Here is a 57,671-nt window from a genome sequence, read left to right on the forward strand (position 1 = left end):
TGTTGCCGGTGAAGTTGTAGTTCAGCAGCCCGGCGTTAATCCCGTGGTCCCAGAGCTCAGGCGGAATATAGCCGCGGGCGCGGTTGCCCATAAACGCCTGGGGTACGGTCAGGTACAGCCGCTGCTGCCCGGCATCAAAGCGGGTGGTGGCGTCTTTGATCATTTCGGTTAACGGTACGCAGGCATCTGCCGCCATCACATCGATACCGGCAATGGCGGACGTGTTGACGCCCATGCTGGCCAACTGTCCGCGCGTCAGGCAGGGTGCCAGTCCGTGGCCTTTTTCATCAACATTAAAGGTAATATCGCGGGTGGCCATATACCCGTCATTGAGGTAGATATCCGCGCGGTAGGTACCCGGCGGCAGCTCCTGGCCTTTTTCAAAACCGGACAGATCCGCCACGGCAGCGGGATCGTCCGCTAAAAAACGTGGGTTGAAATAGAGTTCTGCCTGCGCGTAAAAAGCCGGTGAGGCCAGCAAAAGGGCAAGGGGGATCTGCGCAAATGCGCGAGCAGCTCCTGGAGTAACACGCCGGGAGCCCAGGTGGTCGAGTCCATATTTCAGATGTGACATAGTCCCTCCGGTCCAAAGTCGCCCGGCTGTCAGTTCTTATTTTTATTTCCGGGAGAATGGGTCTCCCGTCAGTTATTGGGTAGCGCCCTTCATCCGCGGAGTCAGCGCGCCGTAGTCGTTAATCGTCCGGTATGTAATCTCGCGACCCGCATCGGCGGGTAATTTAACGCTGGCTTCACCCATCGGCGGAACCAGCGCATTTTTCAGCACCCGGGTACCGGCGTTGAGTTCGGTGACCGTCAGGTAGTAGGGAGTGGGGTTGATCAGCGTAAGCGTGCCTGCGCCGCGGCGGAACTTCAGCTTTTCCGCAGCCTGATCCGGCGGCAGCGCCAGCTTTGCCGGACGGTAATAGAGCTTGATGCGGCTGATGATCGCCAGCTGGAGAGTGTTGTCGCTGAGCTTTGATTTATCCATCGACGGGATCGCTTTGACGTTCATCCAGAACAGCGTTTCCCGATCCTGCGGCAGCTGGTTGCTGGTGGCATCAATGATGCGCAGGGTATTCTCTTTTTTTCCCTGCATGGCGAACAGCGGCGGGGTGATGACAAAGCGACCGTCCTTCGCGCCATCGGCATTCTCCACCCATGACTGAATCAAATAAGTGCTCTTTTCGTCGTTGTTGGTGACCGCCAGCTGAACCTGCTTTTGCCCGGCAGGATAGATGACGCGGGTCGCTCCCAGCGCCACGCCGGCCTGGGCCTGAGCGCTAAAACCGCTGGTGGCGAGCAGTAATAGAGCCGCCAGTAAACCGCGCATCCCGCGCCGGGTAGCCAGTGTGTTTTTCATGCTTATCTCTTTCTTTTTCAAAATTATTTCCTGTTACCGGCGCTGATTACTGGTAGGTCAGGGAGAACCATGCCTGAGCGTTGGCCGCTCCCCCGGTCACCTGATTCCCGGTGGCTCGATATTTAGCGACAAAATGCAGGGTGGTCGGGCCGGTGTGCAGCGGCGACCAGCTTCCTGGCGGCGCATTGAGCGGGATCTGGCTGCCGGTTTTATCAAACAGAGCAACGCCCACGCCGGTCGCTATCCCCGGTCCTTCGCCCACCGATAGCACGTCCGGGTTTTTACCATCGGCAACGCCGTAAAACGCCACGCCAACGCGCTGGCTGACGGCGGTGCTGCACTCCTGCAGGTGGATATCGAAGGGGACGGGGTTAGTGTCTTCCCCGGCCGAATGAAACCGATTGCTGCTGATTTGTCCCATATTGACCGTCATCTGGCGGTCGCCCGCTTCAACGCGGCACGACTCGGCAATAACTATCCCCTGAAAGCGCATGTTTCCGCCGGGCAGCATAACGTTCCACTGGTTACCGGCCAGCGCCAGCGGCGGGAGCAGGAATATCAACAGACCTGACTTCATCCTTTGCATCGTTATTACCCTCAGTCTTTTTCGGATAACGGGCCTTCCTGGCCCGACGTGCCTCCCTGCCTGATGAAGAAATTACTCGTACTGCACTTTAAAGGTGGCGTCCGCGTTAGCGGTACCGGCAGTCGCGACGCCTGTTGCAAAGTAGCGTGCCTGGAATGGGATGACGTTGGTACCATTGCTAAGCGTGGTTTGTGCGCCGAAAGACGCGCCATCCAGCGCCAGCGGGGTGCCGGTACGGTCAAGGATCTGTACGCCGACGTTAGTCGCGCCGCCTGCGGCAGAACCCTGCAGGGCCAGTACCGTTGGGTTTGTACTGTTAATCGCCGTGCCAGCAAAAGCGATCGCGGCCTTCTCGGAAACGGTGATATCGCAATCATTCAGTTGGATGTTGAAGCCAACAGGAGAGCTGGTGCTACCCGCGGTGGCAAGTTTCGCTGAGCGCACCTGGCCTAACTGCACGGTTTGATCGAGAGAACCGGCATCAACTGCGCAGGCCGCATTAACCACTTCCCCTTTAAAATGCACCGTACCGCCGTTCACCGTAACGGTATCGGCCAGAGCCGCAGCAGAACTCAGGGACAATGCTGAAATAACGATAAGTGCTAATTTGTTCATGGTAAAACTCCTGTTTATGAATAATCCTGAAGCTATGCTTCACTTGAAAAGACATTTATTGTTGAAAAATAATTTTTGAAACGTAATCCTATTTTTACAGCCTAATTTATTCATCAGGTTGCGGCGATGCGTATAAATAGTCTTAAGTTTCACGCCAAACTCTTCTGCGATCTCCTGGTTGCTTTCCCCTCTGCTTAACATGCTTAACATCTGCTTTTCACGCAGACTTAGCCGGAATTTAGTATGGTAATTTCCTGAGGTCTCTTTCTTTAAAAAGAAATTCAGGATACTTCGGGTATTACTTTTCTTATCAAGTACGGTTATTTTTTCAAATAGTTCGGACTTATAAAAAGCCAGGTCGCTGGATGCAAAGGCGACAATGTTCTTATTCGAGAAGTAAATCCACTCCGAACCCGTAAGATCGTTGGAGTCGAGATCTATAATCAAAAAGAAATTGTCAATAAATTCTTCTCCAAGCAGTTCAATCAGGCCCAGAGTAAAATATTTATCCTTAGATAAAATATTAGTTGATAGAGTCATATCTGAACGCGATCTCATCCTTGGGTTGACCTTTAACTCAACGTTAATAAAACCATTCAGCGAATTAAGAGTAATCTAACATTGCCCACCTCAATGAGGCATGTGGTCGATGCTCTAAAAGAGATAAAGGCTGTAGATATAGGTTTGTTGTGTTTTATTATTCGAGTTTTTGCTGTTTGTTTGGTGTTTAATTTTATGTGTTGCATACAAAATAGATTTTTATAAATTAAAAATGATAGGGTGTGCTTATCGTTAAACCCTGAACAATAGTCACACTCTTTGTATTGGAATTTTCTTAGGGAATATTCCTTGAGTAAACGCGATGATTTTTATCTTTAGCGTATCCGGTTTTTTTTAATTACTGAAAATATCCCGACAAGAGACTCGGGAAGTGACCACTCCCACTAAATCCAGAACTTTAATCATGAGGGTGATAATATCATCGTAGATAATTTCATACGTCATGAAATTAATTACGCGAAGTTATCATTCCATTAGCCTTTAAATTTCTCTTTTCTACACCTCCGGAGCATTTTCAGCTCAGATTTCACGAAACCCCACTCACTCGATACGGTTATTTCTGCGTTCAGTTAATACTGATAAGCCAGGCGCACCGCTGGTTTCGATGAGAGCTATAGTACCATTGTGATTTATTTTAGTTATATGTATTCTGTTTTATCGATTTTTAGGAGCTATAATTTAATTTACAAGTAAAATACCGTTATATACAGCATAAAATGCTATGTGTGCAGATGTTTTGCGGACGGTGTGCGGCTGAGGATAATTTGTAAGGCTAGTTTATGATGTACAAAATTCAAGGGACGATCTATTTCAGAAGTGATGACGGCCTGATGTGGCTTGATGAGGATGCATCCGTCACGCTAACAGCAACCACCAGTCGCCTGCTTAAGTTCCTTTTAGACCACAGAGAGCATGTGATTTACAGGAATGAGATACTTGAAAAAGTGTGGGACGCACATGGGCTGCGGACGTCCAGTCATAGCCTCAATAAGTATATTTCAGATCTGAGAGCCGTTTTCAGAAACCTGGGCTGCACCGAGGAGATTATCGTTACCGTTCCGCGGGTGGGTTTTATGATATCTGCAGCCATTGTTATTGAAAGAATGGATTATCCTGCTCTCGCGGTAAATGACGAAAGCGAAGGAGAAGGGGCGGTTGTCGGTCGGGGCATCGGTTCAAATGAGGAGAGCGAGACATATTCTGCGGGGAGGGTTAAAAAGGCCCGCTATGCACTACTTGCGCTGTGCGCGTTAGTCATGCTTTTTCTGAGCATTCAAGGCGAACTGTATCGCCCACTCTTTGCCGCAGACGAGGATGAAATCTATTCTCTGGGGAGCGTCGATTCATGCCCGGTCAGAACTTTTAACGTAATACCTCAAGAGCAGAAGCCAAAGATGATGGCCCTGGCTCAGAAGCTTATTAAGAAACAAGGAATGCTGTGCTCAGGCAATAGCGTTTTTTACTTTAATGTATCAGAATCTGTATTAAAAGCCTCTGAAGCAAGAGTATTTTTAGCCCACTGCATTAACTCAAAAGTTAAGAAAGATGATTGGTATTCATGTGAAAATTATTACAGGCCAGATTATGAAATACCAGGATAAAATCAGGACCAAAAGCATTTACATACTCTTTCTGGTGTTGGTGATAGGGTTGATTTTTCTCTGGCTGGTAGGGCATCTTTATCGCAAAGACGACTTTGATTGCTCAGCCAACCTGAGAATTGAATCAACTTCATTTGCCTTTGATGCAAAATTTAAAACCTTCTTGCTTATGCGGGAAAATAATACCGGCTATTTTGATGTATCCGGGAAGGTGCTAGTCGATGACGTGAAGTACAACGTCGAAAGGGCGTACCATTTCAACTATGAAAAGAAAGCGAATAATATTTATCACCTAACCAATACCACAGTCTCTAAGAGAAAGGCCGACACCATGATCGAGGGTATGATGCAAAAAGTCTTTTTTAGTCCCGATCCGGATTCAGGACGCTATATCAAGATACAAAGAATGAAAAACGCCTGGATCGTTCAAAGTCTGTATTCCCCTTCGTTTATCTGTGTAACCAATTGAAGATAAAGGTTTTTAGATCATGGTGTTGTTGCCAGGGGAGTGACGCTCTCCTCGTATGCGATCCGCGCTAAGGCGCTTTTATATTAAAGAAGGCCGTTTCTCTGTCAGATATCTCAGAAAGCAAAAAGCCTGCTTCAAAAGCAGGCTTCTTAAATCTGGCTCCTCTGACTGGACTCGAACCAGTGACATACGGATTAACAGTCCGCCGTTCTACCGACTGAACTACAGAGGAATCGTGTGAACGGGGCGCATATTAACGATGCCCTTCCGCCTTGTCAAAGGGTGAATCGGCTAAGGTCGTTTGTTTGCTGACAATTTCAACAGAGTGCCCGTTTTTTCTGCATCATGCCGCGTCGTGCACCGTTGCAGTGCATTTATACCCCTAATGGGGCATACCGCAATCCGCTGACCGGGCAAAAAAATCGCGCTTTGCTATCACTATCCCTTATTACGCGGCTTACAGCGGCGTTTAGCTCTCCGGCCAAAAGCTGGCAAGCAAATTGCAAAACCTTCTGCATCTAAACGGCCAGTGTTGGTACTGGTGTTCCTTACAGGAGGCAAAATGAACTTAAGACGACTGAAGTATTTCGTAAAAATCGTCGATATCGGCAGTCTGACCCAGGCCGCTGAAGTCTTGCACATCGCACAACCGGCGCTGAGCCAGCAGGTTGCGACCCTGGAAGGCGAGCTGGACCAGCAGTTGTTGATTCGCACCAAACGCGGCGTCACGCCGACCGAAGCGGGCAAGATCTTGTATACCCACGCCCGTACTATTCTGCGCCAGTGCGAGCAGGCGCAGCTGGCGGTAAATAATGTCGGTCAAACGCTAAGCGGCCAGGTATCGATTGGCCTGGCCCCGGGCACGGCGGCTTCGGCCATCACTATGCCGCTGCTGCAAACGGTGCGTAACGAGCTGCCGGAAGTGATGGTCTATCTCCAGGAAAGTAGCGGAACCCTCCTCAACGATAAGCTTATCGACGGTCAGCTGGATATGGCCGTACTTTATGAACGTTCCCCGGTTGCCGGGATCATCAGCCAGCCGTTGCTAAAAGAAGATCTCTACCTGGTCGGTACCCGGGATTGTCCGGGGCAGAGCGTGGATCTGACGGCGGTCGCGGAGATGAATCTGTTCTTGCCGCGCGATTACAGCGCCGTTCGCGCAAGGGTGACCGAAGCCTTCACCCTGCGTCGCTTATCGGCCAAAATTATCGGTGAAATTGAATCCATTACCACCCTGACGGCAGCCATTGCCAGCGGCATGGGCGTCACCGTTCTGCCGGAGTCCGCCGCCCGTTCGTTGTGCAGCGCGGCCAACGGCTGGATGGCGCGCATCAGCACGCCGTCAATGAGCCTGTCGCTGTCGCTCAATATGTCGGCTCGCGGCAGTCTGTCGCCGCAGGCGCAGGCGGTGAAGGAGATCCTGATGTCGCTGGTGAGTCGCCCGTCGCTGGAAAATCGTGAATTACAGTTAGTCAGTTGAGCTATATTCCTGAATGGAATAAGTTGCTGGTTTTTATTATTTGTTAGCAAGGACAACAGACTTTAACAATAGAGCATATGTTATGTCTGATAGCCCGGAGGAAAGGGTGAACTTCCAGCAGCTCAAAATTATTCGTGAAGCGGCCCGTCAGGATTACAACCTGACGGAAGTCGCCAATATGCTCTATACATCGCAGTCGGGCGTTAGCCGCCATATTCGTGAACTGGAAGAAGAGCTGGGGATCGAGATTTTTATCCGCCGCGGCAAACGTCTGCTGGGGATGACCGAGCCGGGCAAAGCGTTGCTGTCGATTGCCGAGCGTATCCTCAATGAAGCCAGCAACGTTCGTCGCCTGGCGGACCTGTTTACCAACGATGCCTCCGGCGTCTTAACCATCGCCACTACGCATACCCAGGCGCGCTATAGTCTGCCGCCGGTGATTAAAGCCTTCCGTGAACTCTTTTCTGATGTCCGTCTTGAACTGGTGCAGGGAACGCCGCAGGAAATTGAAACGCTGCTGCATAACGGCGGCGCGGATATTGGTATCGCCAGCGAGCGTCTGAGCAACGATCCGACGCTGGTGGCTTTTCCCTGGTTCCGCTGGCACCACAGTCTGCTGGTTCCCAAAGATCATCCTCTGACCCAGGTGACGCCGTTGACCCTCGAGGCGATTGCCCGTTGGCCGCTCATCACCTATCGCCAGGGCATAACCGGCCGTTCACGCATCGATGAAGCCTTTAACCGTAAAGGGTTGATGCCGGATATCGTATTGAGCGCACAGGACTCAGACGTCATCAAAACCTACGTTGAGCTGGGGCTGGGCGTGGGGCTGGTGGCGGAACAGTCGGGAGATGAGCGGGAGTCTGATACCTTTACGCGTCTTGATACCCGCCATCTGTTCGATGCCAATACCGTCTGGCTGGGCCTGAAGCGCGGACAGCTGCAGCGAAATTACGTCTGGCGTTTTATTGAACTCTGTAATGCAGGCCTGTCGCTGGAGGAGATTAAACGCCAGGCGATGGAGCCGGAAGAGGCGGCGATCGATTATCAAATTTAGCAGGATGATAAATCAGATATGACATAGCAAACGAAGCTATAATTCATTCACGATAATCGCCACAGAGGAAGGGAAATTGTGCGGCGCGTGAAACTGCTTTGTTCTTTTATTATGCTTCTCACCAGCCAGAGCGCTCTGGCGGTGAGCTACCCGCTGCCGCCGGAAGGAAGCCGTTTGGTAGGCAGCCCGTTGACCATCACGATTCCGCAGAACAATACCCAGCCGCTTGAGGCCTTTGCCGCTCAGTACGGCCAGGGCCTGAGCAATATGCTGGAGGCCAACCCGGGCGTCGATGTGTTCCTGCCGAAATCGGGCACCACGCTGGTGGTGCCGCAGCAGCTTATCCTGCCCGCCACGGTTCGCAACGGCATTGTGATCAACGTTGCTGAAATGCGCCTTTACTACTATCCGCCTGAAGGCACAACGGTCGAGGTTCTGCCGATTGGTATTGGCCAGGCAGGGCGCGAAACCCCGCGTAACTGGGTGACCGCCGTTGAGCGTAAGCAGGAGGCGCCAACCTGGACGCCAACCGCCAATACTCGCCGGGAATATGCCAGCCGGGGCGAAAGTCTGCCGGCATTTGTGCCGGCCGGGCCGGATAACCCGATGGGACTGTACGCCATTTATATCGGCAGGCTGTACGCCATTCATGGCACCAACGCCAATTTCGGCATTGGCCTGCGGGTGAGCCAGGGCTGCATTCGCTTGCGCAATGACGACATCAAGTACCTGTTTGATACCGTTCCGGTAGGCACGCGGGTGCAGATTATCGATCAGCCGGTGAAATATACCGCCGAGCCGGACGGTAGCCGCTGGGTTGAAGTTCATGAGCCGCTGTCGCGAAACCGCGCGGAGTATGAATCGGACCGCAAGGTACCGCTTCCCGTCACGCCGGCGATGCAGGCTTTTGTGAAGGGCGAGGGCGTTGATGTGAATCGCGCCGGGCAAGCGCTTGAACGCCGCTCCGGTATGCCGGTGGAGATTGGCCGTTCAGCGTTGTAAGCCGGCAGCGGCTGGTCGCCTTTTCCTGCAAACTCGCAGCAACAGAACGCGCCCGTGGTTTTCGGGCGCCATCGGTTGTCGTGAATAGCGCTCTTTATTATTCCGCTTTAACTCATCTCAGCGATAGGGATGTTTTTTAAACGCAGCATGATTTTCAAATAATTCGGCAAGCGACTGAATGTGACGAAACTCTTGCGCATCAACAATATCGGGGATCCTGGCCTGAATAAAGGTCCAGATAACCGTACTTGTCACGGCAACCTGATCGGGGTCCGTAGCAATCGGACGATCTTCCAGTAGCGTATTCCATTCCCTGCAGGCCGCTAGCAGTTGACGGGTAATGCGCTCTATCCACGGATGATGCTGTTTTTCCGTCGGGCGAAGATGATGTTCATACACATTTTGCACCGCCTTCTCACCCGCGGCGAGCATAAAGCCCAGTACCTGCAGGTCTCTTGCCAGCGCATCCGCAGCGATCGGCAGGAGTTTTCGCTCCCTGGCAGCCTGTGCTTCGAAATAGTCCAGTATCAGCGATGAATCCATCAGACGTATTCCGTTATCCAGCACCAACGTCGGCGCTTTGACCGCAGGGTTGATCTGCGAAAACGCGTCAAAGCTGCTGAATACCGACAGCGGATGGCTTTCAAACTCGACGCCGTAAAGTTCAAGAGAAATCGCCACGCGCCTTACATAAGGCGAGTCCATCATGCCAATAAGCTTATTCATGATTCCTGTTTTCCTGTGCTGGTGAAATATGCTGGGGTTAACGCTTCGTTACTGACGATGAAAAGACAGTACAGTAAATTCATTCAGGCGAATATCTTCAGTATCTTACGGGTTAGGTTAGTATTACTGACAGGTTATGGGCCACCTTTTAAGCGTCACGGTGAGGGAGTAGTAACATGGCGGATTTTCCCCCGATTGCGAGTTTACGTAGTTTTGAAGCCGTGGCTCGTCTTGGCAGCGTTACGCTGGCGGCGAAAGAACTACACGTTACGCACTCAGCTATCAGTCAGCAGATTAAAGTGCTGGAGGAGAGGGTCGGCTTAAAGCTGTTTATTCGTCACGGTCGCGGCCTGCAGATTAATGAAGAGGGACGACTCTACGCCTTGCAGGTACGCGAGGCCCTTAACCATATCGCTGACGCCACCCGACTGGTGCAGGTAAAGCCCCGCAGACAGGAGCTGACGATAGCGGTGGTACCCTCTTTTGGAGGCCACTGGCTTTTGCCTCGTCTTGAGCGGTTTCGGGCGAAATACCCTCAAATCACGCTGCGAATACAGGCAAACCTGGCGGTCACTCATCTCCAGCAGGAAGGGGCAGATTTGGCCATCCGCATGGGAAAAGGGGACTGGGAAGGCACGGAGAGTCATTATCTTTTCTCCGATGAGCTTATCGTTGTGGCTGCTCCATCTTATAACGGCGGTGAGCTACCCCGTACGCCGTCAGAGATAGCGCAGAGCAAGATTATCTTTTCCATGGAATCGTGGAAAACCTGGTGTATCAAGGCTGGGCTTGAAAGAGAGATTGTGCCCGGTGGGCTATGCATAAACGACTCAAATCTGGTGCTGGAGGCCGTCCGGCTCGGTAAAGGTGTTGCGCTGGAACGCCGCTCTTTAGTCCAGGATGCTATTGCCCGGGGAGAGCTGGAACAGCTTACCCCTTTCACCGCGCCTTATCCGTGGCCTTACTGGCTGGTCTCATCGCAAGTTGCAGAAAAGAAAAACGAAGCTGTGCTTTTTAAGGACTGGCTTAGTGAGGAGGTTGTTGCCTGGCGTCAGCAAACGGCAACGGTAGAAGAGAGATAAGAGACGTTTTTTGGTAAACAGTGAAGGTGAGTGTTTTTCTGACGGCTCCCGCAACATTATTCCGCGTAAGTGAGCTTTCACCTTCAGCTGCGCACAGCGCTACCCTTCCGGATGTATGACACTCCAGGACCTCGATCATTATGAACTATGTCGTGGTTATCTGTTCCTTGCTCAAAAGCGCTCCTGATAACGAAAAAAGTTATTGATATCGCGACTTTCAATAATTTACATCTGAATGAGTGTAATATGCATTATATGTCTTTTTGGTAATTAAATTTGAAAACAGACAATGATTATTTGTTTATCTTATTGTTTTTTATAGATTTAAATTTATAAGTCATAAGTTTTGATTTCTTTTTTGCAATTACTTTTGCTGGTGGTATAGTTATTACAGACCACAGATGGTAAAAGGATTACGCTCATCATGCGACCGAAAGAAGTTCAGGCATCGGCAGTCAGTACGATGTTCAGAGATGAAAGTAGAGGTTTGCTTTCCAGTAAAGTCGTTATTGTTCTGGGTTTACTTAGCGCCGTTGCTGCATTATCCACTGATATGTACTTGCCTTTATTTCCAGCTATCGCCAGCGATCTGCATACGACGCCTGACAAAGTTCAGCTTAGCATCACCGCTTTTATGGTGGGCTTAGGTATTGGGCAGCTGTTTATTGGACCATTATCCGATCATTACGGCAGACGTAAATTATTGCTGGGCGGGATGGCCCTATTAACCATCGCTTCATTAGCTGGCGCTATATCTACGAACATTCAGCTGCTCATTGTTACACGGTTCTTTCAGGGACTGGGAGGAGCGGCTGGTATCGTTCTTTCCCGAGCAATTATTTCTGATCTGTGCCCGGGGACCAAAGCCGCTCGATATTTTAATCTGGTGCTAGCGATACAGGGGATCGCCCCTGTTATTGCACCATTACTTGGAGGAGTGGCTGCATGGTTTATCTGGCCGGTAGTTTTTGTTTTTATGGCTACAATATCATTAGTTTCCACTCTGCTCAGTAGTCATTTTATTAGCGAAACCTTACCCCGTCATCAGCGATTACCTTTCAATCTGAATGAGTTTATCAGTCAGTTTATCGAGTTGCTAAGCAATAAGAAATATATTGGTTATATTCTAATTTTTTCAATCCAGTTTGGGGCGCTATTTGCTTATATATCAGCATCACCATTTATCTATCAATCGACGTTCGATTTATCCTCAGGAAAGTTCGCTGTAATATTCTCTATCAACGCCGGAGCCATGATGTTTGGTAGTATAGTCAGCGCTCGCTATGTTATGAAATTTGGTGAAGATAACCTCATAACCATGGGGGTGATAAGCACGCTGGTGATATCTATATTGCTTTGTATCGTTGACAATATTTCTCATTTCCAGTTTGAGATCGCGGCGGTACTACTGTTAATGATGATGTTTACTATGGCTTTGACATTTGGCAATGCCGCGAGTATGGCCATGGCGGCATCCTCTCACTTAAAGGGAACGGGTTCTGCTATTTTAGGGGCTTTTCAGTTTGGTATCGCTGCGATAACCCCGTCACTGCTTGGATTTGGAGACCCGTTGTCACTACTGCCGATGTCGCTGATTATCGCGGGATGTTGTTTAATTGCCATCATGGCATTGTTATTGACAGGTAAAAAAGGATAGTGTGATGAAAACCCATGACGCTATAAAAATCATTGGTGCAAGGCAAAATAATTTGCAAGATATTGATGTAGAGGTCCCTAAAAATAAAATAACAGTTTTTACCGGTGTTTCCGGATCGGGAAAAAGTTCTTTAGTATTCGGAACTATAGCGGCGGAATCTCAGCGACAGTTAAATGACACGTTTCCACCTTTTATTCGCCATCGCTTACCACATTATGGTAATCCTGAAGTCGATGAAATTGAAAACCTGTCGGTGGCCATTATTATTGACCAAAAACGTATTGGTGGCAACGCACGTTCGACGGTGGGCACCGCATCAGATATTTATACCCTACTACGGCTACTCTTTTCTCGTGTCGGCGAACCTTTCGTAGGTTATTCGAATGTTTTTTCATTCAATCATCCTGCGGGGATGTGTGCGACATGCGACGGGTTGGGCATTGCCAGTACTATTGATATCAACCATCTGATTGATTCAAATCTGTCGTTAAATGAAGGAGCTATTCGTTATCCTTCTTTTGCGCCAGGCTCATGGCGCTGGAAACGTTATGTTTATTCAGGACTTTTTGATGCCGATAAAAAAATCGCGGATTATTCAAAAGAGGAGCGAGAATTATTACTTTATGCGGATAATCTCACTCCTGAAGCGCCGTTAGCCGGTTGGCCTAAGAGTGCAAAGTTTGAAGGCGTCATTACGCGCTTTACGCGAAGTTATTTAAAACAAGAAACTAAAGATACTAAAACTGAGGAATTTCAGCGCGTCGTTAGTTTGCAGGTTTGCCCTTCTTGTCAGGGGATGAGGCTTAACGAGGAAATACTTTCCTGCCGGATTAGAGGGAAAAATATTGGCGAATGCGCAACGCTGCCTGTCACAGAGTTAAAGCTGTTTGTAGAAAAGCTCGATTATCCTGAAGTCAGGCCGCTGATCGAAGCATTGCTGGAAAGGCTGGATGCCATGTGTGCAGTAGGCTTGGGATATCTGGATTTGAACCGTACGACCCCTAGCTTATCGGGCGGTGAGTCCCAGCGGTTGAAAATGGTCCGACATCTGGGAAGTAGTCTGACCGGGATCGTTTATATAATTGATGAACCCAGCACCGGCCTGCATCCAGCAGATATAGTGAAATTGAATGTTTTAATTGGAAAACTACGCGACAAAGGCAATACCATTCTGATGGTGGAGCACGACCCGGACATGATAGCGATAGCCGAGCATGTTATTGATTTAGGGCCAGGAGCGGGTAAGCAAGGCGGGAATATTGTCTTTGAGGGCGACCTGTCGGCACTTAAGCAATCCCAAACCTTGACGGGTCGATATTTCTCTTCACGGGCAGAGATAAATAAGAAACCGAGATGTGCCAAAGGTTATATTTCGGTAAGAAACGCCACATTGCATAATCTGCATAACTTATCGGTAGACGTGCCTTTAAGCGTTATGGTTGCTGTGACGGGAGTCGCTGGATCGGGCAAAAGTTCATTCGTTATGGGGGCCCTGGCGCCACAATGTCCGGAGGCGATCGTTATCGATCAAAAACCGATACATACCTCAATTCGATCGCATATTGCTTCCTGGTGCGGTGCATTTGATACGATCCGTTCGCTGTTTGCCGAAAAAAACCATGTGTCAGCGTCGTGGTTTAGCGCTAACGCCAAAGGGGCTTGTCCGGAATGTAATGGGCGAGGGGTAATACAAACCGATCTGGCATTTATGGATACGGTTACGTTGCCATGTGAGGCCTGCCAGGGGCAGCGCTATAACCCACAAGCGCTGAAATATCGTTATCAGGGAAAAAGTATTGCTGAGGTATTATCCCTGTCGATTAATGATGCCGGCGAATTTTTCCTGAATGAGCCACAGCTCAGGCCAATTTTTCGTAGCCTGGTCGAAGTCGGGTTGGGATATTTACGCTTGGGTGAATCGTTAAATCATCTTTCAGGCGGTGAATGCCAGCGGCTGAAGTTAGCGTCACAATTAAATCATGATAGTGACATGTATATTTTCGATGAGCCAACCACGGGTCTTCATCCCAGTGATGTGGCCTCGCTGTTGAAACTATTTAACCGACTGGTAGCGCGCGGAAACACCGTCATTATTATTGAACATAATATGGAGTTGATCGCTCAGGCTGACTGGATTATTGATATTGGACCTTATGCCGGGCAAGAAGGGGGGGAATTATTGTTTAGCGGTACACCCGAATCGATGCTGGCCTGTCGCCATTCATTAACCGCAGAATGGTTGCGCAAACATTGCCGGATAGAGTGAGAAATGGTGGTCGGGACAGCCAGTAGAGACTGGCAATAATGTGATGCATGCCCATTATTATACTGATGTATTGTCCCGTTAATCTTATTCGTCTAAAGGCCAGTGGTAATCGCGATCCAGCCAGCCATCCAGGTCATAATCCATCATACATTGTTCGGCGAAACCTTTATATTCTTGTACCTGCCCCGACATCTGTGCGGCGAGTAACAGCTCGATACGAACATTTTCATGACTACCGGTATAATTTCGTTCATAGAGTTCGTGTCTGCTGGCGAATTCTGTTCCTACGGAGTCCCAGATTAGCTTCATGAGCTTGACGCGTTCAACGGCATCCATTCCGTTGGAGCCCCGCATATATTTTTTCAGATAAGGTTCCAGTTCCGGCGCAGCGAAATCTTTGGCATGCGAATTGATATAAATAAGCGCGCTGCCAAGATCTTGTTCAATAATTTCTTTGATCCGTGGATAGCCGAGACTCATAAACCAACGGTAGGCTAAACCATAATCCAGGTTAGGCAGGAGGGCGCCGTTGTGCCAGGGGTTCGGCGATTTAGCCATAGCATCACTTATGGCCCAGAAGAGGTTGCGCCAGGCCAGCATTTCCCCGACGCGCGTCTGTATGCCGCGGAAATCGGCTACGCCGGTGGCTTCCACGCCTTTAATGAATAAACCACAAATAAAATCAATTTTTACCGCCAGACGCGTCACTCCGTGGAAGGTTGAGCGGTGCAGGAAGCCAGAACTGGGTAAAAACGTGGCCGCTTTAGCGGTATCGCCGTAAATAAAAATGTTTTCCCAGGGAATCTTCACCTTATCCAGAATGAAGATCATGTCATTCTCGTCATAGCGTGAGGATAGTGGATAGTCAAAAGGACTGCCGACCTTTTCGGCGGCTAAGGAGTAAGAGGGGCGGCAAACCAGCTTCAGTCCTGGGGCATTCATGGGTAATGTGCATACCAGGGCAAATTCTCTTTTTTTGACAGGTAAACCGTAATGCGCGATGAAATTGTAATGCGTCAAAGCTGAGCCGGTAGCAACCACCTTGGCACCGCTAACAATTACGCCATCATCACACTCTTTTTCGACGTGAATGCAGATATCTTCAATCTGGTCGGGCGGGAGATTGCGGTCGATAGGGGGGTTAATGATGGCATGATTCCAGTAAAGTAGCTCCTCTTGCGAACGTTTGTACCAGTGCCTGGCGTTATCCGTATATTCGCCGTAGGCCTCGGGATTGGCGCCCAGAGTCGTAAGAAACGACGCTTTGAAATCAGGGCTTCTTCCCAACCAGCCATAGCTAAGCCGTGCCCACTGCGCGATTGCGTCGCGATCGCGTATCAGATCCTCAACAGAATGAGGAACGCGGAAGAACGGATGGGTGACACCACCGCTGCCGGTATCACAAGGCGTGGTTAATATAGCCTGATACTTTTCGTCATGGAGCGCGTCGTATAATTTAGCTATGGACAGTGCTGAATTGCGAAACGCTGGATGTGTAATAACATTGTCCACCTTTTCACCATAAGCCCATATTTCTCGCCCATCATTTAGACCCGCTAAAAAGTCATTACCGGTAGGTAATGATACTGATTTATTTTCCATGTCAGCTCTCTCCGAATGTCGGTTTTCAACACTTCCTTTTAAACGGCATCTTGTTGGCTAAGAGTTGCCGTTGTTGTTAAGGCGTTCTGTATCAGCCATTGATAAATAGAAAATGCGTCTTGCGTCAGGAATGATTCGTTATGAAATTGTATGGAGGCAACATTGCCTGACGATAATGCGACAATTTCACCGGAAGGAAGTCGCTCCAGCTGGACTGTTTTGTCATGCTCCGGGCTGTACCAGCATGGCCGCTGATGTAGTGCGGAGAAACTGTTATAGAAACCAACGGTATGAGGTTTTCCCTGAATGGATATCTGATGTTGGCTACCCTGACGGTTATTGACCAGCCGCTCGATCGGAATGCCTAATTCGGCGCAAATTAACTGATGTCCCAGACAAGTTCCGATTAGCGGACGCTGCTCCCGGAGCCGTTGCGCAATAATTTTTCGGCCCACGCGTATTTTTTCGAGTTGTATATTGGTTGGATCGCCAGGCCCGGGACCAATGAATACGATGTCGCGATCGGTGAGTTGCGTTAGCTTGCTCGGACAGTCATACCAGGGAATGAGGGTGACGGCGCAACCCGCGCTGCGTAACTGATAGGCAATCATGGCGGTGAAGTTGTCCTCCATGTCGATCAGTGTGATGGCATGATGAGAGAGTAGAGTGCGCGGGCCCAATTGCGAGTTATCCAGCCAAAAGGCGGAGGCGCGTGCATTCCGTTGTGCCAGTATCTGGTCAGCCCGATGGCAAAGTTCTGCAGACAATCCTGTCCGGTTTGGCGTCCCGGCGCCTGGTTCAGAGAAGAACGAATGCATTAGCCCTTGTAATTTGGCGCGTGTTTCACCGGCTTCACTTTGCGCGATGGAACTTCTGACGATGGTTGAACCCGCCGTAAGCCGAAAATGTCCCTGAGCGGAAATATCGGCCGTGCGGATCATGATGGCCGAGTCCAGATAGCGTTTACCTTCTTGCGCACCCGTTATAGCAACGATGCCGCTGTAATAACCGCGTCCGCGGCGTTCTCGCCGGGCGATAACTTTACAGGCGCTTTCTATTGGGCTGCCGGTCACTGTTGGCGCAAATAGCGATTGCCTGATGATTTCTTTCAGACTGCGATCTGATTTGCCATGGATAAAATATTCGGTATGCGCGATGTGCGACATAGCCTTGAGCTTCGGCCCGGATACCTGAATATCACGCTGACAGATGCTACTCATCATTTTGAGTTCTTCATCTACCACCATAAATAGTTCGTCGCGCTCTTTTTTATCCTGCAGAAAATCATCCAGCACGTGCGCCATATTCCCGGTATCGGGGTATTTTAATGTGCCGCTGATAGGATTCATCGCCACGTTCTGCTCATCAACCTGGATATGCTGTTCAGGCGTACTACCCATGAAATAGCGGCTGCCGGTAAAGATCATCCATGTCCAGTATGATCCGCATTCCGATTGCAGCAGCCGTTTGTACAGCGTCAGCGCGTGGCGGATACTAAAGTCGGTTATATCGCCCTCCAGGCTGCGTGAAATCACAAAGTTGCTGCCTTCCCCGGAGCTGATTTCCTGATCAATCACGGTATCAACAATGTCGCCATACGTTTGGTCATCAAGATCGAAGTGCAGGTTTCGTGGCTTGATATCATGGTCATTAATGGCTGCGATAAATGAATCTATAGGATAATAGTCTTGCCGCTCAATGTGCATTACGATCGTCTGTTCACCATCGTCAATGCAGGCATATCCTTTCTCTTTCAGCTGATTAAATGGCAATAATATCAATTTGTTAAATGAGCATTTGCCCGTCGCGTCCAGGGGAGGATCCAGCGCTAATTCTGAAAGGGACTGGCTTAGCTCAATATCCCCTTCAAGAAACAATACTGCGTTGATAGGTTCGCATTGGGGGCGGTAAATACAGGCAAAGGGTCTATCAAGATTGGCCAGATGAGCCGAAAGCTCGTCGGGATTTGCTGAATCTTTAGATAACATCATCATCTCCTGAAGTGCCGTGAGGATCTTTAATGTTCCAATGCGTCGATAGCTTGTCGGGTTGACAGCACGACTGAGCTGGTTTCCGCAGCTAGCTCAAGCGCTAGACGATGCTTTTCTTCGGTGAAATCGGCGAGCGCATCGGCAATAAAAAATGTCTCGATATCATTGGAATAGGCCTCTTGCGCTGTGCACAAACAACCGATATGGGCGTAAACGCCGCAGACGATCAGCTGATCGCATTTGAGTTCGTGCAAAGTACTCAGAAGAGGAGAGTTAAAGAAGGCGCTGTAACGCCACTTCGTTAATACCCACTCATTTTCCAGAGGCGTCAACGGAGGAACAATCTGTTTATGTTCCTGGCTGCCGTTCATGCCTGAACCCCATAGACTGTGCAGCAAGCCGCGCTGTTGTGGCGTCATGTCGCCGGGTTGGGCAGTATAAAATACTGGAATATGCAGACGTCGGGCGACGCTAAGCAAGCGGTAGATGTTGTCGATGACCTGCGCTATCGGCGAGGCGTCAGCAGTGTAAAAATCGAGAAAATAACGCTGCATATCATGTATGAGTAGCGCCGCTCTTGAACTGTTGGGTCGCCAGTCTGCAATTGATTTGGGTAATTGACGTTCTGTCGGCAATGGATAGGGCCGTATCTTTTCCATGTTATTCTCCTTGTACGCTTAGCAGCTGCCGAGTGCGGCACCACCGTCGACCAATAACGTTGATAGCGTGGTTTGCCCTGATTCTTCGCACAGGTAAAAGCAGACCGCGGCAGCAATTTCTTCCGCCGTAGCGACTTTGTTGAGTGGAATACCAATGCGAAATTGTTGTGGGTTACCGTTGAGCGTGTTTTGCTTGTCACTTTCGCTATGCCACATGCCGCGCAGCATCGGCGTATCGGTTGAGCCGGGAGCGACAACATTACAACGGATCCCATACGGAGCGACCTCCAGCCCCAGAGCATAGGTAAATGCCTGGGCAGCGGCTTTTGAAGCGCAGTAGGCGGCCATCGTCGCCCGCGGCACGCGCGCTGCATTTGAGGCGATAGTTACGATGCTGCCTTTACGCTGAGCCATCATCAGATTGGCCGCATGGCGGCTGGTGTTAAATACGCCAGTCGCGTTGACGGCAAATGTTTTCGCCCAATCCTGAGGTTGTGTTTCGGCCACGCTGGCGTGGCACAGTACGCCGGCGCCGTTGACCAGATACCCTACCGGGCCCAGTTGATGACCGACTGCGGTAAAGGCCTCTGCTACGCAGCGGTCGTCGGCAACGTCTACAGTAAAGCCTGCAATGGGCTGCGGATGGTTATCTTGTAGTGTGGCTACAAGGGTTGCCAGCTGAGTGGCGTTATTATCAAGAAGCGCTAGTGACAGCCCTTCTTTCGCCAGCGCGTGGGCAACGGATTCGCCAATGCCACCGCATGCGCCGGTAATAACGGCAATATAATCTTTATCAAAAGTCATGTTGTCCCTCTTTCCAGTGAGTTAATAACATCTGCGTTTGCGCTACGTTCAGGCGTGGGTCGCAGAGAATTTGCTTAAGTTCATGTTCTTCAGGGTGATTATTTTCACTGAAGCATTCGATGACCGGGTTCGGCGTTGCTTCCAGATGGAGTCCTGCGGCGCAGGCGTTATGTGATTTCACCTGCCTCAGGAAACCGGAGATTTCAGCCATCATGTCGCTAAGCTCGCGGCGTTTATTGCCCGCCCGTGTTTTCCCGGTATTCCCATGCATTGGATCGCACATCCATAACACCGGCGTTTCGGTTGCTTGCGCGGCCTGAATCAACGCGCCCAACCGATGAATGTGTGAACGGCCAAAACGCGAAATAAAAGTCAGACGCCCAGGAATACGCTGAGGATTGAGCTGTCGGCAAAGTGACGCGATGAACGATGGCGTTACGCTGGCGTCAATCTTGCAGGCAACAGGGTTGGCGATATTCGCCAGCATGGCGATATGTGGGCTGTCAGGCGCAAGAGTACGAATGCCTATCCAGGGCCAATGGGTGCTGGCTAAGTATGATTCTCCGTAGGGATTAGTGCGGATTTGAGTGGTTTCATAGTCCAGCAACAGCGCTTCATGGCTGGTCCAAATGTGATGAATATCGCGGGGATATTCCCGTTCGTAACGTTTAATTTCGGCCAGCGTTTCCGCAGCAGCACGATAGCTCAGCAGCATCCGTTGCGGATCGTTACGCCTGGCTTCTGGTGTCGCTTCGGGCCGGTTGACTGAATCACCGCGCCACACGGGAAGTACCCTGTCGCCATCGACTTCGTTTTGTTGCGAGCGGGGTTTAGCATATTGACCGGCAATTCTACCTACCGTCAATATCGGCAGCCCCGTCAGTGTTGAGAATTCGCGGGACATTTGCTCAAGGAAGATCAATTTTTTCCGTACATGTAACGCGCCAGATTCGCAAATTCTTTCAGCGCAGTCGCCGGCCTGAAATATCATTGTTTTTCCTGCATAAACGGCGGCTAATGCTTTCTTGAGTTCACTTATTTCTGCAAAACTTAATAATTCTGGAAGATTGTCTAATTCACTTTTGACCAGGGCAAGCATGTCCTTATCGCTCCAGAACGGCTGTTGCCAGTTGGACTTATTGCCAGGAAATGATGTCATTTCTAATCTCTCACTCGAAATTTAACAGGTTTTTCGTTTGTTTTTTAACAAAAAAGCGATGAGAAAGTGCTATTCCTTGTCTGTTTACTGGACATGAAAGACGATACGGTTTGCACAAATATTGCACGCCAATGGGTGCCTTATGTCAATCAAAAAAATTTATATTTGATTTATGTTTTTTCATGTTATTGATTTTTATGGTTATTATTTTTGTTGGTTTTTTATTTTTTGCTATATGATTTTTTTTTGGAAATCAAATTGACTGGGGATGAGGTTCGAAGATAGACTATTGAAAGCAACGCTTAGTTATGCTTGTGTTGCTTATATGTTGCTTGTTTTGCGGTGTTTGCTTAGAGGCATCTCACGGTAAGCTGGCGGCATTTCTTTAGATCTTTAATTTCTTCTTCAAGAGAAGATTTTATGCGTGTGAACGTTCCTAATTCTCCAGGAGAGAGTGATGACGCATTCAGCATATGTCTATCAGTTAAAGGCTGTCCCTGATATATTTGATGAGATTTCGCAACGTTTTCCGGACAGGGTTGCGTTAATTTTCGATCAAAGAAAAATAACCTATCGAGAACTTGCTGAGCAATGTTCAGCGCTGGCTGCTGTGTTGCAAAATAATTGCCTGATAAAAGGCGATATCGTTGCAATAAAAATAGAACGTAGCCCGGAGTTATATATTTTTATGCTGGCGCTCATGAAAATAGGCGCTGTTATGGTTCCCGTGAACTCGAATAGTCCCGAACGCTATATTGGTGAGGTTTTAAGTGCGGCGGGAGCCAGATACCTGATTAGCGATGATGTAACAAGCGTGCCCGGCGGAGCATGGCACGTCTTGTCGAGCAGGACGCTGATACAAAACTGCACGCAACAAAGAAGCGGGAATTACCCGGTATTAAGTGCTGATGATCCGGCGCTCATATTGATGACCTCTGGTTCAACAGGAAAACCGAAAAGCGTACTGATTGCTCATCGCGGGATTGCCAGACTGGGTCTGCCGGTACCGGCGTTGGGGAATAGCGAGCGGGACTGCTATTTGCAAATTGCAGATATTTCTTTCGCTGCCTCAGCTAATGAAATCTGGATGGCTTTATTGACCGGAGCATGTCTCACGATTGCGCCGCCTGGCTTGCCGGATTTAATGGCCCTGGCACGGCAGATCGAATCGGATAACGTGACGATGCTATTCCTCTCTGGCGGGCTGTTCCGGCTATTTGTCGAGGTTTCGGTCGAAACACTGCATATACCTGATTGTGTGGTGGTGTCGGGAGACTTTGTCAATCCTCGCTTATTTAGCGTGGCAGTGCAGGCCGGTAAAGCCAAAATATTTAATGGATTAGGCTGCACGGAAAATTCAGCGATCTCGTCTCTCTATCATATTCAGTCGGAGGAGCAATTATCCAGTGAATCTCCTGTGCCGGTTGGTACTCCACTCCCTCTGGTTGAGATGGTGGTATTCAATGAACGGTTGCAACCCTGTACCTGCGGTGAATATGGGGAATTATTTATCGCAGGGGCTGGAGTGGCTCTGGGGTATTCCGATCCGCAACTGACGGCGGAAAGGTTTATCACCATACCGTATCAAGGCACTGACATGCTTTTCTATCGTACCGATGATCGGGCAACTTACGACCAGGATCGCAATATCGTCCTGGTCGGACGAGGCAACCATATTTGTAAAATACGTGGCTTCCGCATCAATATCGCCGGTATTGAGCACCTGTTGCGCTTACATCACGCTGTAGAAGATGTGCTGATTGTGGTAGAGGAGACGCCGGATGAACCGCGATTACATGCTTGTTATGTCACGCAGGATGACGGGCTATCCGTAGCGGATTTAAAGAATCACCTCGCAATGCATGCTCCTGCCTGGATGATACCTGAAAAATTTAGCCGTCTGGCGGTACTGCCAATGACCGCTAACGGTAAAAAAGATCGTTTACGGTTAAAAAATTCTTTACTGGAGCAGGTGTAAATATGGACAACGTTGAGCAACAGCTACTCTCGATTTGGCAGGCGATTATTCATTCAGAGGCGATTAACCCGCAAGAAAATTTACTAGACCAGGGTGGTAACTCATTACATTTCATAAAGTTGGCGTCAATGGTAAGCAAGACATTTAATTTGGCTGTCTCGCCGGCGGACATTTTCACTGCCGGAACTATTGCTGCGCTGGCTCAGACCATTCGGCAACGGCAAAAGCTCTAATACCTGGGGTTGGGACTACCAGCAAACAGGAAGGATTTTACAGGGAATTTTAAGAGGGGGATAAAATGCCATCATTCAATAGCGGCGAGTCAAAAAAGGGCTGTTTGAACAAGGAGTGTGGAGAAAGTGCGGTAACGTATCTGCCAGCTACGCCCGGGCAGCAGGCAATGTGGTGGCTGGATAATACGCTGGAGCAGCCCCAATGCTATAACGTGCCGGTGCTGCTGACCGTTAATGCGACACTGGACGCTGATATTATGCAGCGCGCTGTGGCTGAGCTGACCTTGCGCCATGAAATATTCAGAACGCGTTTTGTTTATCTTGACGGTAAATTACAACAGCGTATCGGCGCTGATGGCTATCTCTCTTTTTCCCATCGACAACCAGAGCAGACGGAAACCCCTGAATCCGTCACGGCACAACTGGCGGCTAGCCGTTTATCATTAGCTGAGGGGCCGCTGAGTATCATTAATATGCTCAGTTCAGACTCAGGTACAACCTGGTTAGCATGCTGCTTCCACCACATCATTATTGATGCCCCCTCAGTACGTATTGTCTTGCATGATTTGCTGCGAATCTATTGTGCGCTTGACGAGATGCGCGTTCTGCCAGCGTTTAACGGCACGGGAAGCTATCAGGAATTTACTCGTTGGCAGGCCGCGTCCCTTGCGGCGGCTGAGTGCGAAGATATGCGGGTTTATTGGCGACAGGCACTGCATCCAGCTCCACCCTTGTCGGACCTCCCGGTCGATTTTCCCCGTCGTCTTCGGGAAGATACCAAAGCCGCCTATACCATGCTGGCGCTGAACGAACAGGAAGCGGACTCACTGCAGCGGCACGCGAGATCGTTGTCAATGACTCCATTTATGTATATGTCCATGTGCTGGCAATTTTTCCTCAGCCGTATGAGCGGGCAGAACGATATTACCGTTGGCGTGCCTTTTACTCTGCGGGATCGCAGCGAGTTTGCCGAAACGCCGGGATATATGATCAATACTCTGCCGGTTCGCGTGCAGGTCAATGAAGATGACACGGTCAGCACGCTGGCTGCAAAGGTACGTCAATCTTTTATTGGCGCACATTTCAATAAGCTGCTCCCTTTCAATGAAATTGTCGCACTGTCGCGTGAAAACGCGGGGCAGGACAGTCCTCTATTCAGAACGCTGTTGGTTATGCCCGATACCCGGGGCGATATTTTCAACGACTTGCCTTTTAAAGTCATGCTGGATGACTATTTTAGCCAGATGGCAAAATACGATCTGACGCTGTTCTTTGAAGCGCAACCGCAGTGGAAGCTGACGCTGGAGTATAAGACGGCGTTGTATCACCCGCAGACCATTGACTACTGGATGAAAATCTTTCGTCATTTATTAAGCGCGATGGGCGAGGACGGCGAGGTATTACTGTCATCCCTGAGGCTGTTGGATGCACCGTTAAGTCGTGAACTGGTTGTTCGATCTAGTCTTAAATCGTGCGCGGAGGCCTGGCGATTTGACGCCCTGGCGGCTTTCAATCAGCATGCTATAAGCCACTCTGCGGATACTGCGTTAATTACCGCTAATGGCACACGATCGTATGGTTGGTTAGCGGAACGTTCAGGGCAGATTGCCGCTTACCTACAGCAGCCGTTAAATATCGCACCTGGCAAACGTGTTGCATTATTACTGGAAAGGAATGCCGAGGCGATTGCCACTCTGTTTGGCGTGTTAAAAACCGGCGCGGCCTACATTCCGATCGATCCGCAATACCCGCAAGAGCGAATTGGTTACATGTTGCAGGACGCCAGTGTGGATTGCATCGCCACGACACGATCGCTGGTAGCAAAATTCCCAGTGTCTGGCTCCGTACCTCTGTTGTTAATCGATGATATTCCCCCGGAGTACCCTGGTGAATACTCTTATATCAAAAGAATGCCCGACGATGAGCTGTATATCATTTATACATCAGGTTCAACCGGGCAGCCCAAGGGAGTACGGTTATTAAATAAAACGTTCAATAACCTGATTAAGTGGCAACGAGATGTTTCTGAGTGCGATCAAGGAGATTGTACTCTGCATTTTATGTCACTTTCTTTTGATGTCTCGGTTCAGGAGATCTTCGGCACGTTAGCTGGCGGTGGGTGCTTATATATTGCCAGTGAAGAAGAACGGAGAGATCTGGATCTTCTGCAAGAGGTTATCCAGGAGCAGGGGATTAATCGTCTCTATTTTCCCTATGTTGCTTTGCAACAGTTCGCGCATTTGAGCGCATTGGCCAACAGGCAATTCCCGAGTTTAAAAGAGGTCTACTCCACCGGGGAACAGCTCGTACTCACCGCGGATATTAAACATTTTTTCAGGCAACCCGTTCGCCTGATTAATCTCTATGGTCCCTCAGAAAGTCACGTCTGTTCCGCGTATGTGCTGCCACCGGAAAGCGATAAATGGGGAGATGCAGCGTCCATTGGTTACCCTCTACCCGGATTTACTCTGTTGGTGGTGGATGAGCATTTGCAGCTGGTTCCCGCCGGTGTCGCCGGTGAACTGCTCATCGTTAGCGATTTTCTCTCTCCCGGCTATCACAATAAAAGTGAAGAAAGCGCTCGACGTTTTATCTCTGCTGAGGGCTTTGCCACACAAAGTTGCCACGCATATCGTACCGGTGATCTGGTGAGGCTGGAGCATGACGATCGGTTCAGCTATCTTGGCAGGATAGACAATCAGTTAAAAATTCGCGGTTTTAGGATCGAACCGTCTGAAGTAGAAGCGGCCATCAATGCCCTGGAAGGCGTGCAGGTTTCAGCGGTAGTTGGCAGGGCAGATACTTCAGGAAGCAAGCAGCTCGTCGCTTTTATTGCTGGTTTAATGGATGATAAAAGCAATCAAAAGGATAAGATCAAACGCGGCCTTCGCCTGGTTCTGCCGGAGTATATGGTTCCCACAGAGTTGGTCTTTCTGGATAAGCTGCCTACTACCCCTAGCGGGAAAATCGATCGTAAGGCGTTGCTTAAGGTGGATATTATTGTTGAATCATCCGCGCAGATGCCAGAACGGTCTCTGACGAAAACGCAGGAGCAGGTCAGGGCGCTATGGGAAACGCTATTTCCGGGTCGTCACATCGCACTGCACGATGATTTTTTCGCCATTGGCGGACATTCCTTGTTGGCCACGCAGCTGGTTTTTCTGCTCCGTAAGGCATTCAATTGCGATATTCCTCTACGTTTGTTATTTAATCACCCGACGTTGTTGGCTATGGCAGAGTGCATCGACGGCTATGTTGTCAGTGAAAAAGGGCCCGTCGATACCGTTGATCGTTCCTTTGTTCAGGATGGATACGAACGCATACATTGGCAGGGGGGAGAGTGTTCAACCCCTGGGCTGACGTTGCTCACCGGGGCGACAGGATTTTTAGGCATCTACCTGCTGCGTTCACTGCTATTGGCCGGGACCCAATCCGTGATTTGCCTGGTAAGAGCCAGGACAGATAAGCACGCATTGGCTCGTTTACGTGAAAATGCGATGCGCTACGGAATCGCCGATGAGATTGATTTTTCCCGGGTTGAAGTTTGCCTCGGTGATATTGGTCAGCGCGATTTAGGGTTAAGCCCTGACGCGTATAGTCGGTTGGCAGAGCGAGTGAACACGGTATTCCATGCAGCCGCACAGATTAATTTTTTGCTCTCTTATTCTTCTGTTAAACAGTCAAATGTGCAGGGTACGCTAAATATTTTAGCTTTCTGCGGTTGTGGCGGACGAAAAACGCTCCACTATTTATCCACTATCGCCGTATTTTCTCCACGCTATCCTGAATCGCCTATCGTGGAACATTGTGTGCCGGGGCATCCGGAAGCACTGTCGATTGGTTATACGCAAAGTAAGTGGGTGGCTGAACGCTATGTTATACAGGCCAGAGAACAAGGACTTGATGCTAACGTATTTCGCATCGGACGTATTGGCGGAGACAGCCGAACTGGGGCCTGCCAGAGCGATGATTTTTTGTGGCGCCAGATAAAAAGCTTTATCCAGATGGGATTGGCGCCCGATCCGTCTTCCCTATCAACGGACCTGCTGCCTGTCGACTTTGTCGCTGAAGCGATAGTTGCTTTAGCGCGTTCAGAGGCTACTCGACAGGAGAACTTCCATATTTTCCATCCTCAGAGCATCCGGTTTGACCCGGTATATCGGGCGATTCGTTCTCTGGGCTATCCGTTAGAAACGACTTCTGACGGTGAGTGGTTGCAACAACTTGAGCTGTGTGTCACCCAAGGGCGCGAGGTTGCGCTGGGGCCGGTCATTCATCTCTTTAAAGAGAATTTGTTGGATACTGGCGATAACGCCTATGGTAATCCAGAGACGACTAAGCGTATTACACAACTGGGCTTGCGCTTTCCTGAACTGTCGGAGGAGACTTTCAAACGTATGATTGTTTATTTCCAGCGGCAGAAAGAAATTGTCTAGCAAGACGTTTATCAATTTCATCAAGAGGATAATACAATGGTTCCAGCACTATTTGATAAATATATTTCGGCAGTGATGGAGAAGTCATCGGATAAGCTGGCATCCCTTTTCTCTGTTAATGGACGTTTGTCGTTGCCTTTCCGTCGCAATAGAGAGGTGATTGTTGGCCGTGAAAATATTCGCTTACACTATGCTAATGGCTTTGGCGTTGCGCCCTTACGCTTTACCTCTATAGAGGATGAACGATTCCACTATACGAATAATCCCGATGTCGTCATTGTTGAATATAAACTACATGGGAATACTCTGCCAGATGGGAAACAGTTCTCTTTGTTATATGTTAATGTGATTGAAATAAATGATGGCAAGATAACTGAATTAATAGATTATGAGGATGTTTTGAACAGAGAATATATCTTTCAGGATTAACAGGATGATTCTTATGTTATCAATGGGGGCGAAGGTTAGGATAACTTTTCCTTCCTTGAAGGGTTATGGTAAAATGGTAAGCTTAACTTATTGTATACGGCATCAGGAGAATGTATGGAAATGAATAAAAAAGTGGCTAGTGGTTCCGAGCGCGAAATATCATTGAATCGTCAATTTGAAGATGCCTTAGGGAATTTGCAATGCGTACTTGTTGCACGTCGATCGCTGATTAATCCTGATGGTATTAACTGGCCGCAATACGATACGTTGTATATTTTACGTCAGTTCCAGCCGATGACTCCAAGCGCAATTGGTGAAAAGCTCGGATTTGCGCGTAGTAAAATGTCCAAGATCCTGCGGATGTTGAAAGATAAGCACTTTGTTGAGCAGGAGTCGGCAGAAAGCGACAAGCGAGAAATGCTGACGAGGATTACGGAAAAGGGTATTGAATTCCTGAATTCTGCAGAGTCCAGCAGGCGCATAATGGCTGAGCAGGTGGCATCCTGTATGTCGCAGGGAGAGATTGCTATTTTCGCTGAGCTTTGTACAAGGGCTGCCAATATATTACACGAGAATATTAAAGGTAAACTCGAAGATACCAGTGAAAATTAATAAAGTTTATGGTGATGAAGCGTTAAACGGAGCGCTGGCGTGGTATTCTCTTTGCCGAATATGGAATCGAATATATGGCATTGGAATTTTGCTAAAATGTTGCTATGCGACGATGGTGAAAGTGGACCCGATACTCCGATACTAAGAAAAGATTTTACCGCAGATGGTAAAAAAATGCTGATTCGTATCGTTAATATTTTGTTTGCTAAAACCTTGTCTCATTGCAACGTGCGTTGATGTGCCCGAAACAGGCTTGAGCGGATAGTTTTCTGTCAATATAAAATCAAAGCTGTCTGGCATACTGGCGATAATGGGAGCAGGCCATTGCTCGGATCATGGCCGCAGTTTTTATTTTTCACATAATAGCCTTCAATCGTATCCTCTCGTTTAGCGTATTCTCGCACTACGTCTGGTGAGGACAGGAGTTTTGGCGAATACCTGTAGCAGATATTTCTTTATTTTCAATATATCGATGAATAAATGTGAAAGTAGCAGGTATGCAACTGGTGCATTTTGTTCTCTTCCATCATTGCCCCCGCAAAACAGACAGCCGAGTAAATGATTGCCCCTGCTGATAATGATCGATTCAGCTCTTGCGTACAGAGAAATGATCCCGCTACCGGGTGCATCTGAGGTGCTCAAGCACGGAACGGCCACTCGATGCAGATCTGCCGTCAGGATTAACCAGAAGATAACGTTCGTGCTATGTGAAAATCTTCGCAGGCTTCAGGCTGACAATTGGCGTGTTGTTAAGGGAGAAGTGGGACATGCTATGCGCAACAAAGATAGTGCCCGCATTTCCCGGCACGGAGGAGAAAAAACCAGAAATGCCCCGGGATGTGTTCCCATGCTAGCCTGTTGAATCAATATCTGAAAAAGATTCGCAAGGATAGCTGAAAACAAGAATTTGGCTCCTCTGACTGGACTCGAACCAGTGACATACGGATTAACAGTCCGCCGTTCTACCGACTGAACTACAGAGGAATCGTTGTGGAGTCGTATCTTAGCGGCGAAAAAACTTTTGTCAAACATCAATTCGCCTTCCGCCGCGCAACTGGCGCATCCATCAACAAATTGTTGTTATTAGCGACAATCTATCGGGAAAAATGCTTTGCAGGATTAGCTTTTCTCTATCATCATTTGAAATGTAGTTTCAACTTTTCTCACTAAGGTCTCCCTTGAACGTCACCTCCGCATTACGCCAGTCCGTCGAACGCACGTCCTGGTTTAAAAAACGCAAGACCTATCGCGTCCTCTACTGGCGTGAAATCAGTCCACTTGCGGTCCCGATTTTGCTGGAAAACGCCTGCGTGTTGCTGATGGGCGTGCTGAGTACTTTTTTGGTCAGCTGGCTCGGTAAAGAAGCGATGGCGGGCGTTGGCCTGGCCGATAGCTTCAACATGGTGATCATGTCTTTTTTTGCCGCCATCGATCTCGGTACGACCGTGGTGGTAGCCTTCAGTCTGGGCAAGCGTGACCGGCGGCGGGCAAGGGCGGCAGCGCGACAGTCGCTGGCGATAATGACCCTGTTCTCGATTATTCTCGCGGCGGTTATCCATGCTTTTGGCGCGGAAATTATTAATTTTGTCGCCGGAGATGCGACAGAAGAAGTGAAAGGCCTGGCGCTGACCTATCTTGAGCTAACGGTATTGAGCTATCCGGCAGCGGCAATCGCCCTGATCGGCAGCGGTGCGCTGCGCGGAGCCGGAACCACTAAAATTCCGCTGTTGATCAACGGCGGGATGAATATTCTGAATATCATTATCAGCAGCATCCTGATTTACGGCATTTTTTCGTGGCCCGGCATGGGGTTTGTCGGCGCGGGTCTGGGATTAACCATCGCCCGCTATATTGGCGCGGTGGCTACTATCTGGGTATTAATGATCGGCTTTAACCCGGCGCTGCGCATTTCGCTGAAGAGCTACTTTAAGCCGTTCAACTTCGCCATTATCTGGGAAGTGATGGGCATTGGTATTCCCGCCAGCATTGAATCGGTTTTGTTCAACGGCGGCAAGCTGCTGACTCAGATGTTCGTTGCCGGGATGGGGACAAACGTGATTGCCGGCAACTTTATCGCCTTCTCCGTGGCTGCGCTGATTAACCTGCCCGGGAACGCCCTGGGTTCCGCATCGACAATTATTACCGGCAGGCGTCTCGGAAAAGGGCAGATCGGCCAGGCTGAACGTCAGGCGTGGCACGTCTTCTGGCTATCGACGATCGTATTGACGCTGATCGCCTGGGGAACCGCGCCGTTTGCCGGCCTGATCGCTTCGTTTTATACCAGCGAAGAGGATGTCAAGGTGGTGGTGAAAGAGCTGCTGTGGCTCAACGCCTTCTTTATGCCGATTTGGGCGATGGCCTGGACGTTGCCGTGCGCTTTTAAAGGCGCACGTGACGTGCGTTACACCATGTGGGTATCCATGCTCGGCATGTGGGGCTGTCGCGTCGTGGCGGGCTACACGCTGGGGATTGTGCTGGGTATGGGGGTGATTGGCGTCTGGTTGGGGATGGTGCTTGACTGGGCGGTGCGCGGCGTTTTGTTTTACTGTCGAATGGTCAGCGGGCGGTGGCTGTGGAAATATCCGCGTACCAAAGCGCAGGCAGATGAGAGTCAGGCGCAGCCTGAATAGGCGAGTGATAAGCGGATAAACGCTACTTTTTGCGCAAACTGGAGGATTTTTCGGCAAACGATTTGAAATGTGCAAACAGCCTTTGACAAGATCGGGCGTGATCGATAATATGCGCCTCGTTCAAACGATTCCTCTGTAGTTCAGTCGGTAGAACGGCGGACTGTTAATCCGTATGTCACTGGTTCGAGTCCAGTCAGAGGAGCCAAATTTAAGAAGCCCGCTTAAGGAAACCTAAGCGGGCTTTTTGCTTTCTCTTGCATAGTCACGATTGTGGCAACGCCGGGGCCTTGCCTTCGAACACGGTTTTAAAACCAGGATACCACAAGGGAAACGAGCCCGATCGCGACCGTCCAGAAAAATATAGTTGCTATTAAAATAAACAGGCGGATATTCCCTATGGTTAATTTCATAAAACTGTCTTCCATACTTTTACGAAAATAGTACATTGCTGATGGCGACCGATAAGCTTATCCATGATTGCATATTGGCGACATGTGCAATTTTATCTGTTGTGGTTGAGTAACAAGATATTTGTTGTAAGTAACCTGACGCTATTAAATGATGATTCGATAGCAGAGTAGCGGCCATAGATAACTCTTTGATTATTTTGATCTCTCTTGAGCGCTGCCTGTTCTGTATGGCAGTTTTGTTACACATAAATTTTTTTAATTAATTTAAGGGGTTATGAGACGTAATTCAAGTGTTACCCAGTCTGCTATTGTGCGTTATATGACCATGCGGCAATTGATATAGATATGTTAATGGAATATTTACTTTTATAATCGGCGTGGCAGTTTTTAATTGCGGAAGTTAGCACAATAATATTTTGAGACAAGCAGTGTGGCTACGGTCAGAGAAATAGTTAGCACTAAAGAAATAAATGTTTTAATTTATAGCGAAAGGGTAATGGTGATTATCCCCTGGTCCGAATGACTCTCTTTCTCTAACGCTCAGTCCGGCGGGTGGCCGCGTAAATATGTCACGCCATCCGGACTGAGTTTATTCTGCTCGTGTTATCTATGCGCTTAACGGAACGGCGGTTCGTTGAAGGTTCTCAGCTTGCGCGAATGCATATGGTCGCCTTCGGCGCGTAGTAGGTCAATCGCCCGAATACCAATCTGCAAATGTTCGGAAATCGCCCCTTCATAGAAGCGGTTAGCCTGTCCCGGCAGCTTGATCTCACCGTGCAGCGGCTTATCGGAGACGCACAGTAGGGTACCGTAGGGAACGCGGAAGCGATAACCCTGCGCGGCAATGGTCGCGCTTTCCATATCGATAGCCACCGCGCGGCTGAGGTTAAAGCGCAGCGCCGAGGCCGAGTAGCGCAGTTCCCAGTTACGATCGTCGGTGGTAACCACCGTTCCGGTACGCAGCCGCTGCTTAACCTCTTCGCCGGGCATTCCGCTAACCTGCTTGGTGGCGTCGTAAAGCGCGCGCTGAACTTCGGCGATGCTCGGAATAGGGATATCCGGCGGTAGCACCGCATCCAGCACATGGTCATCGCGCAGATAGGCGTGAGCCAGCACGTAGTCGCCAATCGTCTGGCTTTCGCGCAGGCCGCCGCAGTGGCCAATCATCAGCCAGACGTCCGGGCGCAGCACCGCCAGATGGTCGCAGATGTTTTTAGCGTTAGCCGGGCCTACGCCAATGTTAATCAGCGTGATCCCCTGACCCTCTTTGGTGATCAGGTGCCAGGCCGGCATCTGATGCTTTTTCCACGCCAGATCGGAAATTGCCTCTTCCGGGGCCTCTGTGTCCGCCGTTATCCAGATCCCGCCCGCGCAGGAGAGGGCGATATAGGGGCTATCGGGATCGAGAATTTGGCTACAGCCCCAGCGCACGAACTCATCGACGTAGCGGGTATAGTTGGTAAATAGCATATACGGCTGGAAATGCTCAACCGGCGTGCCGGTGTAATGACGCAGGCGCGCCAGCGAGAAATCGACGCGGCGGGCGTCGAAGTGCGACAGGGGATAGTATTCCGTGGAATGGAACAGGCCATCGGCAGTCTCATCGCCAATTTGCGACAGCTCGGTGGTGGGGAAAAAACGCGTTAAGCCGGCGCTCATTGAACGGTCGAGCGTGAGCTCGGAGCCATCAATCACGTACGGATAGGGGATCTCATGCTGCGATAGCCCGACGGTAATGCAGGCATCGTAATCCTGATACAGCATGGTGAGCTGTTCCAGCAAATAGGCGCGAAACAGTTTAGGATTAGTAATGGTGGTGGTATAGCAGCCGGTATGGGTAAAACGGCCCCAGGCCCGGGTTTTTAAGGCTTTATGCTCCGAGCCGTCCCACGATACCGACAGCTCCGGGTAAACGAACAGTCCTTCCGCACGGGCGCTATTATCGGGAAGCGTATTATGGTGAATATATTCGCCGATAGCTTTACGCAGCGCATTGACCGATTTTTCATAGAGCGCTTCGAGTTGCGTGAGCGCTTCTTCTGGGGTCAGCCTGGCGGCTTTCTGGTTCATGACCTACTCCTTATTTCTGCTCTGCTGACGTTGTGCTTAGTATGTCACAGACTGAAACAGGCGTCGGACAATTTACCCCGCTTAGCTAAGAAAGTACTGAGATTAGAACCCGTTGAAGCTGGACACTATCCATTAACAGGTGGGGGCATTGTCGATAGCGGCCCAGCGATCGGCGCTAAAATGGGTGGCGTTGAGCACCTTTACGGTGAGGGTTTTATCGTTATTAATGCAGTAAAGCGCGTCCGCCAACGGCGTCAGCTTATCGCCTTCCTGTAGACGCCGGGCGCAGGGAGTCAGTTCCGCCACAATCGTTAACTGGCCGCTTTGCAGAACCGCCCAGGTATGTGTAGACGTTGTGGCCTCGCGTAGTTTTTTAATCCACCATTCCATTTGTTAATTCCTGACCGGTTACCCCCGGCGATAATTCCTGTTTGCATCTCATCTGACAATAAGAACAGGCAGTTGGTTTAGTCTATGTTTAAAAAGAGAATCGCAGGATCTGCTGCGCTCCGGGTAATAATCCCACCCGGTGGATAAAGAGATAATTCGGACAGAAATATGGCAATGATGCGTTTTACCCGGCTGCTGAATAAGTCGGGCTTAAGAATGGTCTCGATGGCGAAAAAAGCCATCATTGGTCTACTGGTGGTGGTGGTGGTCTTTTTTATTGGCCGCATTTACGAATCGCAGCGCGGCCCGGCGCTGCACCGCTGGCACACCTGGACGGCGAATGAAATGACCGCCAGCGAGATTGACCTCGCTACTTTTGCTGACTACCAGACGCGGGAAGCGACGATTTTCCGCGATATGAAAAGCCACGTTACCGATGCGCTGAGCGACGATGAAAAAACGGCGATTAACCGTTTTTACGCACAAAGCCTGGTCTATCCGGATAAGTTTCATCCGGACTGGAATCGCTCCTTTATTTTGCTGCCGCAGGGCAAACCGCGCGGCGCGGTGGTGCTGCTGCACGGCCTGACGGACTCTCCCTATAGCGTGCATTATCTGGCGCAGCGCTATCAGCAGCAGGGATTTGTCGCCGTCGCCCCGCGGCTGCCCGGGCACGGTACGGCTCCGGGCGCGCTCACCGCCGTGGACCGCGAGGCGTGGATAGCGACAACCCGTCTTGCGGTGCGCGAAGCGACGCGCCTGGCCGGGGATAACGTGCCGCTGCACGTGGTTGGCTACTCCAACGGCGGGGCGCTGGCGCTAAAATACGCTCTCGATAGCCTGGAGGATAAAGCGCTGCGCCGGCCGCAGCAGATAATCCTGCTGTCGCCGATGATTGGCGTCACCGCCTTTGCGCGTTTTGCCGGACTGGCCGGTTTACCCTCGGTATTTCCGGCTTTTGCCCGCGCGGCATGGCTGAATATCGTCCCGGAATTCAATCCCTATAAATACAATTCGTTCCCGGTTAAGGCCGCAAGGCAGTCATGGCTGTTGTCGCAGGCGCTGCAGCAGCAAATCGTGCAGGAGGCGCAAAATCATCGGCTTTCCGAACTGGCGCCGGTGTTAACGTTTCAGTCGGTGATGGACTCCACGGTGAGCACCCGGGCGGTGGTAGAGTCGCTGTATCGCTATCTGCCGGATAACGGAAGCGAGCTGGTGATTTTCGATATTAACCAGGCGGCGAATCTACGCGCGCTATTCCGTCCCTCGCTCTATTCGGCGGTGAATACGTTATTGCCGCCGGCGCCGCGGCCCTATGCCACCACGGTGATTACTAACGCTGCCCCCGACACCTACGAGACGGTGGCCCGCACCACGCTTGCCGGAACGCGAAGCGAAACCGTGACGCCGCTGCATCTTGCCTGGCCGCAGGATATGTATTCGCTGTCGCACGTGGCGGTGCCGTTCCCGCTGACCGATTCGCTCTATGGCCGGGAACCGGCGGAGAAAAATCGCTACGGGATCAGCATCGGCACGATCTCTTTGCGTGGGGAAACCTCGACGCTGAGCGTCGGGCTGGATACGCTGATGCGCGTGACCTCCAACCCGTTTTTCCCGTGGATGATGGTGAGAATTGACCATCATATAGCCTGCAGCGAGCAGGCTGATGTCGCTGCCTGCCTCCGTCCGGAGCCGGTGGCATCAGAATAGCGTCAGGTGCATCACGGTGCGGATGGCGATCCCGGCGATAGCGCCGGCGGCGGCGAAGCGGAACAGGCGCACGAAGCGCGAGCTGACGCCCAGAAAGATACCGATACCCGGGAGGTCAAACGTCTGTACTAACAGACCTGCCGAGGCGTTGATCTGGCTGATGGTCACTTTTCCCTGCTGCACGAGTTCAGAGATCACGCCGAAATAGGCCGTCCCGCCAGCCACGCATTTGACCAGCGCCGGGAGCACGAAGTTAACCGGGATGTTAAGCCACAGCAGCAGCGGCAGGAGCAGACGCTGGAGCATCTCAATCAGGCCCGCCGCCTGCATAAACCCGACGATAGCCAGCGACAGGATCAGCATGGGCACCGCGCCGAGCGCCAGGCGAATCGCGTCGGAGCCGGCGCTGTTAATCACGGCGATAATCCCCTGGCTGTTCTGTTCGGCCTCGGGCAGCGCTTCGGCCCGCGCGTTTTCAACCATCGATAGCCTGCGGCCGGTGATATGCCAGGTCACCGCGGCGGCGCACAGTCCGCCGACAATGGAGATAACGATAGAGGCCAGCCAGTGCAGGCCAAAGGGCGTTAATGGATAGAATACGTTGCCTTGCCCCATGGCAAACAGCATTGCCAGCGTAGCGGCCATTTGCCGGTCCGAGGCGCCGCGTTTATCCATAATGGCGAGGGTCGCCAGCGGGGCGGCAAAGCTGACAAAATTCATCTGAATCAACGCAAATGCGCTCATTCCGGTTAAGCCGAACGGCTTAAGCAGCGGCGCGAGCCAGCGCACGATGACATCCAGCACCCCGCGTACTTCCAGATATTTCATGACGATGAGCATGACAACCATGATTGGCAGCAGCGTATAAAGGGCCACATCGACGGAGGTTTTTCCCGCCGACATAATAATGCTGATGAAATCCATCTATTTCTCAATCACTGCGGACAGAAAGGATAATTAGCGTCATCATAATCCCACCAGCAAGGAAATGAAATCACCGCAGCGGCTCTCTCTGTCCTGAAATGGGGCCGCAACTGGACTTGCCATTATCGCCAGCCAGCGCACAAAATTTCCTGGCCGATATTTGCAAAGCCTGTTTTTTGTTCTCAAACTGAATTAACACCGGGCGGTTTTCTTTAAGGATAAAACTATGCAACGTTGTCTACGGGTAGCGTGGGGAATTGTGTTTATTTTCGCCTTTTCGGTACAGGCTGAAACGAAGATATATGGCGAGCAGCGCATCAGCGGCTGGTGGAGCTGGTTAAAAAACGATGTCTCGCAGACCTGGAATGAGCCGCAAAACTACGATCTGTATCTTCCGTTTCTCAGCTGGCATAACCGCTTTATGTACGATAAAGAGAAAACGGATAATTATAATGAAATGCCCTGGGGCGGGGGTTTTGGCGTTTCCAGATATAACGCAGAGGGCAACTGGAGTTCTCTCTACGCCATGATGTTCAAGGATTCGCATAACGAGTGGCAGCCGATAATCGGCTACGGCTGGGAGAAGGGGTGGTATCTTGATAGTCGCCGCGATTTTCGCCTGGGACTTGGCGTTACCGCCGGGATCACCGCCCGCGATGACTTTGCCAACTACGTACCCCTGCCGATTATTTTGCCGCTTTTTTCCGCCAGCTATCGCCGTCTGAGCGTGCAGTTCACCTATATTCCCGGCACCTATAATAACGGTAACGTGCTGTTTGCCTGGCTGCGCTACGGTTTTTAAATGCGCTGGCGGTCTTGGCCTGAATCGGCGAACGTCAAATGGTAATCACTTTTTTCACCACCGAATTTGACAGCGCCAGCATTGAAATCAGTACCGAAGTGATAAACGTGAGAACAATCAGCATTAATTTGGTACCCAGTGAGTTAATCGGGATAAAGGCGGTGAGCAGGTGAAAAACGGAGTAGTGGAGAATATAGACGCCGGTCATCGTTTTGCTGATGGTGGCGAGAACGGCCTCTTTAAACTCGCTGTTTTTACGAAACCGAACGCCGTTGGCCGCAATCACCAGCGCGACGACCAGAATATAAATTTGTGAACCGGTAAGAATGAAGGCATTTCTGTCGGCCTTAAACAGGGCGAAAAAGAAATGGCGCTCGTAAAACCAGGTGAAAAGATAAATAAACGGGATGGCGATCATCGCCCCTTTAACCACTTTTTCGCGCCTGAGCCAGCCGGCGACGAGCGGATCGCTGAACAGCTGACCGGTCAGATAAAACAGCAGCCATGTCCATAGCCGATACTGCGGCGCCAGGCTCAGCGCATGGATATCAGGGTACAGCGCGGACAAAAGATCGTAACCATAAGAGAGCAGCAGCAGCGAGAAAACTGCAGCAAAAAACAGTTTACGCCGCTGGCTGAGCCACTCGATGACCGGGTGAAAGGTGTAAATCACGATAAACGCAAAGACAAACCACGGCTGGATAAGATAGCCGCGCTGATAAGGCTCCCACAGATAGTACACCGTCATCCAGAACAGAAAGACGATAACCACGCTTTTGATTTTGCCCATTTGCCACTGCGAATCGTGGCGGGACTGCGAGTCGAGATAACCGGCCACCACAAAAAACAGCGGCGTGGCGATAGTCGAAATAAACGTCAAAAACCCGAGGATCCAGTGATAGTCGTAATCATAGCTATCCCAGGTGTTGTAGATGGTGAAGAAGGTCACCGCCGTCATGCATCCCAGCGTTTTGATAATATTTAACCCGGTACTATTCATGGTTGTCGCTTCATGTCCTTATTGTGGAAACAGGCGTAAATTACCGGCAGAACCAGCAGCGTCAGAATAGTAGCAAAACCCAGACCAAACATGATAACAACCGCCATGCTCTGGAAGAAAACGTCCAGTAGTAAAGGCGCCAGGCCAAGCACGGTGGTAAATGCCGTCAGCAGGATAGGACGTAAACGCGACGTGGCGGCATAAATAATCGCCTCCTGCTGCTCTTTTTCCTGCTTCTGCTGTTCAATCTCCTCAACCAGCACGATGCCGTTACGGATCAGCATTCCGCTCAGGCTGAGCAGACCGATCAGCGCCATAAAACCAAAGGGGATGCCGGTGATTAAGAAGCCCGGCGTTACGCCAATCAGCGCCAGCGGTACGGTCAGCCAGATGGCAATCGCATTTTTTAGCGAACTGAACATCAGTACGGTGATGATAAACATCACCAGGTAACCCAGCGGCAGGGTTGTGAACAGTCCCTGCTGCGCCTCGCTGGAGTTTTCCGCATCACCACCCCACTCGATGCTGTAGCCGTGCGGCAGCACCAGCGCATCGATCTGCGGTTTCACGCGGGAGAGGATATCCCCGGAGGTCTGGTTGCTGAGCGGGTCGGGATCGGTCTGCACCGTCAGCACGCGGCTGCGGTCGCGGCGCAGGATCAGCGGATCCTCCCATTCAAGGTGAAAGCCGCTGACCACGTTACTGAGCGGAATATACTGCTGGCGGCTTTGGCTCCAGACCAGCACGTTATTTAAGTGATTCGCATCCTGGCGCTCGGCGGCGGGTGGGCGGACTATCACCGGCAGCAGGTCGGCACCCTCACGGTACAGTCCCGCGCGGCTGCCGGAGAAGTTCATCTCCAGCGCGTTATCGATATCCTGTTTATCGACGCCCAGTTCGCGCCCAAGGGCGGTGGAGTACTGGGGACGGATAACTTTACTGCGGTTTTGCCAGTCGTTGCGAACGCCATCGGTGGCCGGGTCTGCGGAGAGGATATCGCCAACCTGGCTGGCGATCAGGCGCAGTCTGTCTGGGTCGGGACCTTTGATCCGCACCTCGATGGCGCTGTCGCCGGAAGGGCCGAACATCACGCGTTTTGTGCTGGCGTTCACCTGCGGATAGTTACGCGCAATATAGCGATCTACATGCTGCGTCAGGGCGGCAATGCTGCGCTGGTCGTCCATTCGCACCATGATCTGCGCATAGTTGCTGTACTGCCGTTGCCCGCTGTAGGTCAGGATAAACCGCATACTGCCCTGGCCGACGGTAGCCACGGTGGTGACGACTCCGGGCTGGCCGTTAATGGCAGTCTCAATATCGCTGGTCATCTTTTCAGTGGTCGCAATATCGGTACCGTAGGGAAGCCAGAGATCGACAAAGAAAATGGGCGTGTTTGAAGAGGGGAAAAAGTTTTGTCGCACCGAACCAAACCCCCAGATAGCGGCGGCCAGCAGCGCCGCCATGACGGTCAGGGTGACGGTTTTGCGCAGCAGAAGGGCCTGCAGAGTCAGCTGATACAGGCGGTAAAAGCGTCCGCCGTACGGGTTGGTATCGGCCTGCGCCACCGGCTGCGATTGAGGCTTAAACAGCCACCATTTAATGAGCACCGGGGTAATGGTCAGCGCCGAGAACCAGCTCAGCATGAGCGAAATCAGCAGTACCTGGAACAGCGATTTACAATATTCCCCGGTCGAGTCCTGCGACAGCCCAATCGGCGCAAAGGCAAGAATCGCAATCACCGTGGCCCCCAGCAGCGGCAGGGCCGAACGGCGAATCACATAATTAATTGCCGTAAGTCGCGTCGATCCCTGCTGGCGGGCGATCAGCACGCCTTCGACGATAACGATAGCGTTATCGACCAGCATGCTCAGGGCGATAATCAATGCCCCCAGCGAAATACGCTGCAGCTCGATCCCCCACAGATACATAATCAGCAGCGTGCCGAGTACGTTGAGCGCCAGCGACAGGGCGATAATAATACCGCTGCGTACGCCCATAAAGATCAGTAGTACGCCAACGACAATCGCCAGCGCCATCAGAAAGTTGGTGATAAAACCGTTGACCGAATGGGCGACTTCCGCCGCCTGATCGTAGAACAGGTCAATGTTGATCCCGGCCGGTTTTTCCGCCGACATCTGCGCCAGTTTGTTTTGCAGCGCACGGCCAACATCAATCACGTTAACCCCGGGGATAAACGACACCCCCATGGTGACCGCCTGGCGACCGTTGGCGTGGTAAATGCTGGAGGGCGTTTCGCTCAGCCCGCGCGAGAGCGTGGCAATATCGCGCAGCCGCGTCGCCGTTCCCGAACCGTGCGGGCTGATTAACAGATCGCCCAGCTCGTCGAGGTTGGCAAACTCGCCCGTGGGATGCAGGCGGATCGATTCGCTGCCGGATTTAATTTCTCCGGCGTTAGAGACGACGTTCAACCGGCTGAGGATCGCCGCCAGCTGGTTGAGCGTAATCCCGCGGGCGGCCATTTTCGCCAATGAGATATCAATGTTGATTTGCTGGGGGATCGCCCCGCCGATGGCGACTTTACCGACGCCGGGCACCAGCACCAGTTCACGGCGCAGCTGCTCGGCATAGCGAACCAGCTCAGGGTTGGTAAAGCTCTCGCCGGAGAGGGCGAAGAAGAAGCCAAAGACATCGCCAAAATCGTCATTCACGAACGGAGAAGCGACGCCGGGCGGGAACTGGCGAGCGGCGTCGCCAACCCGGCGGCGCAGTTCATCCCAGATTTGCGGCAGCTCGCTGGAGTGGTAGTGCGAGGCGATGTTGACGGTAATTTGCGACAGGCCGTTAGAGGAAATGGAGCTGACGTTATCGAGATAGGGCAGCTGCTGCAGCGCGTTCTCCAGCGGCAGGGTGACTTCTTCTTCCACCTGCTGCGCTGAAGCGCCGGGATAATGGGTAACCACCACCGCGGTTTTGATGGTAAACGCCGGATCTTCCAGCCGGCCGATGTTCAGCAGAGCGAAGATCCCGCCGATGCCCAGCAGTAAAATAGTCAGCCAGACGCGGATTGGATTGTTAATAAACTGGCGGGAGATATCCATTACAAACCTCGTTCACGCGTCCAGATTCGAACCGGTTGTTGCGCATGTAATTCGCTGACGCCCGCCGCCACCACGCGTTCGCCGACGCTGAGCCCTTCGGTAATCACCACGCCCTGTGAGGTGATCTGACCCACGCCAACTTTGCGCTCTTCCAGATGGAGCCGATCGCCGCTGCCCTGAACCACCCACACGTGGGGTTCGTTGCGCGGGCGATTATCCGGATTAAACACCGCTTCGACAGGCACCACGACCGCATTTTTGCCGGCGCTGGCGGGCAGGTTCGCCAGATTAACCGTCACCGTTCCGCTCACGCCGCCGACCGAGGGGAAGTCGGCAGGTCGCGGCATGGTCAGTATGATTTGCCAGGTGAGCGTGCTGCTGTCGCTGCTGCCGGTATGTTCTTTGTATTCGGCGGTAAACTGGCGATCCGGCATGGCGTTAATTTTAACCACCGGACGATACTGCGCGTTGCGAATATCCAGCGCAGTAAAGAGGTTTTCCGGAACGCTAAACACCACGTCGAGCAGATCGGTTCGCGTCAGGGTGACAATCGGCTGTCCGGCGGCGACCACCTGATGGTTACGTACCGGAACGTTGGCGGCTACGCCGCTGAACGGTGCGGTTAGCGTCGTTTGCGACAGCTCTTCCCGGGCTATTTTTAGCGCGGCATTAGCGGAGTCGCGGTTGGCTCGCTGGATATCCATTTCCGCTTTTGAAATCGCCTGACGACCGGCCAGGGTCTGGAATCGATCGAATTGCCGCTGGGCGAGGGTGGCAGCGGTTTGCCGCTCATTCACCCGCTGCTGCGCTTCCCGGGCGTTAAGCCGGGCAAGTGTCTGCCCCTGAGTCACATTAGCTCCCTGGCGCACATCAAGAGATTCAATCTGGCCGCCGCGTTTGAAAGAGAGGTCAGTGGAGTCTCCGGACTCAATACGGGCGGGGAATACGCGCTGCTGTGACTCGCCGATAGCCACCACCTCAGCGACCTTAACCATCCGCGGTAACGGCGTAATTTCTGGCGCTTTCCGATCGCAAGCCGTTGTTATTAAAATAACAAGCGGGATGAGAGAAAAATAACGGTTCACTGTATTCCCCTCGAAGTAAAAGGCTATCTTTTACATATTATTCACAATCGCTGTGTTTATTCAGCGAGGGCCGAAACAACCCAATAAGTAATTAACCCGGTAGCCGTACAGGCGATTATTGCCAGGGCAATAAACAGGCTCAGGCGAAACAGACTGTAACCGAACATTGTTCCTCCTTTAGCTCTAATGCTTAGCTAAGTAAATTCTTATCTTAATAATTATTGTGGGGCGGCAGAAAGTGAACAAGCCACTGATAATGAGGATAGTCGCAGTAAAACAGAAATGTTAAAAAGAGCAAAAATTACGGTGATGGCGACGATTTTACCGGGTTGGCAGTTGAATTGTCTGGCTGTGCCTGACTCTGTGATATTTTTCAATATATTAATTGGCGGGTTAATCATGTTAACCGTGGTGTGCTACGTTTAATTATACCTACACGTCCAGCAAATTTTGTTCTTGAGATTTCCTCCTCAGTACCAGCGCCAGTGCCTGGGCTGTTTTCACCACCTTTTTTATAGGTAATAAAAGGATTGTCTCTATGTATAAAAATATCCTCGTGCCGGTTGATGTGTTTGAAATCGGTCTGGCGGACAAGGCCTTGTCCCACGCCCAATTCCTAGCACAAAGCTCCTCCGGAAAGATTCATCTTCTTCACGTGATTCCCGCTTTTTCTCCAGTGCTGACGCGCGGCTTTATTTCCGATGCACGGAAAATGGAAGATTATCTGATGAATACTTCTAAGGAAAAGCTGGTTGAACTGGTTAAAAAACTCACGCTGGCGGAAAACGATATGCAGATTCACATTCGCAGCGGCAACATTCGCGATGAAGTGACCAAACTGGCCGATGAGCTGAAGGCGGATGTGGTGATAATCGGCTCGCGTAACCCGAATATTCAGACGCATCTGCTGGGGTCGGAGGCGGCAGGGATCGTTCGCTATGCCCATGTTCCGGTTTTTGTGGTGCGCTAAGGACGGCCTGAGGCTGTCCTGATTTCCGATACAGGAGTGAGGAGATAACTATGAATACAGAAAAACCGGGCGGCCCGTTCTATCAGCTCTCCGTCGAAGAAACCCTGACCAGCACCAACAGTACCCCGGACGGCATCAGCGGTGCTGAAGCGGCAGCGCGCTTGCAGCAGTACGGCGAGAATGCTCTACCGCAAAAAGCAGGAAAGCCGGCATGGCTGCGCTTTCTGGCGCATTTTAACGATGTGCTGATCTATGTGCTGCTGGCGGCGGCGCTGCTGACGGCGGTCATGGGGCACTGGGTGGATACTCTGGTGATCCTGGGCGTGGCGGTGATTAACGCCCTGATCGGCCATATTCAGGAGAGCAACGCGGAAAAATCGCTTCAGAGCATTCGCAACATGCTTTCCAGCGAAGCGGTGGTCGTTCGTCAGGGCAACCATGAAACGATCCCGACAACCGCTCTGGTACCCGGCGATATCGTCGTGATCCGCGCCGGCGATCGCATCCCTGCTGACCTGCGGGTTATCGAAGCGCATAACCTGCGGGTGGAAGAGGCGATTCTGACCGGCGAATCGACGGTGGTGGAGAAAAGCACCGAGGCGCTTAGCGGCGAGCTGCCGCTTGGCGATCGTACCAATCTGCTGTTTTCCGGCACCACGGTGAGTTCGGGCGGCGGAAAAGGCCTGGTGGTGGCCACCGGCGGCGATACCGAGCTGGGTCATATTAACCAGATGATGTCGGATATCGAAAAACACCGAACGCCGCTGCTGGTGCAGATGGATAAGCTCGGTAAAGCCATTTTTATCATCATCCTGGTGATGATGGCCGCGCTGTTTGTCTTTAGCCTGCTGTTCCGCGATATGCCGGTTTCTGAGCTGATGCTGTCGTTGATTAGCCTCGCGGTGGCGTCGGTACCGGAAGGTTTACCGGCAATTATCTCCATTATTCTCTCGCTCGGCGTGCAGACCATGGCCCGTCAGAAGGCGATTATCCGCAAGCTGCCTACGGTGGAAACCCTCGGGGCCATGACGGTGATCTGCTCGGATAAAACCGGCACGCTAACCATGAACGAGATGACGGTGAAAGCCGTGATAACCGCCGATAAAGTTTATCGGGTGGAGGGCGACAGCTACGAGCCGATAGGGAATATTCACCCGATCGATGAGCCTGCGCCGGTAACCGTTGCGCCGGGCACGCTGCTGGAACGTTATCTGCGCACTATCGATCTGTGTAATGACAGTCAGCTTATTAAAGATGAAAGCGGGCTGTGGAAAATTACCGGCGGCCCGACCGAAGGGGCGTTGAAAGTGCTGGCGGCGAAAGTCCCGCTCCCGGCGGTCAGCACTGAGCTGCGCAGCAAAATTCCCTTCGATTCACAGTATAAATATATGTCGACGCTGTACCGCATCGGCGATGAAGAGATGATTTTGATTACCGGCGCGCCCGATGTCCTGTTCCGCCTGTGCCAGCATCAGCAAACCGACCATGGCCTGGAGCCGCTCGACCAGCCTTACTGGGAAGGCAAAATCGAAGAGTATGCGCGGGAAGGGCTGCGGATGGTGGCGGCAGCGTGGAAACCCGCCGCCGACGGTCAAACGGAACTCACCCATCAGGATTTGCAGCAGGGCGTCATTCTGCTCGGGATTGCCGGGATGATGGATCCGCCGCGGCCGGAGGCGATTACGGCCATCGGCGACTGCCTGCAGGCGGGGATCCGCGTGAAGATGATCACCGGCGACCATCCGCAAACCGCGATGAGTATCGGCAAGATGCTGGGGATTGGCAATGCGGAAAACGCCATTACCGGCAGAGAGCTGGAGGTGATGGACGACATTCAGCTCAGCGAAGCCGCGCAGAAATTCGATATCTTTGCGCGTACCAGCCCGGAGGATAAATTCCGCCTGGTGCAGGCGCTGCAAAGCAAAAAAGAGGTGGTCGGGATGACCGGCGACGGGGTGAACGACGCCCCGGCGCTGAAGCAGGCCGATGTCGGTATTGCGATGGGGATTAAGGGCACCGAAGTGACCAAAGAGGCCGCAGATATGGTGCTGACCGATGATAACTTCGCCACCATTGCCAGCGCCGTCAGGGAAGGCCGCCGAGTGTACGATAACCTGAAAAAGACCATCCTCTTTATTATGCCGACCAACCTCGCGCAGGGGTTGTTGATTATTATTGCGCTACTGGCGGGAAATTTAATTCCGCTGACGCCGGTGCTGATCCTGTGGATGAACATGGCGACCTCCGCCACGCTGTCGTTTGGTCTCGCTTTTGAGGCAGGTGAGAAGAACATCATGCGCCGGCCGCCGCGCGACCCTAAGCTGCACGTGATGGACGGCTTTGCTATCTGGCGGGTGATTTTTGTCGGGTCGATGATTGCCGTCAGCGCCTTTGTTCTTGAAGCCTGGCTACAGCCGCGCGGCTATTCGCCTGAGTTTATTCGTACGGTGCTGTTACAGACGCTGGTTACTGCTCAGTGGTTCTATATGCTCAACTGTCGCGTGGCGGATGGCTTCTCGCTGAGTAAAGGATTGCTGGCGAACCGGGGGATCTGGATTGTCAGCGGCGTGCTGCTGGTGCTGCAGCTGCTGATTATCTACGCGCCGTTCATGCAGATGCTGTTTGGCACCGAAGCGCTGCCGTTCCGCTACTGGGTTATCACTTTTATTATCGGTTTTGTGATGTTCCTGATTGTGGAAGTCGAGAAGCCGCTGACCCGGAGATGGCGTACGGCCTGATATTGACCAGAAAGCGGCACTTTAAGTATCCCGGCTCAGTGCGGCGCGAGCCGGGATACTCCCGAATAGCGGCTATCGCCTTAGCAGGATGACAAGACTGTCCGGGGGCCCGATGATGTGATGACTGGCTATCCCGGGCAGGCACAACGCTGCGCCTGCGAGGCTAATCGCGTAGCTTGCAATTGAGATTGATATTAGCAATCATTATCAATAACGATAATGTGCCGGAAAAATTAACCGATGTCGCTTCGCAACTCTTGTTTCGCTTATTCGCCGAAAGGGCGGATTTTTATCGCCGCGCTGGTTACCACCTTGTATGCACTTAACGCTTACGCCAAACCCGATATGAGCCCGCTGGGGCCGAATATCGCCGACCGCGGTTCCGCGTATTATCATTTCAACGTCACGACCTTCGATTCCTCCGATGGTGAACGACATTATAAGGTCTGGACGGCGATACCGAATACGGCGCCGCCCGCGCAGGGGTATCCGGTTCTGTACGCCCTGGACGGCAACGCGGTGATGGACCGGTTGTCCGACACGCTGCTCGAAAAGCTGACGCAAAAAGCGCCGCCCGTCATTGTGGCCATTGGCTATCAAACGAATTTGCCCTTCGATCAAACTGCCCGAGCCTATGACTATCGGCCGAAAGTCGAAGAGGATCCCGCCGATAACCGCTGGGATCGGCGGAAAAGCGGCGGTAGCGGGGCGTTTCGCCGCCTCTTAGAGGATACCATTATGGAAAAAGTTGAGCGTGGGATCGCTATCAACCCGCAGCGACGGGCTATCTGGGGGCACTCTTACGGTGGATTATTTGTTATTGATGCCTGGCTGACGTCATCCCGCTTCCAGCTCTATTTCTCTGCCAGTCCTTCTCTGGGAAGAGGCCAAGCCGCGCTGTTAGACAGAATGGCCGGGGCAAAAGGCGAGGCGTTTAATCGGAACGCCTTATTCCTGATGGAGGGCGCGGTTGCGACGCAGCGCGGTTCTTCCGCCGGGGCAGTGGATACGCGCAGTAAAGTTCAGCAGACGGTTTCCCGGCTCAGGAAAAATGGCGTTGCGGTCAGCTGGTGGCCTTATCCCGGCCTGTCGCACGGGGCAATGTTCAGTGCCTCGTTGCAAAGCGCGCTGCTGACGATAAGCGGTTTTCCCCGGGGCTCGGGCAATTAGTCGAAGATGCATTTTCGCATACCGCCGAATGAGAGCAGGGCGGCGAGCCCTGCTGTTTCGATGCTTAAGGTAGCTGACGATAGGCGTCGTCGGCGACCGGCTCCAGCCATTCGTTAGACGCACCTTCGGCAGGGACGGCAACGGCAATATGGGCAAACCAGCTGTCGGCGGCCGCGCCGTGCCAGTGCTTGACGCCTGCGGGAATATTCACAACATCGCCCGCGGTTAGCTCTCGCGCCGGTTGATTCCACTCCTGATACCAGCCGCGTCCGCCCGTCACCAACAGGATCTGCCCGCCTTTATGGTGAATATGCCAGTGGTTACGGCAGCCGGGCTCAAAGACCACGTTACCGATATTGACCCCTTCCGTGGAGAGCATATTCAGGTAGCTGGTGCCCTGAAAATACTGCGCATAGGCCTCATTTTTCTCCCCTTTGGGAAAAATGCCGTTACCGTCAAATTGTTCGTTCATAGTATCTCCACATTTCAGTTTCGGGCGTTTAAGCAGCCCATCTGGACTGGCAGAACAAAGTGTAGAGAAGGTTTGATTAAATGATAAGATGGTCAAATATGAATACACTGGTGCAAAAAATTCACCAATGATGAGCAAAGAAAAACTCAACGATCTGCAGGCCTTTGTCACCGTAGCTCAGGAGCGAAGTTTTACCCGGGCGGCTGCAATGCTGGGGGTTTCCCGGTCGGCATTGAGCCATACGCTGCTGGGTCTGGAAGAGCGTCTGGGGGTGCGGTTGTTAATCCGCACCACGCGTAGCGTGTCGCCCACCGATGCCGGAAATCGCCTGCTGGCCGTACTGGCGCCGCGGCTGAATGAAATAGAAAATGAACTGGCTTCGCTGCGCGCTTCACGGGATAAACCCGCCGGCACGGTACGCATCACCGCCAACGATCATGCCATTGTCACCGTGCTATGGCCCCGCCTGCATCCATTATTAAATCGATATCCGGATATCCATATTGAGTTCAGCGTTGGCTATGAGTTGACCGATATTGCCGCCGGGCGCTTCGATGCCGGCGTGCGGATGGGCGATCAGGTGGACAAAGATATGATTGCGGTGCGCATTACGCCCGATGTGCAGATGGCGGTGGTTGCCGCGCCCGGCTATCTTTCCGGCAAAGCGGCGGTGGAGAGGCCTGAAGACCTGATGGCACACAACTGCATCAATTTGCGTTTGCCCACCCACGGCGCGCTTTACGCCTGGGAGTTTGCAAAGGGCAGCCAAAAAACCAGCGTTCGCGTCGAAGGGCAAACCGTTTTTAATAATACTTTTTTGATGATTCAGGCCGCTTTGGACGGGGCAGGGATTGCCTATGTTCCTCACGACCTGGCGGCGAAATATATCGCTAACCGACAACTGGTGCCGCTGCTGGCCGACTGGTGCCCGGTTTTCCCGGGGTACTATCTTTATTATCCTGGCCGGAATCATCTTCCGACGGCGTTTACGCTGGTGGTTGACGCCCTGCGCTGGCAGGCAGTAAATTGCGCAGCAAAAGGGTGAAGTAAGACGGGGTTATTGCCAGAAAAGCAAAAAGCCTGCTTGAAAGCAGGCTTTTTAGAATTTGGCTCCTCTGACTGGACTCGAACCAGTGACATACGGATTAACAGTCCGCCGTTCTACCGACTGAACTACAGAGGAATCGTGTGAACGAGGCGAATACTACTGGTCTCGTATTTTTGTGTCAACACTAAATTTAACTTGCTGATTCAAATGGCTAAATTTAGTGCAGGTCGTTGTTTTAGTGTACTGCCGGGCTATCGCCATCCTCCTGCGGGCTATTCTCGCGTAATCTCTCCAGTGGATCCTGGCGATAGAAATGGCAGAAACGCTGCCAAAGCGCGGGAAAGCGTGGGGCAAACAGCTCAGGGGCGCTGAAGAAGTATTCAGAGAGCACCGCAAAACATTCGGCAGGGTCGCTGGCCGCATAAGCGTCAATACTGGCGGCGCTTTCGCCGACCAGATCGATCTCATCCTGAATATTGTTCATCGCTGCATGGAGATCGTGTTCCCAGCCAGCGACTTCGCGTAGCGGAATGAAGGGTACGCCGCTTGCGCGATCGCCATTGCGGGTATCCAGCTTATGCGCCACTTCATGGATAATCAGATTGAAGCCAGAAGCGTCGAAGGAGTCCTGAATATCCAACCAGTTGAGAACGATCGGCCCTTGTTGCCAGCTTTGCCCTGATTGTACGATTCGCTGGCTATGCACCAGGCCGATATCATCTTCCCATTCGTCGTCGACAACGAACGGAGCAGGGTAGATGAGCACCTCGTGAAAACCATCTAACCACTCGATCCCCAGTTCGAGAACCGGCAGGCAAAACAGTAGCGCAATACGCGCGCTCTGCAGGTGAGTGAGCTCAAGCCCCTGTAATGCAACCAGACGCTTTTGCTGCAAAAAGCGGGAAGCCATTTGCACCAGCTGCTGATGCTCATGGTCGGAGAGGTTGGCTAACACAGGGATGGCAAGCGCCTTTTCCCAGGGGATTTCCGCGTTGCCGGACTCTTCATCTACTTTCCAGGGCCATTTAAACATCATATTGCTCGCAAAGTCGTCACTTGAACTGATTTAAAGAGACAGGAACTATTAAAATGCCAAAGAACCTGGCATTATAGCAACCTCAACAGCGGAGAGATGCCGGAGCGGCTGAACGGACCGGTCTCGAAAACCGGAGTAGGGGCAACTCTACCGGGGGTTCAAATCCCCCTCTCTCCGCCACTATTCAAACACTTACGTGATTTCCTTTCAACGACTCCCGTCACAAATGGTATCGTGCCTTTTTAAGGCTACAATCATCATCTTCCTGGTTTACTGCTCTGGCAATCGTTAGAGATCGCAACATTGTGTGTTTGACTCGTCGCGATGCCAACGGTTTACAGATGAGGTTCGCTGTTAAAAAACAAAAAACCCGCACGAGGCGGGCTTGAGATAAATGCACTAAACAATCTTAGAACTGGTAGGTGATACCTACAGCGAACTGATCGTCAGTTGATGCGCCAGTGATATAAGAATCTTCGTCATCCACCAGGTTGAATTTGTATGCGGTGTAAACGTTGAAGTTCTTGTTGAAGTAGTACCAGGTACCCAGTTCAACGTAGTTCATGATATCGGCATCACGGTTACCGTTCAGGTCTTTGCCTTTGGCATAGACGTAGCCCAGGGACGGACGCAGGCCGAAGTCAAACTGATACTGAACAACGGCTTCAATATTCTGAGTCTTGTTAGCAAAGCCACCATACTCCATGTGAGTCATGTTATGGGACTCACCGTACATGACAGATGCGTAGACGTTATTAGCATCATATTTAGTGGCGAGGCTCCAGACTTCAGCGTTTTCGCCTCTGCGGTCCGCAGCCTGTTCATCAGTACGGTCAGAGTTGCTGTATGCGCCAACGAAACCGAAGCCGTCGATGTTATAGTTAACGGAGAAACCGAAGCCGTCGCCGTTGGCTTTAGCGCGGTCAGTGTCGTTGTTTTTACCCTGATACTGCAGAGCAAAGTTCAGGCCATCTACCATGCCGAAGAAATCGGTGTTGCGGTAGGTTGCTACGCCGTTGGTACGCTGAGTCATGAAATTGTCAGTTGCGATCAAACCATCGCCACCCCATTCAACCAGCATGTCGGTGTAACCTGCCGCGTCATAAACCACGCCGTAGTTACGACCATAGTCAAATGAGCCGTAGTCGCTGAATTTCAGACCAGCAAACGCCAGACGGGTATCATCAGCCTGCTGACCTTCTGGTTTGTCTGCTTTGATATTGTATTCAAACTGGCCGTAACCGGTCAGTTCGCTGCTGATCTGGGTTTCGCCTTTAATGCCGAAACGCGCATAGGAGGTATCGTCGGAGTTGTTGTTGTCGCCATCATGGGTCATGATGTGCTCGCCAACCATTTTGCCGTAGAAATCGAGTTTGTTGCCGTTCTTATTATAGATTTCTGCTGCATTAGCCGCGCCAGCGACTAATAAAGCTGGAACCAGAATTGCCAGTACTTTTCTTTTCATTATATATTCCCTTTTAATCATAATTAATATGAATTGTGTCACTCCCTCCGGGTTGACTATTTGATACTAGCGATTAAGTTCATTTTTCTTTAAGTGAAATATGTAAGTAAATTATATCTAATATTACAAAATGTTTCTGTTATATTCATTATATTTAAATTCTATCATTTTGTGATGACTTATATTTTGTTTTTATGCTTATCAATAACAATAGTTTATGCGTTTTGGCTGAATTATTCTTGTTACAAATAAGTTGCATGAAGGCTATGATTGGTTTTTTTGTATTTATATATTTAATGTATTATTTAGATGACTCGCAAGGAGCAATTTCGTGCAGCGAGAAGGCGTTTTCATGTGCGTGGTTTAATAAAATTAAATATTGTAAATGCAATGCAGATGCCGGCGAAAATGACCGCGAGAATGTATTTTTATCATTATTTTGTATTATTTCAAACGGCAACAAATTGATTAAGTATATATGGCGGCCTCTCTGGTATTGAACAAAACTCGCGCACTCGGGCGTCCCGGTCAGCAAGATCTGCTACCTTGCAAGAATTTTGATTATATAATGTGATGGATATCACTATTTTTCACTGCGTCCGTGATGTTGGTTGTTGAATATATGGAGAAGACATTAATGGAAGAGAAAGCGAAAAGAAGTCCTGGCGGGAAGCTGGCACTATGGGCGTTTTACGCTTTTTGCGGCTATTTCCTGTGGGCGATGGCGCGTTACTGGTGGGTTGTCGGGCAGATCCAAAGCGTACCCGGCGCGACGATTGACGGTGAGCTCGGTTCAACGGCAGGGAAATGGATCGGCGCGCTGCTGGGATTTCTGGTATTGGGCATTGTCGGCGCTATTCTCGGCGCAATTGCCTGGTATACGCGTCCTGATCCGCAGATGTATGAACATCACGAGTAAAGTTGCTATGCTCGTTGCTGACCTGATCTCAAAGGAGCGCGCATGGATCTTTATCAATGGCAGCAACGATTTGAAGCCTGGCTAAGTGAACATCACTCGCAAGGGGATGCCGCTCACGATATTTCACACTTCCGCCGGGTATGGGCCACCGCGCAGCAACTGGCCGAAGAGAGTGATGCTGATCGGCTGGTGATCCTCACCGCCTGCTATTTTCACGATATTGTCAGCCTGGCGAAGAACCATCCTGAGCGTAGCCGCTCTTCGGCGATGGCTGCGGAACAAACGCTGACTATCCTGCAGTCAGATTTTCCCGATTTTCCGCCGGAGCGCTATGCGGCGGTTCTGCACGCCATTGAAGCGCATAGTTTTAGCGCGGGGATGGCTCCCCGCAGTGAAGAAGCGAAAATTGTCCAGGATGCCGATCGGCTGGAGGCTTTGGGGGCGATTGGCCTGGCGCGCGTATTCGCGGTATCCGGTGCGCTGAACAATATCTTGTTTGATGCCGACGATCCCTTTGCCGATCGGCGTGAACTGGATGATAAAAAATACGCGCTGGATCACTTCCAGTGCAAGCTGCTGCGTTTACCGGAAACGATGCAGACAGAAAAGGGTAGGGCGATGGCGCTGCACAATGCGCGCTTTCTGGTTCAGTATATGGCTAAGCTCAGCGCCGAACTTCGCGGAGACCCGATGTCCCTTGATGACAAGGTTTTGCAGCGCTTTGATCCACTAGCATAAAACTGCCCGCGCTATTTATGGTAACCTCTGCAAAAATAGTCGGGCTGGTTGAGGTTATGGCGCAAAATTTATCCAAGGAAAATCCCCCGTCTTTTAAGGTTGAGCATACCGAAGAAGACGCGCAGACGTTATTGCGCCAGCTAATGGCAATTTATGACGTTAAAACGCTGGTGGCACAACTGGTAGCCGTCGGTGAGCAGCACTGGAGCCCGGCTATCCTCAAGCGCGTTGCGACGGTATCGCGCGCGGCAGGGCGCATAAGCGCGCAGGAGCAGGCACATCTTCGTTCGCTCCTGCCGCAGCCTCCAGCGCATCATCCCCACTATGGATTCCGCTTCGTCGACCTGTTCGCCGGCATCGGTGGTATTCGTCACGGTTTTGAGGCGATTGGCGGGCAATGCGTGTTTACCAGCGAATGGAATAAACATGCGGTGCGCACCTATAAAGCCAACTGGTACTGCGATCCTGAGCAGCATCGCTTTAATGAAGATATCCGCGACGTCACGCTGAGCCATCTCCCTCAGGTGAGCGATGAAGACGCCGCGCAGCATATACGCCAGGCAATCCCGCAGCATGACGTACTGCTGGCCGGCTTCCCCTGCCAGCCTTTTTCACTGGCCGGCGTCTCAAAGAAAAATGCCCTTGGACGCGCTCATGGTTTTGCCTGTGAAACCCAGGGAACGCTGTTCTTTGACGTGGTAAGGATCATCACCGCCCGCCAGCCGCCAATTTTTGTGCTGGAGAACGTCAAAAACCTGAAGAGCCACGACAAGGGGCGGACCTTTCGTATCATTATGCAGACGCTGGATGAGCTGGGTTACGAGGTTGCCGATGCGGCGCATACCGGAGCGGACGATCCTAAGGTGATTGATGGACGCCATTTTTTACCTCAGCATCGGGAACGGATTGTGCTGGTGGGTTTCCGGCGTGACCTCCAGCTCCATGAGGGGTTTACCCTGCGCGATATTGCCCACCTCTATCCTGCCAGCAGACCTACTTTTGGCGAGCTGCTGGAACCCACGGTTGACGACAAGTTTATCCTCACCAGGGTGCTGTGGAAGTATCTCTATCGCTATGCGCGTAAGCATCAGGAGCGAGGGAACGGTTTTGGCTACGGGCTGGTTGATCCAACGAATCCGCACAGCGTGGCGCGTACGCTCTCTGCCCGCTATTACAAAGATGGCGCGGAAATCCTCATCGATCGCGGCTGGGATCGGCCGTTAGGCGAAAAATATTTTGATGACCCGGAGAATCAGTTGCGTCGTCCGCGCAGGCTGACACCGCGGGAGTGCGCGCGTCTGATGGGTTTTGAGACGCCGCAGGGGTATCGTTTTCGTATCCCGGTCTCGGACACTCAGGCCTATCGCCAGTTCGGCAACTCGGTCGTGGTGCCGGTATTTGCTGCGGTAGCGAAGCTGCTGGCACCGCGAATCGAAAAAGCGGTAGCCATGCGTGAATCGGCTGAGTTCAGCGAAAGCCATTGATAGCAGAACGGCATGGTTCAACCATGCCGTATATCAGTGTTAAACTCTTACGCCAGTACCCCAATCGGCCAGGGAACAAACTCGTTTTCCCCTAATCCCAGCGCTTCACTCTTACTTTGCTCACCGGAGGCAATGGCGATGATTTTTTCGAAGATCGTCTCCCCCATCTGACGCAGCGTGGCGTCGCCATCGATGACCGCGCCACAGTTGAGATCCATATCTTCCGTCATACGCTGATACATCGGAGTGTTGCTGGCAAGCTTCACTGTCGGTGCGGGCATTGAGCCAAAGCAGGAGCCGCGCCCGGTGGTGAAGGCAATCATGTTGGCCCCGCCAGCAACCTGGCCAGTAGCTGAAACAGGGTCATATCCGGGGGTGTCCATAAAGACCAATCCTTTTTGCGTTACCGGATACGCATAGCGGTACACCTCCATTAGCGGAGAGTTACCGCCTTTTTTAGCCCCGCCCAGTGATTTCTCTAGCACGTTTGCCAGTCCGCCTGCGTTATTGCCAGGGCTAACCCGGCCGTTGATCTGGCAATCGCGTCCTTTATTATATTCCAGCCACCAGTTGATGCAGTCGACGAGTTTTTGTCCCACTTCGGGGGTGACGGCGCGCGCGGTGAGAGTGTGCTCAACTCCGAAAATTTCAGTGGTTTCCGAGAGAATCGCGGTTCCGCCTTGTTCGACCAGTAGATCCATCGCAACGCCCAGCGCCGGGTTGGCGGAAAGCCCGGAGAAACCGTCGGAGCCACCGCACTGTAGCCCGATGGTCAGATGCTCAACGGAGACCGGCTGGCGTTTGATTGTATTAGCTTGCGGCAGCATGGATTCGATAATAGCGATACCTTCATCAATGGTTTTCCGCGTTCCTCCGGTATCCTGAATCACCAGTTTGCGCAGCATGGGAGACTCTTCAAGACCCATTTGTTCAAAGAAACCGTGGATGTTGTTGCGCTCGCAGCCCAGCGCCACAACCAGCGCGCCAGCGGTATTAGGGTTGTTGATATAACCTGCTAATGTGCGGCGCAGTAGATCCATGGGTTCCCCGCTCATCTCCATGCCGCAGCCCAGTTCATGAACATAGGGCACGACGTTGTCAACGTTTGGCCATGCTTGCAGGCGTTCTTCAGTAAAGTGAGCGGCTATTTTACGCGCCACCGTCGCGCCGCAGTTTCCAACCACGAACACGCCGAGAATATTACGCGTCCCGACTCGACCATCTTCACGCACGTAGCCGTTGAAGGTCCGTCGCTGATCTGGCGGAACGGTTTGTACCGGGCGATAGTCGCGACTAAAGGCGTAGTCACGCTGAAAATCTTCAAACACGATGTTGTGGCTATGTAGCCATGTGCCTGGCGGGAGGTCCTCAGGCGCGAAGCCGATGACTGTGTTGTACTTGAGGATCGGTTCGTCTTTTTTAATAAGTCTTGTTGCTACCTTGTGCCCCAGCGGAACATCCTGCAGCGTGGTTATATTCTCGCCAGCGATCGGGGTACCGGAGGCGATGGCGACCCGGGCGACCACGACGTTGTCTTTTTCATCAAGACGGATAACCGGAGATTTTGTCATAACATTGCTTCCTTATTTATTTCTTTAGTTTCTGCCCGCTTGCCGGCGGAAAGAATTTAGGTTTCAGGCTTCACGTTTTTGCATGGAGGCAGCGTCATCACGTGGAGCAATTTTCAGGCGCTCAATCTTACCGACGATGAACCAGTAGCTGCAGACGGCGATAATGCCGTGGGTCCCAACGAAGACCAGCGCGTTGGCGAAAGAGCCTGTTTCTTGCAGGATGTAGCCGATCACCACCGGCGTGACGATGCCCGCGATGTTACCCAGCGAGTTGAACAGGCCGCCGGTGGTACCGATGATCTCTTTCGGCGCGGTATCCGCGACCACCGCCCAGCCCAGGGAGCCAAAGCCTTTGCCGAAGAACGCGGCGCTCATCAGGAACATCACCAGCGCTTCTGAACCTACGTAGTTGCAAAGGATCATACTGGCGCTCATGGTCAGACCGATGGTGATCGGGACCTTACGTGCCAGGCTCAGATTGTTGGTTTTACGCAGCAGCCAGTCGGAGAAAAAACCGCTCATAATGCCGCCCACCAGCCCGCAAATTGCCGGGACAGAGGCCATAAAACCGGCCTGAAGAATTGACATCCCGCGCTCTTTCACCAGATAAATCGGGAACCAGGTCATAAAGAACCAGGTAATCGCGGAGATGCAGTACTGGCCGATGAAAATTCCGATCAGCATCCGGCTTTTGAACAGCTGGCCGATCTCCTGCCAGCCTGCGCGCTTGCGTTCGCCTTTTACGCTTGCAACGGTGTCCAGTTCAACCAGTGCGCCGCCTTCCTTCAGGTACTCCATCTCTTCGTTATTGATTCCTGGATGCCTGGTCGGGACGTAAAAGAATTTAGACCAGCAGAAAGCGATGATGATGCCGATGACGCCCATGACGATAAATACGTGATCCCAGCCGAAGGCGTGGCATAGCCAGGCCATCAGCGGAGTGAATATCGCCAGTGAAGCGTACTGCGCGCTGTTAAAGATGGCGCCGGCAACGCCGCGTTCTTGCGAGGGAAACCAGGCCGCGATGATACGACCGGCTGAGGGGCCAACTGGCGATTCGCATACGCCGAGCAAGAAGCGCAGGATTAGCAGGGCCGGGACAACAAAAGTGATGTAGCTGACTAGTCCCATAAATACTGTCATCACTGACCACAGCAGGATCCCGAGAAACATGGCCCGTTTGGAGCCAACTTTATCGGCCACCCAGCCCGCAGGCGTCATACTGATGACGTACGCCCAACTGAACGCGGAGAAGAGATAACCAATTTCAACGGCGGTAATACCGAGCTCTTTTTGCATCTCCGGCCCGGCAACGGAGAGCGTGGCGCGATCCCCGGTTGCCAGCGTTAAGACAAGGGTTATCATAAATAAGATGTAATATCGGGCGTGCGTTTTCTTGCCTGCAATGCTCATTGTGCATTCTCCCGTTCCGGCAGCTAACGCCGGAAAAGTTTGTAGGGTAGAGAGTGGTTATTGGTTTTTTATTTGTAAGTAGTGTCTTGCGCCGCTCACCAGATGTGGGGTGAGCGCAGTCACCAGATAATGAGCGCCCCAGCTTATCGCCTCAGCCGCGCGCTCCGGAGTTCCCACGTAGGTTCCGGCAATATTGCCGCTG

Annotated in this window: 46 protein-coding genes and 5 tRNA genes (1 of these 51 running past the window's edge); 25 read left to right on the forward strand and 26 right to left on the reverse strand. The window is 51.6% G+C overall.

Features of this window, described 5'->3' with window-relative positions:
• The 5 genes from ABLV75_RS23620 to ABLV75_RS23640 form a co-directional block, all read right to left on the reverse strand.
• Positions 1-574, reverse strand: a 574-nt coding sequence (locus ABLV75_RS23620) for a FimD/PapC N-terminal domain-containing protein (RefSeq protein WP_348855182.1), incomplete at its 3' end; no start/stop codon positions are given.
• Positions 575-646: 72 nt separating this feature from the next.
• Positions 647-1,330 carry a fimbria/pilus periplasmic chaperone gene (locus tag ABLV75_RS23625; protein WP_176678797.1) on the reverse strand — a complete coding sequence of 228 codons (684 nt, stop codon included), beginning with the start codon at positions 1,328-1,330 and terminating at the stop codon, positions 647-649.
• 76 nt (positions 1,331-1,406) lie between these two features.
• Entirely contained in the window at positions 1,407-1,946 is a 540-nt protein-coding gene (locus ABLV75_RS23630) for a fimbrial protein (protein WP_004103578.1), read from the reverse strand.
• A 72-nt stretch (positions 1,947-2,018) separates the two neighbouring features.
• A complete protein-coding gene (gene fimA, locus ABLV75_RS23635; protein WP_004103576.1) occupies positions 2,019-2,561 on the reverse strand; it encodes a type 1 fimbrial major subunit FimA in 543 nt (180 codons plus the stop codon).
• A 39-nt stretch (positions 2,562-2,600) separates the two neighbouring features.
• The gene (locus tag ABLV75_RS23640; protein ID WP_016808355.1) at positions 2,601-3,101 is read right to left on the reverse strand and encodes a LuxR C-terminal-related transcriptional regulator; all 501 of its coding nucleotides are present in this window, start codon (positions 3,099-3,101) and stop codon (positions 2,601-2,603) included.
• Positions 3,102-3,901: 800 nt separating this feature from the next.
• On the opposite strand from ABLV75_RS23640, the gene ABLV75_RS23645 reads away from it, so the two are divergent.
• A complete protein-coding gene (locus ABLV75_RS23645; protein ID WP_004103573.1) occupies positions 3,902-4,723 on the forward strand; it encodes a winged helix-turn-helix domain-containing protein in 822 nt (273 codons plus the stop codon).
• Positions 4,707-5,192, forward strand: coding sequence for a hypothetical protein (locus ABLV75_RS23650; RefSeq protein WP_004103572.1), 486 nt, complete (start codon positions 4,707-4,709; stop codon positions 5,190-5,192). Before ABLV75_RS23645 ends, ABLV75_RS23650 begins: the two co-directional genes overlap by 17 nt.
• A gap of 156 nt (positions 5,193-5,348) precedes the next feature.
• Here ABLV75_RS23650 and ABLV75_RS23655 read toward each other — a convergent pair.
• Positions 5,349-5,424, reverse strand: a tRNA-Asn gene (locus ABLV75_RS23655).
• A gap of 330 nt (positions 5,425-5,754) precedes the next feature.
• Between ABLV75_RS23655 and nac the strand changes: the two genes are divergently transcribed.
• From nac to ldtA, 3 genes are all read left to right on the forward strand, one after another.
• The gene (gene nac / locus ABLV75_RS23660) at positions 5,755-6,672 is read left to right on the forward strand and encodes a nitrogen assimilation transcriptional regulator NAC (protein WP_004113879.1); all 918 of its coding nucleotides are present in this window, start codon (positions 5,755-5,757) and stop codon (positions 6,670-6,672) included.
• Between the two features lie 106 nt (positions 6,673-6,778).
• Positions 6,779-7,729 carry an HTH-type transcriptional regulator Cbl gene (gene cbl, locus ABLV75_RS23665; RefSeq protein WP_016808354.1) on the forward strand — a complete coding sequence of 317 codons (951 nt, stop codon included), beginning with the start codon at positions 6,779-6,781 and terminating at the stop codon, positions 7,727-7,729.
• Positions 7,730-7,807: 78 nt separating this feature from the next.
• Entirely contained in the window at positions 7,808-8,731 is a 924-nt protein-coding gene (ldtA, locus tag ABLV75_RS23670; RefSeq protein WP_004103567.1) for a L,D-transpeptidase, read from the forward strand.
• Between the two features lie 117 nt (positions 8,732-8,848).
• On the opposite strand, the gene ABLV75_RS23675 is transcribed toward ldtA, so the two are convergent.
• On the reverse strand, positions 8,849-9,457 hold the full coding sequence (locus ABLV75_RS23675) for a glutathione S-transferase family protein (protein ID WP_004103565.1): 609 nt from the start codon (positions 9,455-9,457) through the stop codon (positions 8,849-8,851).
• 176 nt (positions 9,458-9,633) lie between these two features.
• Between ABLV75_RS23675 and ABLV75_RS23680 the strand changes: the two genes are divergently transcribed.
• From ABLV75_RS23680 to ABLV75_RS23690, 3 genes are all read left to right on the forward strand, one after another.
• Positions 9,634-10,539 carry a LysR substrate-binding domain-containing protein gene (locus ABLV75_RS23680; protein WP_004103563.1) on the forward strand — a complete coding sequence of 302 codons (906 nt, stop codon included), beginning with the start codon at positions 9,634-9,636 and terminating at the stop codon, positions 10,537-10,539.
• 424 nt (positions 10,540-10,963) lie between these two features.
• Positions 10,964-12,196, forward strand: coding sequence for a multidrug effflux MFS transporter (locus ABLV75_RS23685; protein WP_004103561.1), 1,233 nt, complete (start codon positions 10,964-10,966; stop codon positions 12,194-12,196).
• Between the two features lie 4 nt (positions 12,197-12,200).
• The gene (locus ABLV75_RS23690) at positions 12,201-14,462 is read left to right on the forward strand and encodes an excinuclease ABC subunit UvrA (protein WP_032734315.1); all 2,262 of its coding nucleotides are present in this window, start codon (positions 12,201-12,203) and stop codon (positions 14,460-14,462) included.
• Positions 14,463-14,546: 84 nt separating this feature from the next.
• Here the strand turns inward: ABLV75_RS23690 and ABLV75_RS23695 are convergent, their stop codons facing one another.
• The 5 genes from ABLV75_RS23695 to ABLV75_RS23715 are packed head-to-tail and all read right to left on the reverse strand — an operon-like array spanning position 14,547 to position 20,677.
• Positions 14,547-16,064: a 4-hydroxyphenylacetate 3-hydroxylase N-terminal domain-containing protein gene (locus ABLV75_RS23695; protein ID WP_004103557.1), complete on the reverse strand. Its 1,518-nt coding sequence runs from the start codon at positions 16,062-16,064 to the stop codon at positions 14,547-14,549.
• A gap of 38 nt (positions 16,065-16,102) precedes the next feature.
• Positions 16,103-18,058 carry an anthranilate synthase family protein gene (locus ABLV75_RS23700; RefSeq protein WP_227506359.1) on the reverse strand — a complete coding sequence of 652 codons (1,956 nt, stop codon included), beginning with the start codon at positions 18,056-18,058 and terminating at the stop codon, positions 16,103-16,105.
• Between the two features lie 23 nt (positions 18,059-18,081).
• The gene (locus ABLV75_RS23705; RefSeq protein WP_032734313.1) at positions 18,082-18,714 is read right to left on the reverse strand and encodes an isochorismatase family protein; all 633 of its coding nucleotides are present in this window, start codon (positions 18,712-18,714) and stop codon (positions 18,082-18,084) included.
• 18 nt (positions 18,715-18,732) lie between these two features.
• Complete coding sequence (locus ABLV75_RS23710; protein WP_017145607.1) at positions 18,733-19,518, reverse strand: SDR family NAD(P)-dependent oxidoreductase; 786 nt, start codon at positions 19,516-19,518, stop codon at positions 18,733-18,735.
• Positions 19,508-20,677 (reverse strand): 3-deoxy-7-phosphoheptulonate synthase, encoded by a 1,170-nt coding sequence (locus ABLV75_RS23715; RefSeq protein ID WP_047720889.1) that lies wholly within the window; start codon positions 20,675-20,677, stop codon positions 19,508-19,510. The genes ABLV75_RS23710 and ABLV75_RS23715 overlap by 11 nt, the downstream gene beginning before the upstream one ends.
• 457 nt (positions 20,678-21,134) lie before the next feature.
• Between ABLV75_RS23715 and ABLV75_RS23720 the strand changes: the two genes are divergently transcribed.
• The 5 genes from ABLV75_RS23720 (at position 21,135) to ABLV75_RS23740 (ending at position 28,365) form a co-directional block, all read left to right on the forward strand.
• Positions 21,135-22,655, forward strand: a complete 1,521-nt coding sequence (locus ABLV75_RS23720) for an amino acid adenylation domain-containing protein (RefSeq protein WP_004103551.1) — start codon at positions 21,135-21,137, stop codon at positions 22,653-22,655.
• 2 nt (positions 22,656-22,657) lie between these two features.
• Positions 22,658-22,888 (forward strand): acyl carrier protein, encoded by a 231-nt coding sequence (locus ABLV75_RS23725; RefSeq protein WP_004103550.1) that lies wholly within the window; start codon positions 22,658-22,660, stop codon positions 22,886-22,888.
• A gap of 65 nt (positions 22,889-22,953) precedes the next feature.
• Positions 22,954-27,324, forward strand: coding sequence for a non-ribosomal peptide synthetase (locus tag ABLV75_RS23730; RefSeq protein WP_004103548.1), 4,371 nt, complete (start codon positions 22,954-22,956; stop codon positions 27,322-27,324).
• 36 nt (positions 27,325-27,360) lie between these two features.
• The gene (locus ABLV75_RS23735; protein WP_004103546.1) at positions 27,361-27,753 is read left to right on the forward strand and encodes a nuclear transport factor 2 family protein; all 393 of its coding nucleotides are present in this window, start codon (positions 27,361-27,363) and stop codon (positions 27,751-27,753) included.
• Between the two features lie 114 nt (positions 27,754-27,867).
• Entirely contained in the window at positions 27,868-28,365 is a 498-nt protein-coding gene (locus tag ABLV75_RS23740; protein ID WP_004103545.1) for a MarR family transcriptional regulator, read from the forward strand.
• 908 nt (positions 28,366-29,273) lie between these two features.
• On the opposite strand, the gene ABLV75_RS23745 is transcribed toward ABLV75_RS23740, so the two are convergent.
• Positions 29,274-29,349: transfer RNA gene (locus ABLV75_RS23745), tRNA-Asn, on the reverse strand.
• A gap of 194 nt (positions 29,350-29,543) precedes the next feature.
• On the opposite strand from ABLV75_RS23745, the gene ABLV75_RS23750 reads away from it, so the two are divergent.
• Positions 29,544-30,995 carry an EmmdR/YeeO family multidrug/toxin efflux MATE transporter gene (locus tag ABLV75_RS23750; RefSeq protein WP_004103543.1) on the forward strand — a complete coding sequence of 484 codons (1,452 nt, stop codon included), beginning with the start codon at positions 29,544-29,546 and terminating at the stop codon, positions 30,993-30,995.
• A 129-nt stretch (positions 30,996-31,124) separates the two neighbouring features.
• Positions 31,125-31,200, forward strand: a tRNA-Asn gene (locus ABLV75_RS23755).
• A gap of 820 nt (positions 31,201-32,020) precedes the next feature.
• Here the strand turns inward: ABLV75_RS23755 and ABLV75_RS23760 are convergent.
• The gene (locus tag ABLV75_RS23760) at positions 32,021-33,475 is read right to left on the reverse strand and encodes an AMP nucleosidase (RefSeq protein WP_004103542.1); all 1,455 of its coding nucleotides are present in this window, start codon (positions 33,473-33,475) and stop codon (positions 32,021-32,023) included.
• A gap of 132 nt (positions 33,476-33,607) precedes the next feature.
• Positions 33,608-33,865, reverse strand: coding sequence for a histidine kinase (locus ABLV75_RS23765; protein WP_004103541.1), 258 nt, complete (start codon positions 33,863-33,865; stop codon positions 33,608-33,610).
• Between the two features lie 174 nt (positions 33,866-34,039).
• On the opposite strand from ABLV75_RS23765, the gene ABLV75_RS23770 reads away from it, so the two are divergent.
• Positions 34,040-35,575 carry an alpha/beta hydrolase gene (locus ABLV75_RS23770; protein WP_032704703.1) on the forward strand — a complete coding sequence of 512 codons (1,536 nt, stop codon included), beginning with the start codon at positions 34,040-34,042 and terminating at the stop codon, positions 35,573-35,575.
• On the opposite strand, the gene ABLV75_RS23775 is transcribed toward ABLV75_RS23770, so the two are convergent.
• Positions 35,567-36,499, reverse strand: coding sequence for a nucleoside recognition domain-containing protein (locus tag ABLV75_RS23775; protein WP_004103538.1), 933 nt, complete (start codon positions 36,497-36,499; stop codon positions 35,567-35,569). The two genes, ABLV75_RS23770 and ABLV75_RS23775, sit on opposite strands and share 9 nt — an antisense overlap.
• Before the next feature lie 226 nt (positions 36,500-36,725).
• Between ABLV75_RS23775 and pagP the strand changes: the two genes are divergently transcribed.
• Entirely contained in the window at positions 36,726-37,301 is a 576-nt protein-coding gene (gene pagP / locus ABLV75_RS23780; protein WP_004103536.1) for a lipid IV(A) palmitoyltransferase PagP, read from the forward strand.
• Between the two features lie 34 nt (positions 37,302-37,335).
• Here the strand turns inward: pagP and ABLV75_RS23785 are convergent, their stop codons facing one another.
• The 3 genes from ABLV75_RS23785 to ABLV75_RS23795 are packed head-to-tail and all read right to left on the reverse strand — an operon-like array spanning position 37,336 to position 42,445.
• Entirely contained in the window at positions 37,336-38,259 is a 924-nt protein-coding gene (locus ABLV75_RS23785) for an acyltransferase family protein (protein ID WP_162680277.1), read from the reverse strand.
• Positions 38,260-38,297: 38 nt separating this feature from the next.
• Positions 38,298-41,360, reverse strand: coding sequence for an efflux RND transporter permease subunit (locus tag ABLV75_RS23790; RefSeq protein WP_004103532.1), 3,063 nt, complete (start codon positions 41,358-41,360; stop codon positions 38,298-38,300).
• Complete coding sequence (locus ABLV75_RS23795) at positions 41,360-42,445, reverse strand: efflux RND transporter periplasmic adaptor subunit (protein ID WP_004103530.1); 1,086 nt, start codon at positions 42,443-42,445, stop codon at positions 41,360-41,362. The genes ABLV75_RS23790 and ABLV75_RS23795 overlap by 1 nt, the downstream gene beginning before the upstream one ends.
• A gap of 538 nt (positions 42,446-42,983) precedes the next feature.
• Here ABLV75_RS23795 and ABLV75_RS23800 point away from each other — a divergent pair.
• The 3 genes from ABLV75_RS23800 (at position 42,984) to ABLV75_RS23810 (ending at position 47,323) form a co-directional block, all read left to right on the forward strand.
• On the forward strand, positions 42,984-43,415 hold the full coding sequence (locus tag ABLV75_RS23800; RefSeq protein WP_004103525.1) for a universal stress protein: 432 nt from the start codon (positions 42,984-42,986) through the stop codon (positions 43,413-43,415).
• Positions 43,416-43,465: 50 nt separating this feature from the next.
• On the forward strand, positions 43,466-46,153 hold the full coding sequence (locus ABLV75_RS23805) for a cation-transporting P-type ATPase (protein ID WP_004103523.1): 2,688 nt from the start codon (positions 43,466-43,468) through the stop codon (positions 46,151-46,153).
• Between the two features lie 240 nt (positions 46,154-46,393).
• A complete protein-coding gene (locus ABLV75_RS23810; RefSeq protein WP_004103520.1) occupies positions 46,394-47,323 on the forward strand; it encodes an alpha/beta hydrolase in 930 nt (309 codons plus the stop codon).
• Positions 47,324-47,387: 64 nt separating this feature from the next.
• Here ABLV75_RS23810 and ABLV75_RS23815 read toward each other — a convergent pair whose 3' ends face one another.
• Entirely contained in the window at positions 47,388-47,795 is a 408-nt protein-coding gene (locus ABLV75_RS23815) for a cupin domain-containing protein (protein ID WP_004103518.1), read from the reverse strand.
• Positions 47,796-47,922: 127 nt separating this feature from the next.
• On the opposite strand from ABLV75_RS23815, the gene ABLV75_RS23820 reads away from it, so the two are divergent.
• Positions 47,923-48,840: a LysR family transcriptional regulator gene (locus ABLV75_RS23820; protein WP_004103516.1), complete on the forward strand. Its 918-nt coding sequence runs from the start codon at positions 47,923-47,925 to the stop codon at positions 48,838-48,840.
• A 62-nt stretch (positions 48,841-48,902) separates the two neighbouring features.
• On the opposite strand, the gene ABLV75_RS23825 is transcribed toward ABLV75_RS23820, so the two are convergent.
• Both ABLV75_RS23825 and mtfA read right to left on the reverse strand, forming a co-directional pair.
• Positions 48,903-48,978, reverse strand: a tRNA-Asn gene (locus ABLV75_RS23825).
• 100 nt (positions 48,979-49,078) lie between these two features.
• Positions 49,079-49,879 (reverse strand): DgsA anti-repressor MtfA, encoded by an 801-nt coding sequence (gene mtfA / locus ABLV75_RS23830; protein WP_162556705.1) that lies wholly within the window; start codon positions 49,877-49,879, stop codon positions 49,079-49,081.
• 90 nt (positions 49,880-49,969) lie between these two features.
• Between mtfA and ABLV75_RS23835 the strand changes: the two genes are divergently transcribed.
• Positions 49,970-50,059: transfer RNA gene (locus tag ABLV75_RS23835), tRNA-Ser, on the forward strand.
• 229 nt (positions 50,060-50,288) lie between these two features.
• On the opposite strand, the gene ABLV75_RS23840 is transcribed toward ABLV75_RS23835, so the two are convergent.
• Positions 50,289-51,344 (reverse strand): porin, encoded by a 1,056-nt coding sequence (locus ABLV75_RS23840; RefSeq protein ID WP_004103512.1) that lies wholly within the window; start codon positions 51,342-51,344, stop codon positions 50,289-50,291.
• 637 nt (positions 51,345-51,981) lie between these two features.
• Between ABLV75_RS23840 and drpB the strand changes: the two genes are divergently transcribed.
• The 3 genes from drpB to ABLV75_RS23855 are packed head-to-tail and all read left to right on the forward strand — an operon-like array spanning position 51,982 to position 54,485.
• Positions 51,982-52,263: a cell division protein DrpB gene (drpB, locus tag ABLV75_RS23845; RefSeq protein ID WP_004103510.1), complete on the forward strand. Its 282-nt coding sequence runs from the start codon at positions 51,982-51,984 to the stop codon at positions 52,261-52,263.
• A gap of 42 nt (positions 52,264-52,305) precedes the next feature.
• Complete coding sequence (locus ABLV75_RS23850; RefSeq protein WP_004103507.1) at positions 52,306-53,001, forward strand: phosphohydrolase; 696 nt, start codon at positions 52,306-52,308, stop codon at positions 52,999-53,001.
• 56 nt (positions 53,002-53,057) lie between these two features.
• Positions 53,058-54,485 (forward strand): DNA cytosine methyltransferase, encoded by a 1,428-nt coding sequence (locus ABLV75_RS23855; RefSeq protein WP_032704702.1) that lies wholly within the window; start codon positions 53,058-53,060, stop codon positions 54,483-54,485.
• 47 nt (positions 54,486-54,532) lie between these two features.
• On the opposite strand, the gene ABLV75_RS23860 is transcribed toward ABLV75_RS23855, so the two are convergent.
• The 3 genes from ABLV75_RS23860 to ABLV75_RS23870 all read right to left on the reverse strand — a co-directional run.
• Positions 54,533-56,056 carry an altronate dehydratase family protein gene (locus tag ABLV75_RS23860; protein WP_004103505.1) on the reverse strand — a complete coding sequence of 508 codons (1,524 nt, stop codon included), beginning with the start codon at positions 56,054-56,056 and terminating at the stop codon, positions 54,533-54,535.
• A 63-nt stretch (positions 56,057-56,119) separates the two neighbouring features.
• On the reverse strand, positions 56,120-57,469 hold the full coding sequence (locus tag ABLV75_RS23865) for an MFS transporter (protein ID WP_004103504.1): 1,350 nt from the start codon (positions 57,467-57,469) through the stop codon (positions 56,120-56,122).
• Positions 57,470-57,526: 57 nt separating this feature from the next.
• On the reverse strand, positions 57,527-57,671 hold the end of the coding sequence (locus ABLV75_RS23870) for an aldolase/citrate lyase family protein (protein ID WP_004103500.1). It continues 617 nt past the right edge of the window; the window shows 145 of its 762 coding nt (coding positions 618-762); its start codon lies off the right edge, out of view; it ends in the stop codon at positions 57,527-57,529.

Origin of the sequence: Klebsiella sp. CN_Kp066 (assembly GCF_040065135.1) — a bacterium.
GTDB classification, from domain to species: domain Bacteria; phylum Pseudomonadota; class Gammaproteobacteria; order Enterobacterales; family Enterobacteriaceae; genus Klebsiella; species Klebsiella oxytoca.

Bases quoted from the DNA above. Each gene is read 5' to 3' on its own strand.
- ABLV75_RS23625 (WP_176678797.1), bottom strand. From the start codon at position 1,330: ATGCGCGGTTTACTGGCGGCTCTATTACTGCTCGCCACCAGCGGTTTT.
- ABLV75_RS23630 (WP_004103578.1), bottom strand. From the start codon at position 1,946: ATGCAAAGGATGAAGTCAGGTCTGTTGATATTCCTGCTCCCGCCGCTG.
- fimA (WP_004103576.1), bottom strand. From the start codon at position 2,561: ATGAACAAATTAGCACTTATCGTTATTTCAGCATTGTCCCTGAGTTCT.
- ABLV75_RS23640 (WP_016808355.1), bottom strand. From the start codon at position 3,101: ATGACTCTATCAACTAATATTTTATCTAAGGATAAATATTTTACTCTG.
- ABLV75_RS23645 (WP_004103573.1), top strand. From the start codon at position 3,902: ATGATGTACAAAATTCAAGGGACGATCTATTTCAGAAGTGATGACGGC.
- ABLV75_RS23650 (WP_004103572.1), top strand. From the start codon at position 4,707: ATGAAATACCAGGATAAAATCAGGACCAAAAGCATTTACATACTCTTT.
- nac (WP_004113879.1), top strand. From the start codon at position 5,755: ATGAACTTAAGACGACTGAAGTATTTCGTAAAAATCGTCGATATCGGC.
- ABLV75_RS23675 (WP_004103565.1), bottom strand. From the start codon at position 9,457: ATGAATAAGCTTATTGGCATGATGGACTCGCCTTATGTAAGGCGCGTG.
- ABLV75_RS23680 (WP_004103563.1), top strand. From the start codon at position 9,634: ATGGCGGATTTTCCCCCGATTGCGAGTTTACGTAGTTTTGAAGCCGTG.
- ABLV75_RS23685 (WP_004103561.1), top strand. From the start codon at position 10,964: ATGCGACCGAAAGAAGTTCAGGCATCGGCAGTCAGTACGATGTTCAGA.
- ABLV75_RS23690 (WP_032734315.1), top strand. From the start codon at position 12,201: ATGAAAACCCATGACGCTATAAAAATCATTGGTGCAAGGCAAAATAAT.
- ABLV75_RS23695 (WP_004103557.1), bottom strand. From the start codon at position 16,064: ATGGAAAATAAATCAGTATCATTACCTACCGGTAATGACTTTTTAGCG.
- ABLV75_RS23700 (WP_227506359.1), bottom strand. From the start codon at position 18,058: ATGATGATGTTATCTAAAGATTCAGCAAATCCCGACGAGCTTTCGGCT.
- ABLV75_RS23705 (WP_032734313.1), bottom strand. From the start codon at position 18,714: ATGGAAAAGATACGGCCCTATCCATTGCCGACAGAACGTCAATTACCC.
- ABLV75_RS23710 (WP_017145607.1), bottom strand. From the start codon at position 19,518: ATGACTTTTGATAAAGATTATATTGCCGTTATTACCGGCGCATGCGGT.
- ABLV75_RS23715 (WP_047720889.1), bottom strand. From the start codon at position 20,677: ATGACATCATTTCCTGGCAATAAGTCCAACTGGCAACAGCCGTTCTGG.
- ABLV75_RS23720 (WP_004103551.1), top strand. From the start codon at position 21,135: ATGACGCATTCAGCATATGTCTATCAGTTAAAGGCTGTCCCTGATATA.
- ABLV75_RS23725 (WP_004103550.1), top strand. From the start codon at position 22,658: ATGGACAACGTTGAGCAACAGCTACTCTCGATTTGGCAGGCGATTATT.
- ABLV75_RS23730 (WP_004103548.1), top strand. From the start codon at position 22,954: ATGCCATCATTCAATAGCGGCGAGTCAAAAAAGGGCTGTTTGAACAAG.
- ABLV75_RS23735 (WP_004103546.1), top strand. From the start codon at position 27,361: ATGGTTCCAGCACTATTTGATAAATATATTTCGGCAGTGATGGAGAAG.
- ABLV75_RS23740 (WP_004103545.1), top strand. From the start codon at position 27,868: ATGGAAATGAATAAAAAAGTGGCTAGTGGTTCCGAGCGCGAAATATCA.
- ABLV75_RS23760 (WP_004103542.1), bottom strand. From the start codon at position 33,475: ATGAACCAGAAAGCCGCCAGGCTGACCCCAGAAGAAGCGCTCACGCAA.
- ABLV75_RS23765 (WP_004103541.1), bottom strand. From the start codon at position 33,865: ATGGAATGGTGGATTAAAAAACTACGCGAGGCCACAACGTCTACACAT.
- ABLV75_RS23770 (WP_032704703.1), top strand. From the start codon at position 34,040: ATGATGCGTTTTACCCGGCTGCTGAATAAGTCGGGCTTAAGAATGGTC.
- ABLV75_RS23775 (WP_004103538.1), bottom strand. From the start codon at position 36,499: ATGGATTTCATCAGCATTATTATGTCGGCGGGAAAAACCTCCGTCGAT.
- pagP (WP_004103536.1), top strand. From the start codon at position 36,726: ATGCAACGTTGTCTACGGGTAGCGTGGGGAATTGTGTTTATTTTCGCC.
- ABLV75_RS23785 (WP_162680277.1), bottom strand. From the start codon at position 38,259: ATGACGGCGGTGACCTTCTTCACCATCTACAACACCTGGGATAGCTAT.
- ABLV75_RS23790 (WP_004103532.1), bottom strand. From the start codon at position 41,360: ATGGATATCTCCCGCCAGTTTATTAACAATCCAATCCGCGTCTGGCTG.
- ABLV75_RS23800 (WP_004103525.1), top strand. From the start codon at position 42,984: ATGTATAAAAATATCCTCGTGCCGGTTGATGTGTTTGAAATCGGTCTG.
- ABLV75_RS23805 (WP_004103523.1), top strand. From the start codon at position 43,466: ATGAATACAGAAAAACCGGGCGGCCCGTTCTATCAGCTCTCCGTCGAA.
- ABLV75_RS23810 (WP_004103520.1), top strand. From the start codon at position 46,394: ATGTCGCTTCGCAACTCTTGTTTCGCTTATTCGCCGAAAGGGCGGATT.
- ABLV75_RS23815 (WP_004103518.1), bottom strand. From the start codon at position 47,795: ATGAACGAACAATTTGACGGTAACGGCATTTTTCCCAAAGGGGAGAAA.
- ABLV75_RS23820 (WP_004103516.1), top strand. From the start codon at position 47,923: ATGATGAGCAAAGAAAAACTCAACGATCTGCAGGCCTTTGTCACCGTA.
- mtfA (WP_162556705.1), bottom strand. From the start codon at position 49,879: ATGATGTTTAAATGGCCCTGGAAAGTAGATGAAGAGTCCGGCAACGCG.
- ABLV75_RS23840 (WP_004103512.1), bottom strand. From the start codon at position 51,344: ATGAAAAGAAAAGTACTGGCAATTCTGGTTCCAGCTTTATTAGTCGCT.
- drpB (WP_004103510.1), top strand. From the start codon at position 51,982: ATGGAAGAGAAAGCGAAAAGAAGTCCTGGCGGGAAGCTGGCACTATGG.
- ABLV75_RS23850 (WP_004103507.1), top strand. From the start codon at position 52,306: ATGGATCTTTATCAATGGCAGCAACGATTTGAAGCCTGGCTAAGTGAA.
- ABLV75_RS23855 (WP_032704702.1), top strand. From the start codon at position 53,058: ATGGCGCAAAATTTATCCAAGGAAAATCCCCCGTCTTTTAAGGTTGAG.
- ABLV75_RS23860 (WP_004103505.1), bottom strand. From the start codon at position 56,056: ATGACAAAATCTCCGGTTATCCGTCTTGATGAAAAAGACAACGTCGTG.
- ABLV75_RS23865 (WP_004103504.1), bottom strand. From the start codon at position 57,469: ATGAGCATTGCAGGCAAGAAAACGCACGCCCGATATTACATCTTATTT.